This is a genomic window from Streptomyces abyssalis, from assembly GCF_001751365.1.
Taxonomy (GTDB): Bacteria; Actinomycetota; Actinomycetes; order Streptomycetales; family Streptomycetaceae; genus Streptomyces; species Streptomyces abyssalis.
The window spans coordinates 936642-994312 of the sequence record NZ_LJGT01000040.1 but is presented as its reverse complement, the minus strand read 5'-3'; the positions used below and the strand labels follow the sequence as shown (position 1 = coordinate 994312).

47 protein-coding genes and 1 riboswitch (2 of these 48 cut by a window edge) are annotated in these 57671 nt (G+C 71.2%); of the genes, 33 read left to right on the top strand and 14 right to left on the bottom strand.

Annotated elements, in window-relative coordinates; translation table 11 throughout:
* Both AN215_RS19150 and AN215_RS19145 read left to right on the top strand, forming a co-directional pair.
* A protein-coding gene (locus tag AN215_RS19150) for an ArsR/SmtB family transcription factor (RefSeq protein WP_070011936.1) crosses the window boundary here: on the top strand, positions 1-392 show its 3' portion. The gene continues 643 nt to the left of window position 1, outside the view; 392 of the gene's 1035 nt are visible here — the last part of the coding sequence; its start codon lies off the left edge, out of view; its stop codon occupies positions 390-392.
* Between the two features lie 460 nt (positions 393-852).
* Positions 853-1479, top strand: a complete 627-nt coding sequence (locus AN215_RS19145; protein ID WP_070011935.1) for a DUF6461 domain-containing protein — start codon at positions 853-855, stop codon at positions 1477-1479.
* A gap of 83 nt (positions 1480-1562) precedes the next feature.
* On the opposite strand, the gene AN215_RS19140 is transcribed toward AN215_RS19145, so the two are convergent.
* Complete coding sequence (locus AN215_RS19140; RefSeq protein ID WP_070011934.1) at positions 1563-2141, bottom strand: YdeI/OmpD-associated family protein; 579 nt, start codon at positions 2139-2141, stop codon at positions 1563-1565.
* Positions 2142-2238: 97 nt separating this feature from the next.
* On the opposite strand from AN215_RS19140, the gene AN215_RS19135 reads away from it, so the two are divergent.
* Both AN215_RS19135 and AN215_RS19130 read left to right on the top strand, forming a co-directional pair.
* Positions 2239-2775 carry an AAA family ATPase gene (locus tag AN215_RS19135; protein WP_070011933.1) on the top strand — a complete coding sequence of 179 codons (537 nt, stop codon included), beginning with the start codon at positions 2239-2241 and terminating at the stop codon, positions 2773-2775.
* A gap of 132 nt (positions 2776-2907) precedes the next feature.
* The gene (locus tag AN215_RS19130; protein ID WP_070011932.1) at positions 2908-3564 is read left to right on the top strand and encodes a GntR family transcriptional regulator; all 657 of its coding nucleotides are present in this window, start codon (positions 2908-2910) and stop codon (positions 3562-3564) included.
* 189 nt (positions 3565-3753) lie between these two features.
* Here the strand turns inward: AN215_RS19130 and AN215_RS19125 are convergent, their stop codons facing one another.
* On the bottom strand, positions 3754-4644 hold the full coding sequence (locus AN215_RS19125) for a PaaX family transcriptional regulator (RefSeq protein WP_245694550.1): 891 nt from the start codon (positions 4642-4644) through the stop codon (positions 3754-3756).
* A gap of 107 nt (positions 4645-4751) precedes the next feature.
* On the opposite strand from AN215_RS19125, the gene AN215_RS19120 reads away from it, so the two are divergent.
* The 6 genes from AN215_RS19120 to AN215_RS19095 all read left to right on the top strand — a co-directional run bounded on the left by AN215_RS19120 (position 4752) and on the right by AN215_RS19095 (position 10962).
* Positions 4752-5669, top strand: a complete 918-nt coding sequence (locus AN215_RS19120) for an SDR family NAD(P)-dependent oxidoreductase (protein ID WP_070011930.1) — start codon at positions 4752-4754, stop codon at positions 5667-5669.
* Positions 5670-5704: 35 nt separating this feature from the next.
* Positions 5705-6610, top strand: a complete 906-nt coding sequence (locus tag AN215_RS19115) for an amidohydrolase family protein (protein WP_070012106.1) — start codon at positions 5705-5707, stop codon at positions 6608-6610.
* Positions 6607-7065: a MaoC family dehydratase gene (locus AN215_RS19110; protein WP_070011929.1), complete on the top strand. Its 459-nt coding sequence runs from the start codon at positions 6607-6609 to the stop codon at positions 7063-7065. The genes AN215_RS19115 and AN215_RS19110 overlap by 4 nt, the downstream gene beginning before the upstream one ends.
* A 156-nt stretch (positions 7066-7221) precedes the next feature.
* On the top strand, positions 7222-8586 hold the full coding sequence (locus tag AN215_RS19105) for an MFS transporter (protein WP_070011928.1): 1365 nt from the start codon (positions 7222-7224) through the stop codon (positions 8584-8586).
* 2 nt (positions 8587-8588) lie between these two features.
* Positions 8589-10085 (top strand): acyl-CoA synthetase, encoded by a 1497-nt coding sequence (locus AN215_RS19100; protein ID WP_070011927.1) that lies wholly within the window; start codon positions 8589-8591, stop codon positions 10083-10085.
* A 10-nt stretch (positions 10086-10095) separates the two neighbouring features.
* Positions 10096-10962, top strand: a complete 867-nt coding sequence (locus AN215_RS19095; RefSeq protein ID WP_070011926.1) for an amidohydrolase family protein — start codon at positions 10096-10098, stop codon at positions 10960-10962.
* A gap of 36 nt (positions 10963-10998) precedes the next feature.
* Here the strand turns inward: AN215_RS19095 and AN215_RS19090 are convergent, their stop codons facing one another.
* Positions 10999-11442: a hypothetical protein gene (locus AN215_RS19090; protein WP_070011925.1), complete on the bottom strand. Its 444-nt coding sequence runs from the start codon at positions 11440-11442 to the stop codon at positions 10999-11001.
* A gap of 136 nt (positions 11443-11578) precedes the next feature.
* Between AN215_RS19090 and AN215_RS19085 the strand changes: the two genes are divergently transcribed.
* The 3 genes from AN215_RS19085 (at position 11579) to AN215_RS19075 (ending at position 16828) form a co-directional block, all read left to right on the top strand.
* Positions 11579-12406, top strand: a complete 828-nt coding sequence (locus AN215_RS19085; RefSeq protein ID WP_070011924.1) for a helix-turn-helix domain-containing protein — start codon at positions 11579-11581, stop codon at positions 12404-12406.
* A 401-nt stretch (positions 12407-12807) separates the two neighbouring features.
* The gene (gene aceE, locus AN215_RS19080; RefSeq protein ID WP_070011923.1) at positions 12808-15525 is read left to right on the top strand and encodes a pyruvate dehydrogenase (acetyl-transferring), homodimeric type; all 2718 of its coding nucleotides are present in this window, start codon (positions 12808-12810) and stop codon (positions 15523-15525) included.
* Positions 15526-15673: 148 nt separating this feature from the next.
* Entirely contained in the window at positions 15674-16828 is a 1155-nt protein-coding gene (locus tag AN215_RS19075; RefSeq protein ID WP_070011922.1) for a helix-turn-helix transcriptional regulator, read from the top strand.
* Here AN215_RS19075 and AN215_RS19070 read toward each other — a convergent pair.
* Entirely contained in the window at positions 16819-17745 is a 927-nt protein-coding gene (locus tag AN215_RS19070; protein WP_070011921.1) for an SDR family oxidoreductase, read from the bottom strand. The genes AN215_RS19075 and AN215_RS19070 overlap by 10 nt on opposite strands.
* Before the next feature lie 246 nt (positions 17746-17991).
* Between AN215_RS19070 and AN215_RS19065 the strand changes: the two genes are divergently transcribed.
* From AN215_RS19065 to AN215_RS19055, 3 genes are all read left to right on the top strand, one after another.
* Positions 17992-18510, top strand: a complete 519-nt coding sequence (locus AN215_RS19065) for a DUF4240 domain-containing protein (RefSeq protein ID WP_070012105.1) — start codon at positions 17992-17994, stop codon at positions 18508-18510.
* Positions 18511-18688: 178 nt separating this feature from the next.
* Positions 18689-19630 carry a TIGR01777 family oxidoreductase gene (locus AN215_RS19060; RefSeq protein WP_070011920.1) on the top strand — a complete coding sequence of 314 codons (942 nt, stop codon included), beginning with the start codon at positions 18689-18691 and terminating at the stop codon, positions 19628-19630.
* 245 nt (positions 19631-19875) lie between these two features.
* Positions 19876-21369 (top strand): FAD-dependent oxidoreductase, encoded by a 1494-nt coding sequence (locus AN215_RS19055; RefSeq protein ID WP_070011919.1) that lies wholly within the window; start codon positions 19876-19878, stop codon positions 21367-21369.
* Between the two features lie 18 nt (positions 21370-21387).
* Here the strand turns inward: AN215_RS19055 and AN215_RS19050 are convergent, their stop codons facing one another.
* The 3 genes from AN215_RS19050 to AN215_RS19040 all read right to left on the bottom strand — a co-directional run bounded on the left by AN215_RS19050 (position 21388) and on the right by AN215_RS19040 (position 25457).
* Positions 21388-22830, bottom strand: a complete 1443-nt coding sequence (locus AN215_RS19050; protein WP_079123188.1) for a HAMP domain-containing sensor histidine kinase — start codon at positions 22828-22830, stop codon at positions 21388-21390.
* 100 nt (positions 22831-22930) lie between these two features.
* Positions 22931-23746 (bottom strand): response regulator transcription factor, encoded by an 816-nt coding sequence (locus AN215_RS19045; RefSeq protein ID WP_245694549.1) that lies wholly within the window; start codon positions 23744-23746, stop codon positions 22931-22933.
* Positions 23697-25457, bottom strand: a complete 1761-nt coding sequence (locus AN215_RS19040) for a sulfatase family protein (RefSeq protein WP_070031206.1) — start codon at positions 25455-25457, stop codon at positions 23697-23699. The genes AN215_RS19045 and AN215_RS19040 overlap by 50 nt, the downstream gene beginning before the upstream one ends.
* A gap of 290 nt (positions 25458-25747) precedes the next feature.
* Between AN215_RS19040 and AN215_RS19035 the strand changes: the two genes are divergently transcribed.
* Positions 25748-26047 (top strand): hypothetical protein, encoded by a 300-nt coding sequence (locus AN215_RS19035; protein WP_070011916.1) that lies wholly within the window; start codon positions 25748-25750, stop codon positions 26045-26047.
* A 332-nt stretch (positions 26048-26379) separates the two neighbouring features.
* On the opposite strand, the gene AN215_RS19030 is transcribed toward AN215_RS19035, so the two are convergent.
* Positions 26380-26817 carry a DnaJ family domain-containing protein gene (locus tag AN215_RS19030; RefSeq protein WP_070011915.1) on the bottom strand — a complete coding sequence of 146 codons (438 nt, stop codon included), beginning with the start codon at positions 26815-26817 and terminating at the stop codon, positions 26380-26382.
* 273 nt (positions 26818-27090) lie between these two features.
* Here AN215_RS19030 and AN215_RS19025 point away from each other — a divergent pair, with 273 nt between their 5' ends.
* From AN215_RS19025 to AN215_RS18990, 8 genes are all read left to right on the top strand, one after another.
* Positions 27091-28074: an Lrp/AsnC family transcriptional regulator gene (locus AN215_RS19025; protein ID WP_070012103.1), complete on the top strand. Its 984-nt coding sequence runs from the start codon at positions 27091-27093 to the stop codon at positions 28072-28074.
* 126 nt (positions 28075-28200) lie between these two features.
* Positions 28201-29178, top strand: coding sequence for a polysaccharide deacetylase family protein (locus tag AN215_RS19020; protein ID WP_070011914.1), 978 nt, complete (start codon positions 28201-28203; stop codon positions 29176-29178).
* On the top strand, positions 29178-30500 hold the full coding sequence (locus AN215_RS19015) for an MFS transporter (protein ID WP_070011913.1): 1323 nt from the start codon (positions 29178-29180) through the stop codon (positions 30498-30500). The genes AN215_RS19020 and AN215_RS19015 overlap by 1 nt, the downstream gene beginning before the upstream one ends.
* The gene (locus AN215_RS28770) at positions 30500-31435 is read left to right on the top strand and encodes an SDR family NAD(P)-dependent oxidoreductase (protein ID WP_079123186.1); all 936 of its coding nucleotides are present in this window, start codon (positions 30500-30502) and stop codon (positions 31433-31435) included. Before AN215_RS19015 ends, AN215_RS28770 begins: the two co-directional genes overlap by 1 nt.
* Entirely contained in the window at positions 31432-33840 is a 2409-nt protein-coding gene (locus AN215_RS19005) for a M20/M25/M40 family metallo-hydrolase (RefSeq protein WP_070011912.1), read from the top strand. Before AN215_RS28770 ends, AN215_RS19005 begins: the two co-directional genes overlap by 4 nt.
* A gap of 177 nt (positions 33841-34017) precedes the next feature.
* The gene (locus tag AN215_RS19000) at positions 34018-34548 is read left to right on the top strand and encodes a TerD family protein (RefSeq protein ID WP_070011911.1); all 531 of its coding nucleotides are present in this window, start codon (positions 34018-34020) and stop codon (positions 34546-34548) included.
* Between the two features lie 107 nt (positions 34549-34655).
* Positions 34656-36551, top strand: a complete 1896-nt coding sequence (nhaA, locus tag AN215_RS18995; protein WP_070011910.1) for a Na+/H+ antiporter NhaA — start codon at positions 34656-34658, stop codon at positions 36549-36551.
* 109 nt (positions 36552-36660) lie between these two features.
* The gene (locus AN215_RS18990; RefSeq protein WP_070011909.1) at positions 36661-37113 is read left to right on the top strand and encodes a VOC family protein; all 453 of its coding nucleotides are present in this window, start codon (positions 36661-36663) and stop codon (positions 37111-37113) included.
* A 27-nt stretch (positions 37114-37140) separates the two neighbouring features.
* Here the strand turns inward: AN215_RS18990 and AN215_RS18985 are convergent, their stop codons facing one another.
* A complete protein-coding gene (locus AN215_RS18985; RefSeq protein ID WP_070011908.1) occupies positions 37141-37731 on the bottom strand; it encodes a histidine phosphatase family protein in 591 nt (196 codons plus the stop codon).
* Positions 37732-38024: 293 nt separating this feature from the next.
* On the opposite strand from AN215_RS18985, the gene AN215_RS18980 reads away from it, so the two are divergent.
* Both AN215_RS18980 and AN215_RS18975 read left to right on the top strand, forming a co-directional pair.
* The gene (locus AN215_RS18980) at positions 38025-38258 is read left to right on the top strand and encodes a CbtB domain-containing protein (RefSeq protein WP_070011907.1); all 234 of its coding nucleotides are present in this window, start codon (positions 38025-38027) and stop codon (positions 38256-38258) included.
* A gap of 15 nt (positions 38259-38273) precedes the next feature.
* The gene (locus tag AN215_RS18975; RefSeq protein WP_070011906.1) at positions 38274-39053 is read left to right on the top strand and encodes a CbtA family protein; all 780 of its coding nucleotides are present in this window, start codon (positions 38274-38276) and stop codon (positions 39051-39053) included.
* 180 nt (positions 39054-39233) lie between these two features.
* Here the strand turns inward: AN215_RS18975 and metE are convergent, their stop codons facing one another.
* On the bottom strand, positions 39234-41570 hold the full coding sequence (gene metE, locus AN215_RS18970; protein WP_070011905.1) for a 5-methyltetrahydropteroyltriglutamate--homocysteine S-methyltransferase: 2337 nt from the start codon (positions 41568-41570) through the stop codon (positions 39234-39236).
* 141 nt (positions 41571-41711) lie between these two features.
* Positions 41712-41934, bottom strand: a riboswitch (cobalamin riboswitch).
* A 310-nt stretch (positions 41935-42244) separates the two neighbouring features.
* On the opposite strand from metE, the gene AN215_RS18965 reads away from it, so the two are divergent.
* Entirely contained in the window at positions 42245-43642 is a 1398-nt protein-coding gene (locus tag AN215_RS18965; RefSeq protein ID WP_079123270.1) for a cytochrome P450, read from the top strand.
* Between the two features lie 141 nt (positions 43643-43783).
* On the opposite strand, the gene AN215_RS18960 is transcribed toward AN215_RS18965, so the two are convergent.
* The gene (locus tag AN215_RS18960) at positions 43784-47572 is read right to left on the bottom strand and encodes a beta strand repeat-containing protein (protein WP_070031205.1); all 3789 of its coding nucleotides are present in this window, start codon (positions 47570-47572) and stop codon (positions 43784-43786) included.
* A gap of 1017 nt (positions 47573-48589) precedes the next feature.
* Here AN215_RS18960 and AN215_RS18955 point away from each other — a divergent pair.
* The 4 genes from AN215_RS18955 to AN215_RS18940 all read left to right on the top strand — a co-directional run bounded on the left by AN215_RS18955 (position 48590) and on the right by AN215_RS18940 (position 54360).
* Positions 48590-49951: an ABC transporter substrate-binding protein gene (locus AN215_RS18955; protein ID WP_070011901.1), complete on the top strand. Its 1362-nt coding sequence runs from the start codon at positions 48590-48592 to the stop codon at positions 49949-49951.
* Positions 49952-50481: 530 nt separating this feature from the next.
* On the top strand, positions 50482-51351 hold the full coding sequence (locus tag AN215_RS18950; protein WP_070011900.1) for a HalD/BesD family halogenase: 870 nt from the start codon (positions 50482-50484) through the stop codon (positions 51349-51351).
* Between the two features lie 175 nt (positions 51352-51526).
* Positions 51527-52519, top strand: a complete 993-nt coding sequence (locus AN215_RS18945; protein WP_070011899.1) for a methyltransferase type 12 — start codon at positions 51527-51529, stop codon at positions 52517-52519.
* A gap of 8 nt (positions 52520-52527) precedes the next feature.
* Entirely contained in the window at positions 52528-54360 is a 1833-nt protein-coding gene (locus tag AN215_RS18940; RefSeq protein ID WP_070011898.1) for a choline/carnitine O-acyltransferase, read from the top strand.
* Positions 54361-54435: 75 nt separating this feature from the next.
* Here the strand turns inward: AN215_RS18940 and AN215_RS18935 are convergent, their stop codons facing one another.
* Complete coding sequence (locus AN215_RS18935; protein ID WP_070011897.1) at positions 54436-55080, bottom strand: TetR/AcrR family transcriptional regulator; 645 nt, start codon at positions 55078-55080, stop codon at positions 54436-54438.
* 70 nt (positions 55081-55150) lie between these two features.
* On the opposite strand from AN215_RS18935, the gene AN215_RS18930 reads away from it, so the two are divergent.
* The gene (locus tag AN215_RS18930) at positions 55151-56356 is read left to right on the top strand and encodes an acyl-CoA dehydrogenase family protein (RefSeq protein ID WP_070011896.1); all 1206 of its coding nucleotides are present in this window, start codon (positions 55151-55153) and stop codon (positions 56354-56356) included.
* A 7-nt stretch (positions 56357-56363) separates the two neighbouring features.
* On the opposite strand, the gene AN215_RS18925 is transcribed toward AN215_RS18930, so the two are convergent.
* Positions 56364-57041, bottom strand: a complete 678-nt coding sequence (locus AN215_RS18925; RefSeq protein ID WP_070011895.1) for a class I SAM-dependent methyltransferase — start codon at positions 57039-57041, stop codon at positions 56364-56366.
* Positions 57042-57212: 171 nt separating this feature from the next.
* A protein-coding gene (locus tag AN215_RS18920; RefSeq protein ID WP_070011894.1) for an NADP-dependent isocitrate dehydrogenase crosses the window boundary here: on the bottom strand, positions 57213-57671 show its 3' portion. It continues 1761 nt past the right edge of the window; the window shows 459 of its 2220 coding nt (coding positions 1762-2220); its start codon lies off the right edge, out of view; it ends in the stop codon at positions 57213-57215.

Here is a 57671-nt window from a genome sequence, read left to right as displayed (position 1 = left end):
TGCCCTCGCAGTTCCTCTGGAGCCGGCCGGTGCCGCTGGCCGATCCCGAACTGCCGCCCACGGTCCTGTATCCCCTCGACCGTGACCCGCGGTGGATGTCGACCGCTGCGTACGGCACCGGCGAGCACTTCCCGTCCGGCGACGCGCTCGCCCGGCTGCTCGGCGGGACGCGGGCGGCTGTGCTGCGGGCGGCGGCCGACGTGCCCAACACGACCGAACTCGCCAGCCGCGTCGGCGTCTCACCCTCCGCGGCGAGCCAGCACGCCGCGGTGCTGCGCGACGCGGGGCTCATCGTCAGCCACAGGCACGCCAACAGCGTTTTCCATCAGCTCAGTTCGGCCGGCGGCGCGCTGCTGCGGGAGCAGACGGAGGATGGCTCGGGCCGGATGTGACCGGGCCCGGCATGAGCTGCCGGGGCACTTCACGTCCTTGGCCGCCGTCCCTCGCGTGGGTGACGGCTCGCGCGGAGCAGGGCCCCCGCCTGCGGTTGCGAGGCAGGCGGGGGCGCCCCTCGGGCGGCCGCGACCGGTCAATTGCTTGCCGTTCCCGGCCGACGGCCGCCCCGACAACAGAGGCGGGCCCGGATCGTGATCCGGCCGGTCTGCTGTCTCCCCCCGGTACCCAGGACGGAGGTACGCCCTGTACGCAAGGGACTCTGACGGACAAGTCCCGCTGCTGCCACGGTGTTGAAGCCGGAGGAACAACACGCAGGTCAGAGCGGCGAGTTGAGAGTCGGGGCGAGGATCGCCTCGGGCCGGCGGAGGCGCCCGGACGACGGCTTACCGGGATTGTCAGTGCCGGGTGCGAGCATGCCGTTACGCGCTCGACGAGTCGTGAGGAGGCGTGAGTGACATGAGAGGCACGGTCCGCGATCCCCTGGAACAGCTTCGATGGCTGGACGTCGGCGAAGGGCACTGCCCGTTGGGCGAGATCTTCAGCGTGTCCTTCTTCCGCGGCCTCGGCACGGAAGAAGTGCTGCGCCGCTTCGGCACCGGCGCTCAGGAGGGCGTGCGGATGAGTTTCGGCGCGCTCCGTGACCGGGTGGAGAATCTCCTCCCACAGAGCGACGGCGGGGCCGGCGGACAGTACGTGGGTGTCCTCGAGGCCGGCGAGTGGAGTGTGGCCGTCGAGCTGTCGGGGTGGGAGGCCACCCTGCCCGACGTCGCGGAACGCCTGTCCCACGCCTGCGAGATGGTCGCCGTCACGCGTCACGACTACGCGGAGCACGACTTCGTCTACGCGGTCGACGGCAGCTTCGTCACCGGCTTCAACGCGCACACTCCCGGCTACCGGTTCGGCAGCGACCCCGAGGCGCTGAACTCCCGGATACGTGCGATCGGCGTGGACCCCGAGCAGGACGAGATGTGCCTGGACGATCCCATAGCCACGTCGTTCGCCCTGGCGGCCGAGATCACCGGGGTGGTCTTCGCACCGGACACCCTGGAGCGGCCACTGCTCGTCGGCAGCGTGAGCACGTAGGCCGCATGAGCACGCGGGCAGCGTGAGCACGCCGACACGGGTCACGTTTCCGGGAGCCGTCCGCCCCGGTGTCCGGCGGGACGCTAGGTCACCTTCCGGCCGGACTCCATCGAGGCGATCATTCTGCGCAGCCGCTCCGCTCTGCTGACGTCGTTCTTCGCCGTCATCAGCCGGAGGATGACGATGTACCGGTCGCTCTTTCCGAGCCGGTCGAAGAACGAGCGTGCCGGCGCGCTCCGTTCCAGCGCGGCGGCGAGGTCGTCGGGGACGACGGCTTCCTTCTGCGACGGATACGCCGCGTCCCACCGTCCGTCCGCCCGCGCTGCCGCGACCTCCGCAAGGCCCGGCTCCTTCATGCGCCCGGCGGCGACCAGCGCCTCGACCTTGCGGATGTTCACCTGCGACCAGGTGCTTCCTCGGCGGCGGGGCGTGAACTTCTGCAGGTAGTAGGTGTCGTCGTAGCGCTTCCGCTGCCCGTTGATCCATCCGTAGCAGAGGACGACGTCGAGGGCCTGGTCGTCCGTGACGGACGCCACCCCGGAGTTCTTCTTTGCCATCTTCACCCACACGCCGCGCTGCTCGGCGTGATGCGCGGCGATCCATGCCTCGAACTCGGCTTCGCCGGCGCAGCGGATGACTTCCAGGTCGTCGGATGAATCCATTGCCCACTCCACGGGGTGGTTCTCTCGCCTGGTGCGGAGTCTACGAGTACGCCGGAAACGGATCGCGCGACCGGCTCGCGTGCCGCACGCTGCTCCGATGGATCATTCTGAAGTACTCCTGCTCGGCGGACGCGCCGGGGTGGGCAAGTCGACGGTGGGCCTGGAGGTTTCGGCGCGGCTACGTGCCGTCCGCGTCCAGCACGCCCTCATCGAGGGCGACTTGATGGGCCACGTCCATCCCGCCCCCGCGGGGGACCCGCACCGTACGGGGATCGTCGAGCGCAACCTCACCGCCGTGTGGGCCAACTACGCGGAACTCGGGTACCGCCGGCTGATCTACACCAACACGCTCAGCGTCATGCCGGAGATGGAGCGCGTCTTCCGGCGCGCGATGGGCGCGGACGTACGGATCGTCCGCGTGCTGCTGACGGTCTCCGAGGCGACGGCCCGCGGCCGGCTCACCGGCCGCGAGCGCGGATCGGAGCTGGAGGACGGGCTGCGCAGCAGCGCACTCAAGGGGCGGCTGCTGGAGGAGCGGGCGCCGGCGGACACCGTGCGGGTGGCGACCGACGGGCGGGCCGTCGTGGACATCGCGCGTGAGGCCGTGGCCGCCACCGGCTGGCCGGCCGGGTGACGAACCCCTCGCAGAACGTGGCTTCCTGCGGGCGCGGCCGTAACCTACGGGGCCGTATGGTCGAGGCACCGGCCCCGAGGCACCGGCTCCGCCGTGCCGCCCCGCCAACGCCCCAGGAAGGAAGCCGCGCCCGTGACCTCGACCCCGTCCCCGTCCCGGCCGCTCGCCCACTCGCTGCGCGAGCAGATCCGCGAGCACATCGTGGACGGCATCGTCAGCGGCCGGTGGAAGCCCGGCGAGCGGATCGTCGAGCGGCGGATCGCGGTGGAGCTGGAGGTCAGCCAGACACCGGTGCGGGAGGCGCTGCGGGAACTGGAGACGCTGCGGCTGATCGATTCGGCCACCAACAAGGGCGTGCGGGTGAGGGAGTTGTCGGCGGCGGACCTGGAGGAGATCTACCCGGTGCGCGCCGGGCTTGAGCAGATCGCCGCGGAGCTGGCGGCCCCGCACCTCGCCGGTGACGCTTCCACGCTCCAGCCGCATGTGGCAGCGCTGTACGAGGCGGACCGCGCCGGTGACGGCGAGGCCCAGGTGCGGCACACGGTCGCCTTCCACCGGGAGCTGGTACGTGCGGCGGGCAACAGCGTGCTGCTGCACACCTGGGAGTCGCTGGGCATCGAGGTGTGGACGGCGCTCTCGATCCGCTGGCTGGGCACGGTGCAGCAGTCGTACGCGGAGGAGCACGAGGCGGTCATGGAGGCGTTCCGGCGGCGCGACCCTCGTATCGCGCAGCTGGTCAAGGCCCATGTCCTGGGCTGCGCGCCCGCCCCGCGCGGCTCGGGAGTCTGAGCAGCTCCCGGCCTGCGGCTCCGGCCGGTCAGCGGACGTAGTTCTTGAGGATCTCCGTGTCCAGCTCGATTCCGACCGGCTCGGGGAGCTTCACCTTCTCGCCGAAGCGAAGGCCAGTATCGGCCGGAACGAGCCGGGTCCTTGCCCTGTCCTGAGAGGGGTCACCCGGTTGAGTGAGCCACGCCGGAGTCAGCCCGGTTCCAGTACGTCCAGCACCTCGTCCGCCAGTGCGGCGGCGACTGGTTCGTACGTACGCGCCAGGGTGCGGAAGCAGGTTTCCGCTCTGATCGCGGGCCAGTCGGCGGGGAGGTGTTCGGCCGGGAGGTGCGGGTCCTGGCGTACGAGCTGGAGCCAGTCGGTGTGCAGCATCAGCTGCCGCGCGAGGTCGTCGGGGGCGGAGGGCAGCGGGGGTCCGGGGGCGATGTCCCAGCGCTGGAGGAAGGCCCGGTAGCCGGCGGCGATGGAGGCGGCGTCGAAGGCCTTGCGCACGAGGTCGGCGGCCTCGGTCGGCTTGAACGCCTGTGCGCGGAGCACGGTGACGTGTTCGTCCAGGCCGAGCGGCGCGAGGATCGCGGCGGCGTCCTTCTCGCCGGGGGCGATCCACAGGCCGCTCTGCAGCGGGCCGAAGCCCTCCCAGATGAGCCGTGAGCGCAGGTCGTGCCGCTCGCGGCGGCGGCTGTCCGGGATGGAGAAGCCCACGAGCGTCCAGGTGCCGTCCCAGTCGCGGTTGACCGCGCCGGTCTCCCAGATGCGGCGGTGGCCGTCCTGGAGGACCTCCTCGGCGTGCGGCGTGAGGCCGAAGTACACCTTGCGGCCCCTTCGGTGGCGCACGAGCAGGTTCCGTTTGGCCATCCGGGCGAGCGTCGAGCGGACGGCCTCCTCGCCGACGCCGGCGCGGGCGAAGACGTCGATGATGCTGCCGGAGTAGACGCCGGTGCCGCGTCCGAGCACGTGGATGCCGAAGAAGCTGAACATGAGGGACTGCGGGCGGACGGCGGGGCCGGGCCCGCGGTCCGGGCCTTCTGCTCCTGCGGCGTCTGCCGCGGCGTCTGCTTCTGCTGCTGCCTGGCTCGGCTTCACACGGATGAGCGTAGCCTCCGGCAGCTGATGTTGTGCACATTATTGACGGACGTCTCAGAACAGCCGTACGTTCCTTGCCGTACCGACGCCGACGGAAGGTACGTCCCATGGACCTGTCCGGGAAAGCAGCCGTCGTCACCGGCAGCGGCCGGGGGCTCGGCCTCGCCTATGCGGAGGCACTGGCGGTGGCAGGCGCGTCCGTCGTGGTCAACGACGTCGACGCCGGAGCCGCCGCGGCGGCCGTCGAGAAGATCACCGCCGGCGGAGGCCGGGCGGTGTCCGTGGTCGCGCCCGTCGGAGAGGCCTCGGCCGCGGACGCCCTGGTGGAGGCGGCAGTCGGGAACTACGGGCGGCTGGACGTCATGGTCACCAACGCGGGCGTCCTGCGTGACAAGGTGCTGTGGAAGATGTCGGACGAGGACTTCGGCACCGTCGTCGACGTGCATCTGCGCGGCACGTTCACCTGCGCACGGGCCGCCGCCGTGCGCATGCGCGAGCAGGGCACCGGCGGACGGCTGATCCTCGTCTCCTCCCCCGCGGGGCAGCGCGGCAACTTCGGGCAGACCAACTACGCGGCCGCCAAGGCCGGTGTCGTGGCCATGGCCCGTACGTGGGCGATGGAGCTGGCCCGCTCGGGCATCACCGCCAACGCGGTCGTGCCCGTCGCCGCCACCGAGATGACGAAGACGATCCCCGCCTTCGCGCCCGTCCTGGAGGAGGCCGAGCGGACCGGTGCGCCGCTGCCCGAATGGCTCCGCAAGGACGAGGGGTTCGGAACCGCCGAGGACGCCGCCGCGCTCGTGGTCTTCCTCGCCTCCGACGCGGCGGACGAGGTGACGGGCCAGGCGATCGGCATCGGCGGCGACAAGCTGGCCCTGTGGTCGCATCCGCAGGAGAAGGCCGTGGCGTACGCGGACGGCGGGTGGAGCGCGGACGCGATCGCCGGCTCCTGGAGTACGGGCGTCGGTGCCCGGCCCGAGACGTACGGCATTCCCGCACCGCGGACACCGAAGGCCGCGCAGTGACCGGCGCAGCGGCCGGTGGACCCGGTCAACTCACCATCGACATCGACGAGTTGACGGCGATCGACGTGCACACCCACGCCGAGGTCTCGGCCGGCGGTCACGGCTCCCTCAGCCCGGAGCTCTTCGGTGCCTCCGCCGAGTACTTCAAGTCGCACACCGAACGGCAGCCCACCATCGGACAGATGGCGGCCTACTACCGCGAACGGAAGATGGCCGCCGTCGTCTTCACCGTCGACGCCGAACACGCCACGGGTCATCCCCGCATCTCCAACGAGGAGATCGCCGAGACCTGCGCGCGCCATTCCGACGTGCTGATCCCATTCGCGAGCGTGGACCCCTGGAAGGGGAAGGCCGCGGTGCGCGAGGCGCGCAGGCTCGTCACCGAATTCGGCGTGCGCGGCTTCAAGTTCCACCCGAGCATCCAGGCGTTCGCCCCGGACGACCGGATGGCCTACCCGCTCTACGAGGCGATCGAGGAGCTGGGCGTGCCCGCCCTCTTCCACACCGGCCAGACCGGCATCGGTGCCGGTGTGCCGGGCGGCGGCGGCATCCGCCTGAAGTACAGCAACCCGATGTCCGTCGACGATGTCGCCGTGGACTTCCCGGAGTTGCGCATCGTCCTCGCCCACCCGTCCTTCCCCTGGCAGGACGAGGCGCTGGCCGTCGCGACGCACAAGCCGTACGTGCACATCGACCTGTCCGGGTGGTCCCCGAAGTACTTCCCGCCCCAGCTCGTGCGCTACGCCAACAGCCTGCTCAAGGACAAGGTCCTCTTCGGCTCCGACTATCCGGTGATCACGCCCGACCGCTGGCTCTCCGACTTCGAGAAGCTGGAGATCAAGCCCGAAGTACGTCCCAGGATCCTCAAGGAGAACGCGGCACGGCTGCTCGGCCTGAGGCAGCCGGCACCCGGCGGCCCGGCGAAGGGAGTCAGCGAGTGACCACGAAAGCGCACGGCCTGGAGGAGCTGAAGGCCCTCGCGGGCACGGACCTGGGCGGCAGCGACTGGCTGGAGATCACCCAGGAACGGGTCGGCACGTTCGCCGACGCGACGGACGACCACCAGTGGATCCACGTGGACACGGACGCGGCGGCCGCCGGTCCCTTCGGCGGCACCGTCGCGCACGGCTATCTCACGCTCTCCCTCGTCATCCCGCTCTTCACACAGCTGCTGGAGATCAGCGGAGTCTCGATGAGCGTCAACTACGGGCTGGGCAAGGTGCGTTTCCCCAGCCCGGTACGCGTCGGCAGCAGAATCCGGCTGACCGGCACCGTCGGCGCGGTGGTGGACGTCGCCGGCGGCGGCGTCCAGATGGAGCTGAACTTCGCCGTGGAGAACGACGGTTCGGAGAAGCCCGCCTGCGTGGGCCAGGCCCTCTACCGGCACTACGCCTGACTCTCCGCCGAGGCAGACCCGCCGAGGCAGACCCGCTGAGACAGACCGCTGAGACAGACCCGCCGAGTCCGGTGATCGCCCCTGGGGACCTCCCCGACGATCGCCCGGCCTCCCCCACACCTCCCCGAACCTCCCTACGGACACGGGACGGCAGCCATGGACAGCACCGACAGCACATCGCCACACCCCCGCAACACCCAGCTCCGCCGTGCGGTCACCTCCAGCTTCTTCGGCAGCGTGATCGAGTACTACGACTTCCTCCTCTACGCCACCGCCTCCGCGATCGTTTTCAGCAAGGTCTTCTTCACCGACCTGGACCCGCTGGCGGGCACCGTCGCCAGCTTCGGCACCTTCGCCGCCGGGTATCTGGCCCGTCCCCTCGGCGGCGTCGTCTTCGGGCACTTCGGCGACCGGCTCGGCCGCAAGCGGATGCTCGTGATGACGATGACCCTGATGGGCACCGTCAGCTTCCTCATCGGCGTACTTCCGACGTACGAGCAGGTGGGCAGCTGGGCGGCGGTCATGCTGGTGCTGCTCCGCGTCCTGCAGGGCGTCGCCGTCGGCGGCGAGTGGGGCGGAGCCGTGCTGATGTCCGCCGAGCACGCGAGGTCCCGGCGCGGGCTGTGGGCGAGCTTCACCAACGCCGGGGCGCCGTGCGGCGTGGTGCTCTCCACCGCGGCGCTCACCGGCACCGCTGCCGCCGTCGGCGACGAGGCGTTCCTCGCATGGGGGTGGCGCATCCCGTTCCTGCTGAGCATCGTGCTGCTGGCCGTCGGACTGTTCGTACGGCTGCGGGTGGAGGAGACCCCGGTCTTCGCGGCGGCCCGCGCCGAAGGCGGTGCCGGGGACGCCCAGAAGGGCGGAGGCAGGCTGCCCCTCCTGGACGTGCTGCGGCGCCATCCGCGGAACCTGGTGCTCGCGGTCGCCGTCGGGCTGGCGGCGTTCGTCGCCCAGGGCACGCTGACGAGCTTCCTGATCGCCCACGGCGTCCAGAACGGCCATGCGCGGCAGACGGTGCTGAACGCGCTGACCCTCTCCTCCGCGCTGGCGGTGCCGGCCATCATCGGCTGGTCGGCGCTCTCGGACCGGCTGGGCAGGCGGCCCGTCGTCCTCACCGGCGCGGTCGCCATGGGCGTCTTCTCCTTCGCGCTCTTCCCGATGGCCGACGCGGGGAGCGCGCTGCTGCTGACCGCCGCGCTGGTGCTCGGCCAGTCCGTCATTCACCCGATGATGTACGGGCCGCTGGCGGCGCTGTACGCCGAACTGTTCAGCACCCGCAGCCGGTACACCGGCGCCTCGCTCGGTTACCAGCTCGCCGGGCTGGGCGCGGGCCTCGCGCCGCTGCTCTTCGCCGAGATACAGCGCGCGGCCGGCGGCGGCGCCACACTCGTGGTGTCCACGGTCGTCGCGGGCTTCTGCGCCTTGACCGTGGTGAGCGTCCTGCTGCTGGGCGAGACCCGGGACCGGGATCTATCGGAGCAGGCGGCAGGACCTGACTCGCGTCCCCTGGCGAGGAGTTGAGGATGCACAACCAGGGCATCGGATCGTGGCCCGTACGAAGGGCCGGGCTCTCGCCCGGCCGCACGGCGTTCATCCACGACGGCACGCCCGTCACCTACGCCGCGGTCCACGAGCGCAGCGTACGGCTGGCGTCACGGCTGCGGGCCGCGGGCGTGGAGCCGGGTGACCGGGTCGCGTATCTGGGCGCCAACCACCCGTCGTTCGCCGAGACGATGTTCGCCACGCACATGCTCGGCGGCGTCTTCGTGCCGCTCAACTTCCGCCTGACGGCCCCCGAACTCGACTACGTGCTGGGCCACTCGGGGGCCTACGCCCTGATCCACGCCCCGGAGTGCGCCGTCGGCTCACTCACGGCGAAGCCCCCTGTCGTCGTATCGCTGTCGGAGTACGAACCCTGGCTCGCCTCCGGCGACTTCGCCCCGCTCGACACCCCCGTCTCGCGGGACGACCCCGCCTTCATCCTCTACACGTCGGGAACCACGGGCAGGCCCAAGGGAGCCGTCCTCACCCACGCCAACATCATCTGGAACACCCTGAACCTGATGGTCGGCCTCGACATCGCCTCGGACGAGGTGACACTGATCAGCGCTCCGCTCTTCCACGTCGCCGCGCTGAACCAGACGCTGCTCCCGACGTTCCTCAAGGGCGGCTGCAGCGTGATCATGCCTGGGTGGGACGTCGACACCGCCTACGACCTGATCGCCGAGCACCGCGTCACCTGGATGTTCGGCGTGACGACGATGTTCGCCGCCTTCGCCCAGTCCCCGCGCTGGGCGGACGCCGACCTCTCCTCCCTGCGCAACCTGATGTCGGGAGGCGCACCGATCCCCGGGGCCCTGATCCGTACGTACCAGGAACGCGGGCTGGTCTTCTGCCAGGGCTACGGGCTCACCGAGACCTCACCCGGCGCGACCTGGCTCGAAGCGGCCGAGAGCACCGACAGGGCAGGCACGGCGGGCCTGCCCTGCTTCTTCACCGATGTACGCCTCGTACGCGCCGACTCGACCGACACCGGACCCGGCGAGAGAGGCGAGGTGCTCATCAAGGGCCCCAACGTCTCACCGGGCTACTGGGACGATCCCGAAGCCACCGCCGCCGCCTTCTCCGAAGGCGGCTGGTTCCACTCCGGGGACATCGCCACACGCGACGAGGACGGCTACGTGACGATCGTCGACCGGGTCAAGGACATGTACATCTCGGGCGGCGAGAACGTCTACCCGGCCGAGATCGAGGCCGCCCTCTTCGGACATCCCGCGATCGCGGGCTGCGCCGTCATCGGCGTACCGGACGAGAAGTGGGGGCAGGTGGGCCGCGCCTTCTTCACGCTGCGTCCCGGCATGCACGCGTCGCCGGACGAGCTGCGCTCCTTCCTCGCCGGCCGCCTCGCCAGGTACAAGATCCCGGCCCGCTTCGACGAGACGGACTCGCTGCCGCGCACCGGCTCGGGCAAGGTGCAGAAGCAGAAGCTGCGCGAGCTCCCCCTGCCGCCGCAGGGTTAGCCTGTTGCCCATGCAGGACGAGGTCGCGGCGTTCCGCCGCTCGGTGGGTCTGGACTCCCTCATCGACGTCCACACCCATTTCATGCCGCAGCGCGTACTGGACAAGGTGTGGGCGTACTTCGACGAGGGTGGCCCTCTCGTGGGGCAGCGCTGGCCGATCGCGTACCGGCACGAGGAGGAGCAACGCCTCGCGCTCCTGCGGGACTTCGGCGTGAAGGCGTTCACGTCGATGCTCTATCCGCACAAACCGGGCATGGCCCGCTGGCTCAACGACTGGGCCGCCGACTTCGCATCACGCACCCCTGACTGTCTGCACACGGCGACGTTCTTCGCCGAGCCCTCCGCGGCGGACGACGTGCGGCGGGCCCTCGACCAGGGCGCGCGGGTCTTCAAGAGCCACCTCCAGGTCGGTGCGTACGACCCCAACGACCCGACGCTCAAGGAAGTCTGGGGGCTGCTGGCGGAGACCGGCGTCCCCGTCGTGACGCACTGCGGCTCCGGACCGGCGCCGGGCCGCTTCACCGGCCCGGGACCGATCGCCGAGCTGCTCGGCAGCAACCCCCGACTGCCCTTGATCGTCGCTCACTTGGGGATGCCGGAGTACGAGGACTTCCTCGGGCTGGCCGAGCGCCACGAGAGAGTCATGCTCGATACGACCATGGCCTTCACCCCGTTCGTCGAGGCCGCCGCTCCCTTCCCCCGCCACGCGCTCTCCCGCCTGGCGGCCCTCCAGGACCGCGTCCTGCTCGGCACGGACTTCCCCAACATCCCGTACACCTACGCCGACGCGCTCCGGGCCCTCGAAAAGACCGGCCTGGGCACGGCCTGGCTGCGCGCGGTCTGCCACGACAACGCGGCGCGGCTGTTCGGCCTGTGAGCAGCGGCCATGACCGGAGGCTCCCGCCGCACGCCGTCAGGTGAGGACGGCGCTACCCGGCCCTGAGCGCCGAAGCCCGATGAACTCGACCTCGGCGAAGACCGCGACCACCAGCGCGCCCACGACCACGAAGGCCGTTCCCAGGCCGGTGAGCGCCACGACGTCGGTGAACGCGAGCAAGAGCATCGCAACGCAGGACAGCGCGTTGCCCACGACGACGAGCGCTGCGAGGCGCGACGGGATCTCCGGATAGCCGGCGATGAGACCGAGCGCCGCGGCTCCGCCCAGCATGGCGATCCCGAACGGGACCGACCAGGTGGCCGGCAGTCCGAGCAGACCGCCGAACCACCCGCTCCCGGCGAGCATGACGACACCGAAGGCGGCGGTGCTCCAGCCGTCCACGCGCAGGCTGGTGCGCAGCAGGTCCGACGGGGCGTTGCCGGCCGCCGGCCGCTGGGCGGTCGTCGCTGTGGTGTTCATACGGGCCTCCTTGGTCTGCGGGCGGGCATCCGGCATGCCCGGCCTGTGAGAGGAGAAGGTGGCACCGCACGGGCCGCGGACTCAATGACCTCCGAGGTCATGGCCGTTGTGACCCGGTCGCCGATAATCTCCCGGCATGGATGTGGAACAGCCGTCCCGGGTGGGCGCACTGCTACGGGACTGGCGCCGGCGCCGCAGGTTCAGCCAGCTGGATCTCGCCCTGCTGGCGGAGACTTCCGCACGCCACCTGTCGTGCGTGGAGACCGGCCGCGCACGCCCGAGCCGGACGATGCTGCTTCGCCTGTCCACCGCACTGGAGATCCCGCTGCGGGAGCGGAACACCTTGCTGCTGGCCGCCGACTACGCGCCCGCGTACCGCGAGAGCAGCCTCGACGACCAGTACATGGCGTCGGTCCGTTCCGCGCTCGACGCCATGCTCGCGGCGCACGAGCCGTACCCGGCAGTCGTGGTCGACCGCTGCTGGAACGTGCTGACCGGCAACGATGCGATGTCCCTGTTCATGGACGGCATCCCGTCGCATCTCCTGGAGCCGGCGCCCAACGTGTTCCGGCTGGCTCTGCATCCCGACGGGCTGGCCCCGCACATGGTCAACATCGGCGAGGTGCGGTCCCTCTTCCTCGAACGGCTGCTCCGCCAGGTCAACGCCACCGGGGACCCGGAACTGCGAGCGCTGCACGAGGAGGTGTGCCGGTACCCGGCGCCGGCCGGCGAGGAGGCCGTCGCGGAGCCCGACGTACCGGCATCGCAACCCGGCCCGATACAGGTGCCGTTGAGAATCCGCACCCCGCACGGCGAGCTGTCGATGTTCACCACCATGGCGACGTTCGGGGCCCCGGCCGACGTGACGCTGTCGGAGCTGGCGATCGAGCTGTTCTATCCCCTCGACGAGTTCACCACGAAGACCCTCCGCGAGCTGGCCGCACCACCCGGCCCGGAGAACTGAGCCGAGGCCCGTGGGGCCTGCCCGTCATCGCCCCCCGCGCCCCCGTACGTCCGGCCGCGAGAAACCAGGGGCGCGGCTCGTCAGTCAAGCCCCTTCTGTGTGCCCTTCCCGGACCGCAGGTCCCGGCGCCGGCCCACGGCGCCACGGAAGCAGGGCCGCACCGGATGCGCGCGCCAGCGGATCGGCACCGCGTGCCGACTTCCACGGCACGGAATGCCAATTTCGATGAAAGCTTTGATCGATCATCGATCGTAGGCGTACAGTCCGAATCGTTGGGCCGACCCTGTCCTGCCAACCAGGGAGAGACCCGCACCGGGAGGCCTCCCGACCCCGTCCCCCCGTCACCCCCGCTCATCGAGACCCACCCCACCCCCGTCCGTCCCGTCCGGAAGGTGGCCACCATGCCCCGCCCCGTACGCAGCAGTCCGAGCGAGCTCGACCAGCTCACGGACCGCGACCCGCAGGAGACCGCCGAGTGGCGTGAATCGCTGGACGCCGTCGTCGCGCACGCCGGCTCCGAGCGCGCCACCTACCTCATGCGCCGCGCGCTCGCCCACGCCCAGGACAGCGGCCTGGCGGTGCCGAGTCTGCTGGAGACGGACTACGTCAACACCGTCCCGACCGCCGCCGAGCCGGAATTCCCCGGCGACGTGGAGATGGAATCCCGGATCACCGCCTGGAACCGCTGGAACGCCGCCGCCATGGTCACCCGCGGCAGCCGTTACGGCCTCGGCGGGCACATAGCGACGTTCGCGAGCGCCGCATGGCTGTACGAGACGGGCTTCCAGCACTTCTTCCGCGGCAAGGACGGCCTGGACGGCACGGGCGGGGACGCCTCCACCGGCTCCGGCGACCAGCTCTACATCCAGGGCCACGCCTCCCCCGGCGTCTACGCCCGCGCCTTCCTCGACGGCCGCCTCACCGAGGCCGACCTCGACCGCTTCCGCCAGGAGACCGGGCCGGAGGCCGGCCTGCCCTCCTACCCGCACCCGCGCCGCCTGCCCTGGCTGTGGGAGTTCCCCACCGTCTCCATGGGCATCGGACCGATCAACGCCGTCTACCAGGCACGCTTCAACCGCTACCTGACGAACCGCGGCATCAAGGACACCTCCGCCTCCCACGTGTGGGCCTTCCTCGGCGACGGCGAGATGGACGAGCCCGAGTCGACCGCGGCACTCGCCCTCGCCGGGCGGGAGCAGCTCGACAACCTCACCTTCGTCGTCAACTGCAATCTGCAGCGCCTCGACGGTCCCGTCCGCGCCAACTTCAAGATCGTGCAGGAGCTGGAGGCCCAGTTCCGCGCGGCCGGGTGGAACGTGGTCAAGTCCCTGTGGGGCACAGCCTGGGACGAGCTGTTCCAGCTCGACACCACAGGCGCCCTGGTCAAGCGCCTCCGCGAGGTGCCGGACGCACAGTTCCAGACGTACGCCACCCGCGACGCGGCCTACATCCGCGAGCACTTCTTCGGCGCCCACCCGGCCCTCGCACAGATGGCGAAGCTGCTGTCCGACGAGAAGATCACTGCCTGCTTCCAGACCTCCCGCGCGGGCCACGAGCCGCGCAAGGTGTACGCCGCGTACAAGGCGGCCGTCGAGCACAAGGGCGCGCCGACCGTGATCCTCGCGCAGACCGTGAAGGGCTGGACTCTCGGCCCGGGCTTCGAGTCCCGCAACGCCAACCACCAGATGAAGAAGCTGACGGGCAAGGAATTCCGCGCGATGCGGGATCTGCTCGAACTCCCCATCCCGGACAGCAGGCTGGACGACGACCTCGTGCCGTACGCGCACCCGGGCGAGGACTCCCCCGAGGTGCGCTACCTCCGGGAGCGCCGCGCCGCGCTCGGCGGGCCCGCGCCGGCGCGCAAGGTGCACCCGGTCGCCCTGCCGGAGCCTTCCGCCAAGCCCTTCGAGGCGCTGAAGAAGGGCTCCGGCAGCCAGGAGATCGCCACGACCATGGCGTTCGTACGGCTGGTGAAGGACCTGATGCGGGAGAAGGAGACCGGCAGGCGGTGGGTGCCCGTCGTCCCCGACGAGGCCCGGACCTTCGGCATGGAGTCCCTGTTCCCGTCGGCCGGCATCTACTCGCCGCTCGGCCAGAACTACGACCCGGTCGACCGCGACCAACTCCTCTACTACAAGGAGGCGTCGGACGGTCAGATCCTCAACGAGGGCATCACGGAGGCCGGTTCGCTGGCGGACTTCACGGCAGCCGCCACGTCGTACGCGACGCACGGCGAGCCGATGATCCCCTTCTACATCTTCTACTCGATGTTCGGCTTCCAGCGCACAGGTGACCAGTTCTGGTCCCTGGCCGACCAGTTGGGCCGCGGCTTCGTCATCGGCGCCACCGCCGGACGTACGACGATGACCGGCGAAGGCCTGCAGCACGCGGACGGCCACTCGCCGCTGCTGGCCTCCACCAATCCCGCCGTCGTCACCTACGACCCGGCGTTCGCCTACGAGGTGGGTGCCATCGTCAAGGACGGGCTGCGCCGCATGTACGGCCCTGACCCGTCCCGCAACGAGGACGTCTTCTACTACCTCACCGTCTACAACGAGCCCAAGGCCCAGCCGCCGCAGCCCGCCGGGGACGGCGTCGAGGAAGGCATCCTCAAGGGCCTCTACCGCTTCAGCGAAGGCCGGAGCCCCGAACCCGGCTCGCCCCGCATCCAGTTGCTCGCCAGCGGCACCGCCATCCACTGGGCGCTGGACGCTCAGCGGCTGCTCGCCGACGAGTGGGGAGTGACCGCGGACGTCTGGTCGGCGACGTCCTGGAGCGAGCTGCGGCGGGACGCGCTTGAGTGCGACGCCGCGCAGCTGCGCGGCGAGGAGCGCACCCCGTACGTGACCAGGGCACTGGAGGACGCACCAGGGCCGGTGCTCGCGGTCAGCGACTGGATGCGGGCCGTCCCGGACCAGATCAGCCAGTGGGTGCCGCAGGACTGGACGTCGCTCGGCACGGACGGATTCGGCCTCTCCGGCACCCGTGAGGCCGTACGCCGCCACTTCGGCGTCGACCCCGAGTCGGTGGTCGTGGCGGCGCTGGCGCAGCTCGCGCGGCGGGGCGAGGTCAAGTACGAGACGGTGCGGCGGGCGGCGGAGGGCTACGGCCTGGCCTGACGGCCCGGCCCGCGGCCGGCTGCGGGTCACCGAGCCCCGGCGGTCCGCAGCCCCCGCGGTCCCCGGGCTCGGGGGACCGCAGGGCGCCGTGCGTCTGCTACCGGCACAGTGGTTCACCACCGCGCGCACGCGGCGGCAGAATGCTGCCATGCGCGCGGCCCGGTTGATCAAGATGGTGCTCCTGCTCCAGACCCGGCGTGCCATGACCGGTGCCGAACTCGCCACCGAGCTGGAGGTTTCCGAGCGTACGGTCTCCCGCGACGTACTCGCGCTCTCCGAAGCCGGAGTGCCCGTGTACGCGGACCGCGGACGCAGCGGCGGCTACCGCCTCGTCGGCGGGTACCGCACCCGGCTGACCGGCATCGGCCGCAGCGAGGCCGAGGCGCTCTTCCTCTCAGGTGTGCCCTCCGCGCTGCGCGACATGGGCCTGGCGGACGCGGCGTCGGCGGCCCGGCTGAAGGTCTCAGCCGCGCTGCTTCCCGAGCTGAGCGACGCCCACCGGAGCGCGGCGCAGCGCTTCCATCTCGACGCCCCCGGCTGGTGGCAGCCCCCCGAGGATCCACCGGAGCAACTGCCCGCGCTGGCCGACGCGGTGTGGGACGACCGCGTCGTGCGGATGCGTTACCGGCGCCGGGGCAGCGAGAACGGGAGCACGCCCGCCGGCTCCGCCGGAGGGACCCCCACCCGGGCCGCAAGGCCCAGGGGGAGGGAGCTGGAGCCGTACGGGCTCGTGCTCAAGGCGGGCGTGTGGTACTTGGCGGCGCGCGTGGCGGACTCCGGCGACCGGCGGGTGTACCGGGTCGACAGGGTCACGGGCGTCGAGGAGACGGGTGAACGCTTCGTACGGGACGAGGAGTTCGACCTGCCGGCGTTCTGGGACGAGCGCTCCGCCATGTTCGCGCGGTCGATCCTGCGCGACGAGGTGGTGCTGCGGCTCACGCCTGCGGGCAGCCGGATGCTGCGGTACGCCACCGACCGCCGGGCGGCGGAAGAGGCGCTGGCCAAGGCGGGGTGCGACGGACCGGAGGGCGGCGGGGAGCCGTCGGGCAAGGAGCCCGGGGCCGAGGAGCCGGAGACCGACGGGCCGGGGAGGGAGAGCGAGCGGGGAGTGACCGTCGTCCTCGCCGTTGAGTCGGTGGACGTCGCCTACACCCAGCTGCTCGCCCTGGGCCCGGAGTGCGAGGTCCTCGAACCGCCCGCGCTGCGCGAACGGTTCGCGGAGGCGGCACGGCGCATGGCCTCGCACTACGGGCCCGGCGGTGCGGAGCGGGCCCCTCGGCGCACAGGGCGCGATCAGCGGTAGCCGGTCACGTCCGCGGACTCGCTTTCCTGGTCGACCTCCACCATGTAGCGCCACGCGTCCGGCGCCGACCCGTCGGTGTCGGTGAAGCCGTACTCCTTCGCGAGTCCGCCGCTGGAGAGCGAACGCCCGTTGAACCGGCTCACGTCCGGATCGGCGGCCAGCGCCGTGACGGCCCGCCCCACGAAGACGGGCGACTCGGAGATCGCGAAGTGCGGGTTCTGCGCGGTGCCTTGGAGCCAGTCGTCCTCGGTGACCTTGAAGGCGGTGTCGAGCATGAACTCGGAGCGCAGCCAGCCGGGCGTGAGACACACGGCGGTCGCCCCGTGCTCCGGCAGCTCCTCGGCCAGCGCGCGGGCCATCCGCAGCGGACCGTACTTGGCCAGGTCGTAGTAGAAGGGCTCGCGGTACCGGGGGCCGTTGTACTCCTCGGTGCCGTCGGTGACTTCGACGACCAGACCGCCCGGCCTGCGGATGAGCAGCGGGATCGCGTACCGGCTGGTGACGATGTGGCTCTCCACTCCCAGCCGCAGAATCCGCAGACCCTGCTCCAGGTCGTGCTCCCACATCTTCCTGTCCCACTGGACGAGGTGGTCACCGCCCCAGATGTCGTTGACGAGGACGTCCAGGCGGCCCTGCTCCCTGTCGATCCGCTCGACCAGCTCACGTACCTGGCCGGGCTCCAAGTGGTCGGTGGGCACGGCGATGCCCGTGCCGCCCGCCTCCTCGACCAGCTCCGCGGTGCCCTCGATGGTCTCGCTCGCGCGGCCGACCTCGCTGACGTGCTCGCGGGTGGTGCGGCCCGTCACGTAGACGGTCGCGCCCGCTCTGCCCAGCTCCACGGCCATGGCCCGGCCCGCGCCCCGTGTGGCGCCGGCGACCAGCGCGACCTTGCCGCTCAGCGCCCCTGCTGTGCTCACCGTCGGTCCTCCTTCTTCTCCTGCGGTCCCCACGTCCTGCGGCCCGCTGCGCACAGCACGCTCGCAGGTAAACCGGACATCCCACGTCGGTCTTTCCGGCTTTTCCGCGCGCGGCCACCACGAGTGACACATCAGATGGTCACAACAGCCGCACATTGAGACCTTGACGCGCCCCGGTAACGACAAGGCGGCATCCGAGGGAGTCCGCGTGCGTCTGGCGGGTACAAGGCGGATGCTGTGTTCGTGATGGACGAGACCGAGTTCTGGGCGCTGATCGATTCCACCCGCGAGGACGCCGAGGGCGACCCCGAGGAGCAGGCCGACCTGCTCATCGAGCGGCTGACGCGGCTCGATCCGGACGCCGTGACGTTCTTCGCCCGGCACTTCGAGTCCCGCTACAACCGTGCCAACCAGTGGGACCTGTGGGCAGCGGCCTGGATTCTGCTGGACGGCGTCAGCGACGACGCCTTCGACGCGTTCCGCTGCTGGCTGATCGGCCAGGGCCGTGAGGTCTTCGAGCACGCGGCGCACGACGCCGACTCCCTCGCCGACGTGCTGGAGGGCTTCGACGAGGAGCTGGACGGCGACGCGGAGGATCTCGGCTACGCGGCCGACGAGGCGTACGAGCAGCTCACCGGCATCATCATGCCGGACCTCGGCCTTCCCGAGCCGCCCGAGGACCCGACCGGTGTCTCCCTCAACCTGGAGGACGACGCGGCCCTCGCGGAACGCCTCCCCAAGCTCTGGGACCGCTTCCGCGGCTGACCGCGATCACGGCGTCACCCGTGCCGGACCGCCGCGCGGCGCAGCGCGAGGCGTCCACGTACTCCCCGGTCAGCAGGTGCGCACAGGCGCCTGCCCGCTTATCGGACAGCGCCGCTCCTCAACGTCCGCCCCGTGCGCGGCGCTTCAGCACAGCGGGCGCAGACGGCAGGATGGCCCCATGCGTATCGCGGTCACCGGTTCCACCGGCCTCATCGGCACGGCCCTCTCCCGCTCGCTGCGTGCGGACGGGCACGACATCGTCCGCCTCGTGCGGCGCGCCTCCCAGGACGCGCGCCGCTACGAGAACGCCGGCCGGGCCACGGCAGCCGGGGGCCCGCCGCCGTCGGAGGTGATGTGGGACCCGAAGGGCCAGTGGGTGGACACCGCCGGTCTCGCCGGCTGCGACGCCGTCGTCCATCTCGCGGGCGCGGGCGTCGCGGACCGCCGGTGGACGGCCGCGTACAAGAAGGAGATCCGCGACAGCCGCGTGCTGGGGACCGCCACCGTCGCCGACGCGATCGCCTCGCTCGACGAGCCGCCCCGCGTACTGATCGTCGGCTCGGCCATCGGCTACTACGGCGACACCGGCTCACGTGCCGTCGACGAGAGCGCGCCGCCCGGTGACGACTTCCTCGCGAACGTCGCCCAGGAGTGGGAGGAGGCGGCGGCTGCGGCATCCGAGGCGGGAATCCGTACGGTCTTCGCGCGCACCGGCCTCGTCGTCGCCCGTGAGGGCGGCGCCTGGCAGCCGCTGTTCCGCATCTTCAAGGCGGGCGTCGGCGGCCGGATGGGCAGCGGCAACCAGTACTGGAGCCACATCGCGCTGCACGACCACATCGCCGCGCTGCGTCACCTGCTGGACCGGGACGATCTGTCGGGCCCGTTCAATCTCACGGCGCCCGAACCGGTCACCAACCGGGAGGCGACCGCCGCGATGGGCCGCGTCCTGCACCGGCCGACGGTGCTGCCCGTGCCGGCGCCGGTCCTGCGGGCCGCGCTGGGCGAGTTCTCCAAGGACGTGCTGGGCAGCCAGCGCGTCCTGCCGAAGCGGCTGCTCGAATCAGGGTTCAGCTTCGCGTTTCCCGGCATCGAAGACGCGGTACGCGCCGCACTGCGCTGACGGTACGGCCGGGGCACCCCGTGGGTGTCTCCCGTTCCGGGTCTCCCGCTCCCGGGCCTGCCCTGCCGCACCGGACGGCTTGATCGAAGCGGTGTGCGACCGCTGTGCGCCCGTGCTCTGTCCGTGTGCCACTGACCGCAACCGGACCGCTGCGTAGAGTCCGGATACCCACGGTTCACCAGCTCCGGTGAGGGCAGTACGGAAGTCAGGACGGCCCCGCACCGCGCCCGACCCCGGGAGGCATCGTGCGCTCCACAGAGACAGCACGCTCCGGCCGTACACCGACCCCGGACACCGACGTCGTCATCATCGGCGCGGGGCTCGCGGGCCTCGCCGCCGCGCACCATCTGACGGACGCGGGCCTGCAGGTCACGGTGCTGGAGACGACCTCCCGCGTGGGCGGCCGGATGGCCACGGAGAACGTCGACGGCTATCTGCTGGACCGCTCCGGGAGGCTGCTGTGTCCCGACTGGCCGGAGTTCCGGCGGCTGCCCCCGCTCGCCACGCTGGAGATGCGTCCCTTCGCTCCCGGCGCCCTGCTCCGCGCCGACGGCCGTACGCACCGGATAGGCGACCTGCGGCGCACCGTCGGGCGCCTTCCCCGCGCGCCCCGTACCGCAGCGGCGGAAGCCGCGGCGCGCGCCGGCCGCGCAGAACGGACCGACCGGCGCACAAGGGGCGCACTCACCACGGCACGCGCCCTCGCCGGCTCCCGCGGTCCTTCCGCCTGGAGCATCTCCCGCCGCGGGCAGGGCCGGGGCGTCTCCCGCCGCAGGCAGGGGAACGGCACACTCGACCTCGCCCGGCTGCGCAGCGGTCTGGCCCGCTTCGCGGCCGTGCCCTCCGACCGGCTGCTCGCCCGTACCGAACTCCCCGCCGCACAGGCCCTGTCGGCGCGCGGGTTGCCCGCCCGCACGGTGGGATCGCTCGTACGCCCGCTGCTGTCCGCGCTGCTCTGCGATCCCGCACTGACGACTTCCAGCCGCGTCGCCGACCTGACGCTACGCGCGTTCGTGAGGGGCGGCTGCAGCCTGCCGGCCGGCGGCATGGCCTCGGTCCCGGAGCTGCTGGCGGCCTCGCTGCCGGACGGCACCGTGCGTACGGACGTCACCGCCGTGTCCGTCACGACGAACTCGGTGACCACCCGCGACCACGGCACGCTCGCCTGCCGCGCAGTCGTCGTCGCCACCGGCGCGGCCGACGCGGGAGAGCTGCTGCCCGGGCTGCGGGTGCCGGACTTCCACCCGGTGACCGTCCTGCACCACGCCGTCGACGAGGTGCTGCCGCTGTCGCCCTCGCTGCTCGTCGACGGGGACGCGGCACATCAGGGGCCGGTGTCGCACTCATGGGCGGCCTCCGCCGTCGATCCCGCGAGGGCACGGCCCGGACGTGGGGGCCTGGTCACCTCGGTGGTGCTGGGCGCGGCGGCCGGCGAGCCCCTCGCCGCGCTGGAGGCGGCCGCCCGCTCCCAGTTGGCCACCCTGCACGGCGTGCCCGCCGGACGCTGGAGCCTGCTCGCGGCGCACCACGACCCGCAGGCCGTTCCGGCCATGCCCGCACCGCACGATCTGCGCCGTCCGGTGCGGGTGCTGTCCGGCCTGTACGTGTGCGGTGAGCACCGTGACACCAGTACGGCGCAGGGCGCGCTCGTCTCGGGACGGCGGGCCGCGGGCGAGGTGCTGCGGGACTTCGGGCTGCCGCTGCCGGTGACGGACGGACCGCTCACCACGGCGGCGTGAACGGAACGCGCACACCCGTCACTTCGCCGGTTCCGTCCGCGTCGGCGACGCGGGCGACATCGGCGACACCGGCAGCCGTACGGTGAAGTGCGCGCCGCCCTCGGGCGCGTGCGCGGCGGTTACCGTGCCGCCCAGGCGTTCCACGAGCCGCGCAGCCAGGGCGAGTCCGAGTCCGGTCCCGACGGGCCGGCTGCCGCGGTAACGACGGTGCAGCCTGCCGTGTTCGAAGGCCACGAGCAGGTCCTCGTCCGAGAGGCCCGGGCCGCCGTCGCGTACCGAGAGCGCGATCCGCTCCCCTGGTGCACCGGGACCGGCGGGACCGGCGTGCGCTGCGGGCCCGGCACCGGGTCCGGCGGGCGGTGCGGCGGGCGGTGCGTCGAGCGCGACCACCAGCGGCGCTCCCGGCGCGACACGGCCCGCGTTCTCGATCAGGATGTCCAGCACCTGGCGCAGCCGTCCCGGGTCGGTGCGCAACAGCACCGGATGCGGGGGCAGTTCGGTGCTCAGCTCCGCGCCTGACCGCTCCAGCGAAGGCCGCCAGGCGGTGACCGCGCCGGCGGCCAGCGCGGTGACGTCGGCCTCCTCCACGTCCAGTGTGAAGTCGTCCGCCTGAAGCCGCGCGAGGGCCAGCAGATCGGTCACCAGACGCTCCAGCCGTCCGGCCTCGGTCAGCACGGTGCGGCCCGCGTCCCGCGCGACGTCCTCCTCCGCGGACAGCACACCGTCGGCGAGGGCTTCCGCGTACCCGCTGATCGTCGTCAGCGGGGTGCGCAGTTCGTGGGACACGGACATCAGGAAGTCCTGCTGGCGCCGCTCGCTGACCTCCAGAGCCGCCGTCAGCTCATTGAGGGCGGCGGCGAGTTCGCGAACCTCCTCGGGCGGGGTCAGCGGCAGCCGGCAGCCTCGGTCCCCCTGCCGGATGCGGTCGGCGGTACGGGCGGCCTGCCTCAGCGGCCGGGACAGGCGGCGGGCCAGCGCCACGCCCGCGAGCGTGCCGGCGGCCGCGCCGACGGAGAGTGCGAGCGCCAGCCCGAGCCCCGCGGTGTCGCCGCGTGCCTCCTCGACGGACTGTGCGAGCACGACACCCCCCGCCGCTCCGACCGGGCGTGCCTCGATGAGCACCTCGCGGCCGTCGTCGCGCGTGACGCGGGTGTGCACGGGCGCGCCCTCCCGGAGCCGCTCCGTGACCTGCGCGGGGACCCAGCCCCGGTCCGGGGTGTGGGCGCGTACGAGGGAGATGCGGATGCCGTTGCCGCGCATCAGCCGGGCCAGCTGCCGCACCCGGTCCGGCCGTCCGGTACGCGCGGCGAGCATGGTCGCGGCGAGGTCCGCCTGGTCGCGCAGCGCCTCACGTGCCTGAGCCGTCGCCGCCTGCCGTACGAGCGGGACCGCCGCCGCCGCGGTCGCGAGCACCGAGACGAGGGCGACGAGAAGCGTGACCAGGACCGTGCGGGACGTCATCCGTCCCGCGCGGCCCCGCAGCAGCTTCCCGGCCCGACCGGCCCGACCGGGCTGACCGGCGGCGGCCGCACCGGCCGACTCCGCCCGCCCTGCGGGCGGTTCACTCCTCGGCGCTGTATCCGACACCACGTGTCGTCCGGATCGTCCCGGCTGCCGGCCCGAGCTTGGCCCGCAGCTGCGCGATGTGCACGTCGACGGTGCGCGCGCCCGCGTCCGAACGGTGTCCCCACACCGCGGCCAGCAGATCGCTGCGCGTGCAGACGCGCCCCGGGCGGGTCATCAGGTGGGCGAGCAGGTCGAATTCGGTGGCGGTCAGCTCGATCCGCTCGTCCCCCACCGACGCCCGCCGCCTCGGCACATCGACCTTGAGCGGGCCGACGCAGCGTACGGACTCGGCGACGGTGCCGGAGGCGCGCCGCAGCACCACGCGTACGCGGGCGACCAGTTCGCGCGGACTGAACGGCTTGGTGATGTAGTCGTCGGCACCGAGCTCCAGGCCCAGCAGCCGGTCCACCTCCTCGTCGCGGGCGGTGAGGAACAGCACGGGCGTCCAGTCCTCTTCGCTCCGCAGCCGCCGGCAGACCTCCGTGCCTTCCATGTCGGGCAGCATGATGTCGAGGACCACCGCGACGGGACGGTGGCGGCGGGCGGCGGCGAGCGCCGCCTCACCGCTCGACTCCGTCATCACGGTGAAGCCTTCGCGCACGAGATACGTGCGGACCAGCTCCGCGATCGCGGGCTCGTCCTCGACGACGAGTACGAGACCGCGGTTCTGCCCTGTCAGGACTCCTCCTCCGCCCGTCGCCGCCCGGTACCGGCCGGTCCCCGCCCCGCCCGGCGGCGTGCCGGGCGGGGCGGGGCGGTTCTCACTCTTCCGGCGCGGGCGCCTCCGGTATCTCCTTCCGGCACTCCGCACCCGCACACCCTTGCAGTTCGTCGAGCCGGCCGTCGAGGAACGTGCGGACCTTCCCGTACGCGGGGTCGCCGTGGCGGGAGGTCAGCTCGTGCGGATCCTCGGCCAGGTCGTACAGCTCTCTGCCGCCCCTGACATAGCGGATGTAGAGGTAGCGGTCCGTACGGATCGCCTCGTACGCCGCGGACTTCTGACCGCCGCGTCGCTTGCCGTCCTTGCCCTCCTTGCCGTCCTTCCCCGCCGCGGGCGGCGACGCCTCGCCGTCCTGGTCCAGGTCCCCGGCGCCCGCGGCCCTCCCCGCGGAGACGTCGTCGCGCGGCGGAGCACCGGCCGACGGCGAACTGCCGCCGCCGGCAGGGGTGCCGACCGGGGTGCGCCGTGCGCCTTCCGCGATCTCCTGCAGCACCGGGCGGTCGCTCCGCCTGCCCGGGTCGCGCCCGTACGGCAGCAACGAACGGCCGTCGAGAGGGAGATCCGGGTCCGCTCCGCCGATGTCCGCGATGGTGGCGGCCAGATCGGCGTTGCCGGTCAGCTCCTTGGAATGGCCGCCGGCGTCGAGACCGGGACCGCGCATCAGCATCGGCACCTGTCCCGAGGCACCGTGGGCGAGGAACTTGCCCGTGGGAACGCGGTGTTCACCGAAGAAGAACCCGTTGTCGGAGGTGAACAGCACGTAGGTGTTGTCGAGCTGGCCGGTCTTCTCAAGGGTGTCCATCAGCTTCTCCACGGCCTCGTCCACCGCGAGCAGCGACTCCAGACGTCCGCGGTAGCTTTCCGTGATCCGCTCGGTGGTCCCGGCGTCGAGGTCGGGACGCTCACGGAGGAACGCCGGCTTGTCCCGCATGTCGTCCTCTCCGTACGCCGGATCCCGGGGAAGTTTCTCGCCGGCCAGGTCGCCCTTGTGGCGCGGTGCGGGCCGAGGGGCCTCCCCGACGTTCGGCTGCCCGCGGTTGCCGCCGCCGGCGTCCTCCGGCTTCCCGGACCCGTCGCCGGCCCGCTTCTCACCCGCCTTCCTGTCCGGCTTCTCCCCCGCCTTCTTCCCCTCCGAGTGCGGTGCGAGGAACGCGAGGCTGAGGAAGAACGGCTTGTCCTCCTTGGCCTTGCGCTCGATGAAGTCGGCGCCTTTGTCGCGGTACACGTCCGTCTGGTAGAGCTCCGGGTCCTCCTCGTCGGGCTTTCCGTAAGTGCGCAGCTTGCCGTTCTCGTTGAGCTGGTAGCCCCACATCCGGTACGTCGAGCCGCTCACCGAGCCGCGCCACTCGTCCCAGCCGGGCGGCACGTGCTCGGGGTCCTTGTCGCCGTAGCCGTTGGGGTACTTGCCGATGTGCGAGGTGACGTAGCCGGCCTTCTGCATCCACACCGGCAGCGTCTTCTTCTCGTTCAGCTTGTCGTAGCCGCCCTGCGGTGCCTTGTTGTGCCGTACGCCGTTGTTGTGCGCGAACTGCCCGCTCAGATAGGTCGAACGCGAGGGGCAGCACAGCGGTGTCGAGGGGTGGTAGCGGTCGAAGGTCACTCCCTTGTCGCCCACCAGCTCCCGCGTGCGCGACATGGTCCGCATCGACTCCAGCCACTGGTCGTCGGTCATCACCATCAGCACGTTGGGCTTCCCGCCCTCTTTCGTGTCCGCTCCGGCGCTGCACCCCGCCGTCGCGGGAAGCAGCAGAAGCAGGCCGAGCAAGCAGGCCAGAACGGGCCTCGCCGGGCTGCGCCGCATCGCCTTCCCCCTCTCCTCGTCGGTCCCTTCGGAGCCAGCATCGGACAGGTGTGTTCGAGGAGTGTGAAGGCAGCGTACGGATGCGGTCAGCGCACCGGCCGGGACGCCGGGCATCCCTTGTGACCAGGGATGTCAGCGGCTTCGTTGTCAGTGCCGGGCGGTATTCTGGGAACCAGAACGACGCGGATTCCAGGGCCTGTTCACCACGTCAGCACGTCGCCAGTCAGCGCGTGTCGCCACGCCAGTACGTCAACACGTCACCCACGTAACGACGTTCACGGAGGTCGCCGATGACCGCAGCCACAGCCAGCACTCCGAATCCCCCTCTGCCGCTTGCCTTCCCGTCCGCCTCCGCACCCAGGAGGCGGCTTCCGGCCGGCCGCCCGCGCGAGTGGTATGTCTCGCACAACCGCCAGTTGAAGGCGATGCGCATAGCCATCGCCCTGCTCGACTCGGGTGTCTACACGCCGCGTCAGGCCCGTGACCACACGATCCGCCGCACGGCGGCCCGCATCGGCGTACGGCCGCCGTCCGGCACGACGTGCGGGCTGGTCCGTTCGCTGCTGCCGCAGGGCGCACCCGCCAAGTAGGGCGGGGCCGCGGGGTCTTCCGGCCCGGGATGCTGCCCCCGGTAGGGCGGGGCCGCGGGGTCTTGTGCGCGCCGGGGGCGCTCCCCCTGGCACGGCCGGGGGACCTCCATCCCAGCGGTACTGGGAGGTGCAAGGCGGAGAGTGGTGCACCACCCGGGCCTCCGGGCCCAGGGGGCGAGAGCGCTGGGGCACTCCCCCTCGCCGGCCCCCAGAGCCTCCGGCCTGGGCGGGGTCCCCGGCGCAGCCAGAGCGTGCCCCCGGGCACCCCCGCCCGGACGGAGTCCGGGGCGGGACTTCGCGGACCGTCCTCAGCCGCACCCGCGACGCCGGAGTCAGGCGCCGGGGCCGCTCTCCTCGCGGTCCCGGGCCTGGCTGTCCCGGCCCTCGCGCCATTCGGCCACGACGCCTTCCACGTCGTACGGCGTGAGGTTCAGCGGCGGGCCGGACAGCGGACGCCGGATGGCCTCGCGGATCTTGTCGTTGATCCCGCCGACGATCCGCCGCACCTCCTTCTCCGACCGTGCGCGGGAGGCCGCCTTCAGCGCGTCCTCGGCCTCCTTGCGCAGCGCGAGAGTGGGCGGCAGATGGGACAGACCTTCGTCGCGCATCTTCTGCTTCAGCCACCAGTTCTCGTCGTACGGGGCGTTCCCGTCCCGCAGCGGCCTGCCCGCGCCCGGAAGATCGGCGAAGGCCCCGCGCTCCTCCGCCTCGCGGATCTGCCTGTCGACCCAGGACTCGAAGTTGATGCCCGGCGGCTTCCGTTCGGTCATGGGGCCATTGTCCCGCACCCGGACGGGCGCGGACGTGCGGCGCCAGACCTCCGGCAGGCCCCTGACAAGCGACTTCCCGGAAATTCTTCCGCCGGAATCCCCCATGCCGTAACGGAGGTCACACAGGCGCGAAGACTGGCTGTTCTCTTCCCTCATTAGTCCGCACACGGCGGATCACAGGCTTGATCAGGCTCTGAATGAAGAATTCCGGCATTGACGCTCCCGGAGCCGCTGCCTAACGTCCGGCCCATGACCCCGCGAGCGAGCGCCGACATGATCGATGCGCTGGATCGCCGCATCATCGCGGCGCTCCAGCTCAACGGCCGTGCGCCCTGGGCAGGCATAGCCCGCTGGGCGGAGACGAGCGAATCCACCGCCCAGCGCCGCTTCAACACCCTGCGCGAGCGCAAGCTCCTCCACGTCGTCGGCGCCGTCGAGCTGGACCGCACCGGCGGCGGCTCATCGATGCTGGTGCGCGTGCAGGCGCGCCCCGGCAAGGGGCTGGAGCTCGCGGAACTGCTGGCCGAGTGCCCGGAAGCCCGGTTCCTCGCGCTCGTCACGGGCACCGCCGACCTGATCGTCGACTTCGTCGCCCGCGACAACGAAGAGCTGCTGCGGCTGCTCTACACCGATCTGCCGGGCGCCCACCTCATCGCCGGCACCGAGCACGTCGCCGTCATCCGCACCTTCACCTCGGCGGCGATGTGGGACACGGGGCTGCTGCCCGAGGAGGCGGTGGCCGACCTCCGTCCCGCGCGGTCACCCGCGTACGAGCGGGTCGACTGGGACAAGGCCCCGCAGCCGCTCACCGAACTCGAACGCGCCGTCGTCGGTGAACTCGCGACGGACGGACGGCTTCCCGTCACGACCATCGCCCGCAACCTCGACCGCGGCGAGTCCAGCGTGGCCCGTGCGCTGGACCGCATGGTCGGCCGGGGCTGCCTGCAGTTCCGCACCCTCGCGGAGCCGGCGCTGCTCGGCTACGAGGCCGAGTTCATGCTCTGGCTCTCCATCGACCCCGGACGACTGGAGGCCGCCGGCAGGCAGCTCGCCAAGCATCCGGGGACGAAGTTCCTCGCGGCGGCCACGGGCCGGTTCAACCTGGTCGGCCACATGGTGCTGCCGCGCCGCACCGATCTCTTCCGCTACACCGACGAGGTCATCGGCGCGCTGCCGGGCCTCAACGGCTCGGACGTCACGCTCCATCTCGTCACGCTCAAGGGCGCGTGGACCCGCATGGACCAGTTCGAGGCCTAGGGGTCACCCCTGGCCGACGCCCCGGCCGACCCCCGGCGACCCCGGCACCCCGGCCCCTCCGTACGTACGAGCCCCGAAACCGAGCCCCGATTCCCAGGCCCGATTCCCGAGCCCCTGCGAGGCATCATGTCCGCTCACGATCACCGGTCCACCCCGTCGTGGCAGTGGCCCGAGTCCGTCTGGCGTGGCCACGTCGACGCCGTACGAACCGGGCGCGGGCTGCTCCCGCCCAGCTGGCCGGACGGGGCACGGGCCGCGGTGGCGCTCTCCTTCGACTCCGACCACGAGACGATCCCGCTCCGCGACGGCGAGACCAGCCCCGGCCTCCTCGCGCAGGGCGAGTACGGAGCACGTAAGGGCGCCGGGCGAGTGCTGGAGCTGCTGGAGCGCTACGGCGCGCCCGCGACGTTCTTCATGCCCGCCGTCTCCGCCCTCCTCCACCCCGACGAGGCACGGCGCTACGTGCACGAGGGCCACGAGGTCGGCGTGCACGGCTGGATCCACGAGCGGAACACCCTGCTCGGCGCCGAGGACGAGCAGACGCTGATCCTCCGCGCCCTGGAGACGCTCTCCGACATCACCGGGCGTACGCCCACCGGAATCCGCACCCCCTCCTGGGACTTCTCCGGCTCCACGCTGCAGACGGTCCTCGATCTCGGCTTCCTCTACGACTCGTCCCTCATGGCCGACGACGAACCGTACGAGGTGCTGGCGAACGGCACGGCGACCGGCCTGGTGGAGATCCCCGTGGACTGGATCCGCGACGACGCCCCGTACTTCACGATGGACCGCTTCGGCGCGCTGCGCCCCTACACCCGCCCGCGGGACGTGCTGGAGATCTGGAAGGACGAGTTCGACGCGGCCTACCGCGAGGGCGGGGTCTTCCAGCTCACCCTCCACCCGCACGTGATCGGCCACCGGTCGCGCCTGGTGATCCTGCGCGAACTGCTGGACCACATCGGCGGCCACCGCGACGTCTGGTTCGCCACCCACGACCAGTTGGCCCGCGCGGCACGCGAACAGCTCGCCCGGCCCGCCGCACCCACCCCCGGCACCGCACCGGCCACCGACACCCCACCCACCTCACCGACGGAGCGCCCCTGATGAGCACCGGCACCTCTCCCGCGTCCACCGGTCCCGGCGGCGCACCGCCGCCCACGGGCAGGCTCACGCGCGCCCAGCGCAAGGCGATCCTGGCCGGCACGGTCGGCAACACGGTCGAGTGGGTCGACTGGGCGCTCTACTCGATCTTCGTGAAGGTCATCTCGGAGGTGTTCTTCCCGAAGGCCGAGGGCGCCGTCGCACTGCTCTCCACGCTCGCCGTCTTCGCCGTCGGCTTCGTCGTACGGCCCGTGGGCGCCGCCGTGCTCGGCGCGTACGCGGACCGCTTCGGCCGCAAGAAGGGCCTCACGCTCACCGTCGGGCTGATGGCCGGGGCGTCCTTCGTGATCGCCCTGACCCCCGGTTACGGGACGATCGGCGTCGCCGCGCCCGTCGTGCTGCTCCTGGCCCGGCTTCTGCAGGGCTTCTCGGCGGGCGGCGAGTTCGGTTCCTCCTCGGCCTTCCTGGTGGAGTCCGCGGCGGCCGGGCGGCGCGCGTTCGCAGGGTCCTGGCAGCAGGTCTCCGTCGGCGCGGGCACGCTCATCGCGTCGCTGATGGGCACGGTGCTCACCTCGACGCTCAGCGACGACGCGCTGCACTCCTGGGGCTGGCGCCTCGCATTCGTCATCGGCGGTCTGCTCGGCCTCGTCGGGCTGTGGCTGCGCGTCTCCGTCGAGGACACCGACTCCTTCAACAAGGCGGCGCAGAGCGGACGTTCGCGCCGCAATCCGCTCGCCGCGATGTTCCGCGAACACCCGCTCGCCGCGCTGCGCGTCGTCGGCATCACCATCGCCGGCACTCTCACGTACTACGTGTGGATCACATATCTGCCGACGTACGCGAACCTCGCGACCGGCATACCCATGGACAAGGCGCTGCTGTCGCAGACCCTCTGCCTGGCGATCTTCATCTCGCTGCTGCCGTTCGTGGGGAAGCTGTCGGACCGCATCGGGCGCAAGCCCACGATGGCGGGCTTCGCCGGCGGTTTCGTCGTACTGTCCTGGCCACTGCTGCACCTGCTCAGCAACAGCTTCGCCAGCCTTTTCTTCGTACAGCTGACCGGCATGCTGCTGATCCTCGGCTACTCCGCGAACTGCGCGGTGATCATGGCCGAGCAGTTCCCGCCGGAGGTGCGGGCCACCGGCATCGCACTGCCGTACGCCCTCGCCGTCGCCCTCTTCGGCGGGACGGCTCCCTACGTCACGACCTGGCTCAACGACGCCGGTCACGGCGGGATGGTGTGGCTGTACGTCGCGGGGGCCGCTCTGGTCTCGCTGGTCGTCTACCTGACCATGCCGGAGACGAAGAACAAGGAGTTCGACTGATGGGGCGGGCCCCCGGGTCCAGGCACGTCCTGGTGACCGGCGCGGCCGGAGGCATCGGCCGTGCCGTCGCGGAGGCCTTCGCCGGGGACGCCGGAACCGGGCTGACCCTCGTCGACGTCGACCCCGGCGGGCTCGCCGCGGCGGCGTCGGCGCTGGACGCCGGGCAGGTGTGCGTGGACCTGGCGGACACACGTGGCCCGGGTGAGGCGGTACGCCGCGCCTGGGACTCGCGCGGCGGCATCGACGTCCTCGTCAACGCCGCCGGCATCTACCCGTCGCTCGACATGATCGACGTGGACGCGGACGTGGACGCGGACTGGGACTTGGACGGCGCAGCGGACCGGGAGACGGAAGCGGACTTGGACGGCGCCAGGCAGGAAAGCCCCGCCACCCGTGCCGAAGCAGCCGGTGCCGGACTGTGGGACCGGATCTTCGCCCTCAACACCCGCGCCCCGGCGCTGGCCACGGCCGCGCTGGCCCGCCGCGCGGTGGCGGCGTCCCGTCCGGCGTCGGTTGTCAGCATCTCCTCGGGCGCTGCGCTGCGGGCGCGTCCCGGCGGCGGCCCGTACGCCGCTTCGAAGGCGGCGCTGGAGATGGCGACGCGGGCGGCGGCCCTCGAACTCGGCCCGCACGGCATCCGCGTCAACGCGGTCAGCCCCGGCTTCGTACCGGTCGGCAGCGGCTGCAATCCGGTGGCGCCCCGGTACGCGGCGGCCGTGTCCGCCAACCCCCTCGGCCGGCCCGGCACTCCGCGGGACATCGCGCTCGCCGTGCGCTGGATCGCGGGCGAGGAGGCCGCCTGGATCACCGGCGAGATCCTCCGCGTCGACGGCGGCTCCGGCACGGGCGCGGGCCACCTGCCACGGCTGTGGCCCCCGGAGCCCCCGGAACCGGCGCACGCCACGCACGACGAGACGGAAGGAAGCACCGTATGAGCGGCGACGCGTACACCGTCGTGGGCGGCGGAGCCATCGGCGGCACCATCGCGCACAGCCTCGCCCGCGCGGGTCGTCCCGTCACCGTCGTCGACTCCGACGCCGGGCACGTCGCGGCGATCAGGGAGCACGGCCTGACGGTGGACCACGGCGGCGGCCGCTTCACCGCCGTACGCGTGTCCGCCACGACCCCCGAGGAGTTCGACGACCGGCAGCCGGACGGACCCCCGGACGGCGACGGCGACGGTGACGGCAACAGCGACGGCGGCCCGCAGGACCGGCGGCTGTCGCGTGTGCTGCTCGCCGTCAAGGCGCAGGCCACCGACGACGCGATGCGCTGGATCGCCCCGAGACTCGCGCCCGGCGGTTACGTCGTCTCCGTACAGAACGGCTTCAACGAGGCGCTCGTCGCCGAACACGTCGGCGCTGAGCGCACCCTTGCCGCGTTCGTGAACATCTTCGCGGACGTGACGGCCCCGGGCGTCATCCGGGACGGCGGACCCGGCGCGTTCGTCGTCGGCGAGCCCGGCGGCGCACCGGTCTCGGAGCGCGTCCGCCGGCTGGTCGAGGATCTTCAGGCCTGGGGTCCGGCCCGCGCGACCGACAACGTCGAGGGCTATCTGTGGGCGAAGGCGGGCTTCGGCGCGATGCTCGCGGCGACGTCGCTCGCGGACGACGCGATGGCAGGACTGATCGACCGTCACCGCGGGGCGATGTACGCGCTGGTGCGTGAGGTGTTCGCGGTCGCCGAAGCGCTGCACGTACGGCTGGAGCCCTTCGACGCCTTCGAGGCACAGGCGTTCGGCAGGAACGCTCCCCCGGCCGTACGGGACGCCGCCACCGACCGGCTCACGGCATGGCTGCGCACGCAGCCGAAGGACCGCAGCGGCATCTGGCGCGACATCGCGGTGCGCCGCCGTCCCGTCGAGGTGACCACGCACTACGCCACCGTGTTCGAGGAGGCGGAGCGCGCGGGCATCGCGACGCCCGTGCTGCGTGCCGTCATCGACGGGCTGCGGGAGCTGGAGCAGGATCCCGGCGGAATGTCGGAGTCACGCCTGGACGACCTGGACCGCCTCGCGGCGGCGCACAACCCGCCGTCCAGGGTTGCGAGTCCGGCCCCGGACGGACCTGACCGCCCGGACGCGGTCGCCGCCCCCGGCAGCCTGCCGTCCGCACCGCGGCTCAGCGCGGCCGAGGCCCGCTCCGTACGGCAGTGGCTGGAGACGCACCGCGAGGAGATGGTCCGGGACCTCGCCGCCTACACCGCGCACGGCAGCTCCAGCGACGACCGGGCGGAGCTCGGCAGCTGTCTGGAGTGGCTGCGCGGCTGGCTGGACGAGTCCCTCGGCGCGCCCGGCACCGCGGGGGTCACCGAGGAGCGGCTGGAGCGCGAGGACGCGGGCGACGTCGTCGTACGCCGCTACCCGGCCGCCGGCCACGCACCGGCGGACGCCCACCCGGACGGCGGCGGGGCCCCCGCCGCCGCCACGGCTCTGCCCGTGCTTCTGCTCGCCCACTACGACACGGTGTGGCCCACCGGCACCCTCGCCCGGTGGCCGTTCCGGCGGGACGGCGAGAAGATCACCGGCCCCGGCGTCTTCGACATGAAGGCCGGGCTGGTGCAGGCGGTCTGGGCCCTTCGCGCACTCGACGCGCTCGGACTGCCGCGCCCCGCCTGCACGCTGATGCTGAACGGGGACGAGGAGACCGGCAGCCTCGCCTCCAGCGACGCCATAGTGGCCGAGGCATCGGGTTCGCGTGCCGCGCTCGTCTTCGAGGCGGCGGCCGGCGGCGCGGTCAAGACGGCCCGCAAGGGCGTCGGCCTCTTCCGCCTGACCGTCGACGGCGTGGAGGCGCACGCGGGACTCGACCCCGCGGCCGGAGCCAGCGCCGTCGAGGAGGCCGCTCACCAGGTGCTGCGGCTGGGCGCGTTGAGCGATCCGGTGGCCGGCACCACCGTCAACGTCGGTGTCCTGCACGGCGGTACGCGCAGCAACGTCACCGCCGGGCAGGCCGTCGCCGACTTCGACATACGGGTGGCCTCCACGGCCGAGCAGAAGAGGATGGAGGCGGCGCTCTCGTCCCTCTGCCCGGTGAATCCCCGTACGAAGGTGACGGTCACCGGCGAGTGGAACCGGCCGGTCTTCGAACGCACTCCGCAGGTGGCACACCTCTACGCACTGGCCCGCGCCTGCGCCGGGCCTCTCGGCCTGGATCTGCGGGAGACCTCGGTGGGCGGTGCGAGCGACGGCAACTTCGTGCTCGCGGCGGGCGTGCCCGTGCTGGACGGCCTGGGCGCGGTCGGTGGGGGCGCACACGCCCGCACCGAGCACACGACCGTCGGCGGCATGACGGAGCGCGCCGCGCTCACGGCCGGGGTGCTGGCGGCGTTCGCCGGGTGACGCCCCTTCAGGCCGGGCCGTACGGGGTGGGGTGACCGCACGGGACAGTCCGGGTGCCGGTCCCTCAGATGGTCCCGGCCGCTCGGACGCCCTGCTTCAACCCCCCGCCCCGGCAGTACAGTTGACCCTGCCAAACGGCCGGATCAACGCTGGTCCCGGACCAGGAGGGGGATGTCTGTGAGCAGTCTCAGCAAGGGTCTCGAAAAGGTCGAGGTGACACTGAAGTGGGACCCGAGTCCCATGGGTGCGCCGGTTCATGATCTCGACCTCGTCGCCGCCACCTACACCGGCGACGATCCGCACGGGGACCCCGATTACCTCGTCCACTTCGACAGCCGTTCACCGGACGGCACGATCACGCTCAGCAGGGACAGCCGCACCGGCCAGGGCTTCGGTCCCGACGAGGCCATGACGCTGGAGCTGGAGCGTCTCGCGCCCTCCTACGCGCGTGTCGTCGTGGGCGTGGCCATCCAGCAGGGCGGCGGGCGGACGACGTTCGGCGACGTGTCCAACACCCTCGTGGAGATCTCCGAGGGCTACACCAAACTGGCGGCGGACGACTTCGCGGGAGTGGCGGCCTCGACGGCGGCGACCGTGGCGGAGTTCGTACGCACGGACGGCGGGGCGTGGGAGCTGCGCAACAAGGTCACCGGTTTCGACACCGAACCGGAGTCCTTCGCGAGGGAGATGGGCCGCGGACCCGGCTGACGGGTCCACCCGGTGGCCCGTCCCGGCATGGCCGCCGCGCCATCGCCGCTGCGACGCACAGCCGCGGCTTCTGTGCTGCGGTGCGGCTGCTGGGACAGACTTGCGGAATGAGCGATTCCAAGGGGTCTTCCGAGTCCGCGGCTTCCGGCAGTGAGACCGGACGGACCCCTTGGTCCACCGTCCACCTGCGCCGGTTCCTGCGCACCGAGACGGGCAGCGCGGCGGTTCTGGTGGCGGCGACCCTCATCGCGCTGATCTGGGCGAACGTCGACTTCCACTCGTACGAGCGGGTGTGGTCGACGGAGCTGTACGCCGGCATCGCGGACGAGCGGATCTCGCTCGACCTGCACCACTGGGTGAACAGCGGGCTCATGGCGTTGTTCTTCTTCGTCGTGGGGCTGGAGGCCCGCCGCGAGTTCGACATGGGCGATCTGCGCGAGCGGCGCCGGGTCGCACTCCCCGTCGTCGCGGGGCTCGGCAGCATGCTCGTCCCCGTCGCCATCTATCTCGCGTTCAACGCCGGCCGCGGCTCCGCGCAGGGCTGGGGTACGGCCATGTCGACGGACACGGCCTTCGCACTCGGCATGCTGGCCCTGGTGGGGCCGCGCTTCCCGCGGCGGCTGCGGACGTTCATGCTCACCGTCACCGTCGTCGACGACGTCGTCGCGCTCGCCGTCATCGCCCTGGTCTACAGCGAACACATCGCTCTCGTACCGCTGTTGACGGCCTGCGGACTTCTCGCCCTGGTCCTGACGCTGCGGTACGCGAACGTCACCTCCGGCTTCGTCTATGCGCTGCTCGGCTCGGTCATGTGGGTGGCGATGCTGGAATCCGGGGTCGATCCCATCGTCACGGGCCTGGTGCTGGGGCTGCTGACGTACGCGTACCCGGCGTCGCGTGGCGACCTGGAACGCGCCAGCGGCCTCTTCCGGCTCTTCCGCGAGCAGCCGACCGGGGAACTCGCGCGCACGGCGCGCGTCGGGCTCGTCGCCGCCATCTCGCCCAACGACCGTCTCCAGAACCTCTTCCACCCCTGGACGAGCTATGTGATCGTCCCGCTCTTCGCCCTCGCCAACACGGGCGTGCAGATCACCGGGGAGCTTCTCGCCCGCTCTTTCGCCTCGCCCGTCACCCTCGGCATCCTGACCGGCGTCGTGCTGGGGAAGCCGGCCGGCGTCCTCGGCTTCTCCTGGCTGATGACCCGCCTCAGCGGCGGCCGGCTGCGGCCCTCGGTCGGCTGGGCGGCGGTCGCGGGCGGCGGCACGCTGGCGGGCATCGGCTTCACCGTGGCCCTCCTCATCGCCGAGCTCGCCTTCGAAGGCGAGGAGTTGAACGAGGCGAAGGTCGGCGTGCTGAGCGCGGCGCTGGCCGCCTGCCTCCTCACCTTGGCCGTCTCCCGCGCGACCGCGCTGCTGCCGCACCGTCTCAAGGGCCGCGCGCTGCTGGGCACGTCCGCGCCCCTGACCGATCTGACGACCGGGGTCGACGACGAGCGCGACCACATCCGCGGCCCGTCCGACGCCACGGTCACGCTCGTCGAGTACGGCGACCACGAATGCCCGTACTGCGCCGGCGCGGAACCGGTGATCCGCGCGCTGCTCGGCGGCCGCGACGACGTACGCCATGTGTGGCGGCATCTGCCGCTGACGGACGTCCACCCGAACGCGCAGCTGAGGGCGGAGGCGGCCGAGGCGGCCGGGGCCCAGGGCGCGTTCTGGGAGATGCACGACTGGCTCCTGGCCAACCAGGAGGAGACGAGCGTGGCGATGCTGATCCGCCAGGCCAAGGTGCTCGGCCTGGACACGGACCGCTTCCGTGAGGATCTGCGCAGCCGCGCCGGTGCCGACCGGATCGCCGAGGACATCGAGTCCGCGGACGAGAGCGGGGTGTCGGGCACGCCCACGTTCTTCGTCAACGGCCGCCGCCACCACGGCCCGTACGACAGCGCGAGCCTGCACGCGGCGGTACGAGCGGCGCGGCTGCGCGCCGACATCGGCGGGTGAAGGCCCTGTCGCCGCGTGTCGCCGCGCCTTGCCGCGTGTTACTGCGGCGACGGCCGCCGAGGCGTCCATACGCTGCCAGGACACCCACTGAAGCAGGGAGACCGACACCGTGCGACGCGAAGACCTGCCCGCCCCGGAGACGGGCATCCTCCTCACCCACTTCCTGACCGTGCGGGACGTGGCGCGGTCACGTGCGTTCTACTCGGACGTGCTCGGCGGCACCGTGGTGCTGGAGGAGAACCCATGCATCGTCAGGCTCGCCAACGGCTGGCTCATCATGAATCCGGGCGGCGGCCCCACGCCCGACAAGCCCGGGGTGACGCTGCGGCCGCCCGAGGACCCGGACACCGTCTCCGCCTTCCTCAACATCCGGGTGGCCGACATCCAGGAGTGCTACCGCGAATGGAGCGCCAGGGGCGCCGAGTTCCTCACCCCTCCCATCGACCGCAAGGCCGAGCTGCGCTGCTACGTCCGCGATCCCGACGGCCACCTCATCGAGGTCGGACAGGCGACGGGAATGCTGGAAGGCATCTTCGCCGACCCGCCGGCGACCACGGGCTGAGCGAGCGGGGGCACCCGAGGGTTTCCCCTACCCGGCGGTCAGTGCCGTGCCCGCGCGGAGGTTCCAGCGCCCCGAGCGGCCGCTGAGCTCCGTCACCGTCAGCGGTGCGACGTCCACCCGCCACAGGCCCCGCGCCGGTGCGCCGAGGGCGCACACCACCATGGCGCGCACGACGTCGGGTTCCACGACGGCCAGCACCCGCCCCTGCTCCTCGGCCAGTTCCGTCAGCCAATCCTCCGCCCGGGCACAGAGCTGCTCGACGGACTCCCCGCCGTGCGGAGCGCCGCCCGGATCGGAGAGCCACCGCGCCACGCCCTCCGGTTCGGCGGCGCCGACCTCCTCCAGCGTCAGACCACGCCAGCGGCCCATCGCGCAGCCGGACAGCCGCTCGTCGGCCGGTCCGGCTGCGGCGATGCCCAGCTCTTCGGCGGTCTGCGCGCAGCGCGGCGACGGCGAGACGGCTGTGCGCACGGCGGCCGCCAGCAGCGCACCGGCCGCCGTGCGTGCCTCCCGCACGGACCGCAGCCCGGCGGCGCTCAGCGGACGCCCGTCGTCGAAACGGAACTCCTCGGACGACTCGCTGCGGGCGGGCGAGATCAAAGTCACTCGCGTAGTCATCGGCCTCTCCTCCCCCGTGAACGGCGGCTTTCCTCACGGGAGTTGATCACATGGCGTCCAGATGCCCGGGTTGTGCGGCCTTGGCCGGGCAGGCGGAGTCGCGGTACCTTCCGCTCGTACAAACCGACGACGGCAGGGCGGAAGCCGGTGAGACTCCGGCGCGGTCGCGCCACTGTATGCCCCTTCTTCCGGTCCGCTGCCGTGCGCAGCGTACGGGCGGGGGCGAGCCAGACCCGCTGTGCTGTCACGAGCTCCACCGACAGGGACGCGAGTTCCCGACAGGAGGTCCTGCCATGGCACAGTCCATCGCCCCGCCCAGTTCCGTGACTTCCGCTCCCGGCACAGCCGTTCCCGCGACCCTGCCGGTCAAGGCGATCCTTCCGTGGGCTTTCTTCTTCGGTCTGCTGATGCTCGTCCTGCTGTACTTCGTCGGCGCGGAGCAGGGGGCCACGTCCCTCATCTCCGGCATGGGCGTGCACGAGTGGGTCCACGACGGACGCCACCTCCTCGGCTTCCCCTGCCACTGAGCGGGGAGGCGCACGATGAACTCCTCCACCGTGAGGACCCTCCTTGTACGCGGCATGCTCGCCGGTCTCGTCGCCGGGCTGTTCGCCCTCGTGGCGGCCTACTTCCTGGGTGAGCCGCACATCGACGCGGCCATCGCCTACGAAGAGGCGCACTCGCACGAGCACGGCGGCGAGGCACCGCTCGTCACCCGCGGAATGCAGGCCACGGCGGGGCTCGCCACGGCGCTCCTCGTCTACGGAGTGGCCATCGGCGGGATCGCCTCGCTCGCCTTCAGCTTCGCGCTGGGGCGTGTGGGCCGCTTCGGTCCGCGTGCGACGGCGCTGCTGCTTTCGGGTGCCGCGTTCGTATGCGTGTACCTGGTGCCGTTCCTGAAGTACCCGGCCAACCCGCCGTCCGTGGGCGATCCGGCGAGCCTCGACAAGCGCACGGCTCTGTACTTCCTGATGGTGCTGCTGAGCCTGCTGCTGGCCGTCGCGGCGACGACCCTCGGCAAGCGCCTGGCACCTCGCCTGGGCAACTGGTACGCGACGGTGGCCGCCGTGGCGGGCTTCGCGTCCGCCGTCGGGCTCGCCTACGCCTTCCTCCCGTCCCTCAGTGAACTTCCCAAGCACTTCCCGGCGTTGCTGCTGTGGGAGTTCCGCGTCTCCACGCTCGCCGTGCACCTGGTGCTGTGGTCCGCCCTGGGGCTGACGTTCGGCCATCTCGCCGAGCGGGCCCTGGGATCCGCGGTACGCGCTGAGAGCGACGAGAAGGGCATGGAGTCGCCGTCGGCGGCGGCGCCCGCCGCGAACTGACGGTCTCGCCCGCACGAACGCCGCTGCCGGGCCCCGCGAAGGGTGCCGGCAGCGGCGTTCGGCTTCTCAGGGAGCCCGCTTCTCAGGGGCCCCGCAGGGGCGTAGAACCTGGCGGAGGCCGAATGCCGGAGGCCGTCCGGCGTCGCGGGCCCCGGCCCCGGCGCCCTGGCGGACGACGCGTCAGTCCCGGACGACCTCCGTCCGTACGGTCCGGGCCGCCTCGACCACGTGCTCCAGCGCCTGACGCACCTCCGGCCAGCCGCGGGTCTTCAGACCGCAGTCCGGGTTGACCCACAGCCGCTCCGCCGGGATCGCACCGAGGCCCTTGCGCAGCAGCGACGCCACCTCATCGGAGTCCGGCACCCGCGGGGAGTGGATGTCGTAGACGCCGGGGCCGACCTCGTTCGGATAGCCGGCGGCGGCGAGTTCACCGGCGACCTGCATGTGCGAGCGGGCCGCCTCCAGGCTGATGACGTCGGCGTCGAGATCCGCGATGGCGGAGACGATGTCGCCGAACTCCGCGTAGCACATGTGCGTGTGGATCTGCGTGTCCGCACGCACGCCGCCGGTGGCCAGCCGGAACGACTCAGTCGCCCATGCCAGATACGCGGGGCGTCCCTCGGCGCGCAGCGGCAGCGTCTCGCGCAGCGCGGGCTCGTCGACCTGGATGACGGCGGTGCCGGCTGCCTCCAGGTCCGCGACCTCGTCCCGCAGTGCGAGCGCGACCTGGCGTGCCGTCTCGGCCCGCGGCTGGTCGTCCCGTACGAACGACCACGCCAGCATGGTGACCGGGCCGGTGAGCATGCCCTTGACGGGGCGCGAGGTCTGCGACTGGGCGTAGCGGGTCCACTCCACCGTCATCGGCTCGGGACGGGAGACGTCGCCGGCGAGGATCGGGGGCCGTACGTAGCGGGTGCCGTAGGACTGCACCCAGCCGTGCCGGGTGGCCAGGTATCCGTTCAGCTGCTCCGCGAAGTACTGCACCATGTCGTTGCGTTCGGGCTCGCCGTGCACCAGCACGTCCACGCCGGCCTCCTCCTGGAAGGCCAGGACGTCGCGGATCTCCTCGGCGATCCGCTTGTCGTAGTCCTCCGAGCCGAGTCGTCCGGCTCTCAAGTCGGCTCGTGCGGCGCGCAGTTCGCCGGTCTGCGGGAATGAGCCGATCGTGGTGGTGGGCAGTAGCGGCAGACCCAGCCGGGCCCGTTGTGCGGCGGCGCGCTGCGGATAGGGCTGCGCGCGGCGCCCGTCGGCGTCGGTGACGGACGCCGTACGGGCCCGTACCGCCGGGTCGCGGGTGAGTGCGGCGGAGGAACGGGAGGCGAGAGCCGAGGAGTTGGCGTGCAGCAGCCCGGCGATGACGTCGGTGCCCTCGCGCAGGCCCTTCGCCAGGGCGACGGTCTCCTCCACCTTCTGCCGTGCGAAGGCGAGCCAGCGCGCCACCTGCGGGTCCACGTCGCGCTCGATCGCGGCGTTCAGCGGTACGTGCAGCAGCGAGCATGACGGCGCGACATCGACGCGGCCGGCCAGCCCCAGCAGCGACGCCAGCGTCGAGAGCGACCGCTGCAGGTCGTTGATCCACACGTTGCGCCCGTCCACGATCCCCGCGACCAGCCGCTTGCCGGGCAGCCCGCCCGCCAGCGCCAGACCCTCCAGGTTGGCGGCGGCCGGCCCGGTGAAGTCGATCGCCAGTCCCTCGACGGGTGCCTTGGCGAGTACGGGCAGGGCCTCCCCGAGACGGTCGAAGTAGGAGGCGACCAGCAGCGCGGGCCGGTCGGTCAGCCCGCCCAGATCGCGGTAGGCGCGTGCGGCGGCGTTCAGCTCCGCGGACGTACGGTCGGCGACCAGTGCCGGCTCGTCGAGCTGCACCCAGCGGGCACCGGTCGCGCGCAGGTCGGCGAGTATCTCCGCGTAGACGGGCAGCAGCCGGTCCAGCAGGGACAGCGGTTCGAAGTCCGCGGCGACGCCCGGCGCGGGCTTGGCGAGCAGCAGGTACGTGACGGGACCGACGAGGACCGGCCTGGCGTCGTGGCCCTGGGCGAGTGCCTCGGCCAGTTCTCCTCGCTGCTTCGAAGAGTCCGCCGCGAAGACGGTGTCCGGCCCCAACTCCGGTACGAGGTAGTGGTAGTTGGTGTCGAACCACTTCGTCATCTCCAGCGGTGCGACGTCCTGCGTGCCGCGCGCCATGGCGAAGTAGCCGTCGAGCGCGCCGGCGTCCAGCGCGGCCCGGTGCCGGTCGGGTACGGCACCGACCATGAGGGTGGTGTCCAGCACATGGTCGTAGAGGGAGAAGTCTCCGGTGGGCACCTCGCGCACGCCTGCGGTCCTGAGCTGCTGCCAGTTGGCCCGGCGCAGCCCGGCCGCGGTCTCCCGCAGCGCTTCGGCGGTGACGCGGCCCTTCCAGTAGCCTTCGACGGCCTTCTTCAGCTCGCGCCCGGGACCCTGTCTCGGATATCCGTGGACCGTGGCCAGGGGCCTCATGGACGCGATCGATGCCGCGGCTGCGGACTTGGGTGTCACTCAACTCTCCTTCGCGAGTCCCGCCGGTGACCTGGCGTACGGGCGAGGGAGGAGAGGCGACGCGGCGGCACGCATCCACGCGTGCTGCCCGCCTGTGCAGCCGACCCGCCCTCGAGGTCACCGAGATCGCCGCATACGTACGTCGTACACGGGCAGCGGCAGGTCTTCGGACTCGCGGGCCTGCCGCGTCCGTGTCACGGACCGGCACCTACTGGCCGTCGCTTCCCGGGCCCGCTCGGGCCCAGTGCGTATGACGGCGTTCGTTCCCACTCACCGCTGCGGGGCAGCTCCGGAATCTCACCGGATTCCCTCTTGCGACGTGCCTGCCTGGCGGACAGGCCGAACCGACTGCTCTTCCAGCGTACGAGTGCGTGCACCGCACCGGCAAAGGAACGGGACGCGGGGTGACTCATGGTCCTCGCCGGTCTGCGCGGGCTCGGCGCACGCACGAGTTGCGGCCCCGCGCCCGGAGATGCTCCTTCGCCGCGGCTTCCGACGCCGCGGCGGACGCGGGTGCCGCCCGGCGGCGGACAGGGCCGTCCGGGTCGCGGCGGTGTGGCGCACCGCCTTGGAGCGGCCCGCCGGTTCCAAGCTGCTGCCGGAGACTCGCCGCTCCGCCGGGCGCGCAGACCGGGCGGGGCGATCCGTTCCACGAGCGACTGGAGAAGATGACCATGCCACCCCGCCCCGCGCCCACGTCCGCTCCGGCCCCCGGAGACGCTGCCGCACCCGGAACCCAGGCCGCGCCCGAAGCCCGGGCAGTGCCCGCCGCCGAGGACGCGGACCTGTCCCCCGAGACCAACCCCGCCGACCCGCGGTTCTGGCAGCTGCCGCACGAACAGCGGCACCAGGTCTTCGCCACGCTGCGCGAGCGGGAGGCCCCCACGTACTTCGCGCACCCGCAGCACACCCTGCGAAAGCGGCAGCAGCCCGGCTTCTACGCGCTCGTCCGGCACGAGCACGTGCAGGAGGCGAGCCGCAACGCGGCGGTGTTCGGGAGCGCGCCGGGTGTCACCACCCCGCACCCCGCAGGCTGGGTGAAGGCCCTCTTCGGGGAGTCGATGGTCAACCTCGACGGCCGTGACCACGCACAGCTGCGGAAGATCATCTCTCGCGCGTTCAGTCCGCGGCTGCTGGCCGGGACCGAGAAGGACATCGAGGACGTCGTCGCCGCCGTCGTCCGGGACGCCGTGCGGCAGCCCTCCCGCGAGTTCGTCACCGCCGTCGCCTCGCTGGTGCCGTTCGAGGTGGTGTGCAACATGATGGGCATCCCCCGGCGTCACCGGCCGCGTATCCTCGCCCAGCTCAACGACGCCTCGGAGAACATCGGCGTACGGCGCGGAGCCGGCGCGAAGTTCCGCGTCCCCGGCAAGGGGCTGCGTGCCCTGGCCCGTATGCACGTCATGATCGCCATGCTCGCGCGGGAGCGCCGTCGCCGCCCCACCGACGACCTCATCTCGGCGCTCGTCACCGCCGACGTCGACGGGCAGTGCCTGGGCAACCGTCAACTGGGCGCGTTCTTCACGCTGTTGATGGTCGCGGGGGTGGAGACGACCCGCAACGCGATCTCGCACGGCCTCGCACTGCTCAGCGCTCACCCCGAGCAACGGGAGCTGTGGGAGAGCGACTTCGAGAAGTACGCGGACACGGCCGTCGACGAGATCGTGCGGTGCTCGACACCCATCATCCAGTTCCGCCGCACCCTGCGCACCGACCACGTCATGGGCGGCCGTACGCTGCGCAAGGGCGACACCGTCGCCCTCTACTACGCCTCCGCCAACCGCGACGAGGCCGTCTTCCCCGACGCCGATGCCTTCGACATCACCCGTGACCCCAACCCCCACCTCGGCTACGGCGGAGGAGGACCCCACTACTGCCTGGGCGCGCATCTCGCCCGCCAGGAACTCAAGGCGCTCTTCAGGCTGCTGCTCACCGACTCCGTGGGCATGCGGGCCGACGGACCGCCGGACCTGGTCCCCTCCAGCTTCGACAACCGCATCCGTTCACTGCGGTTCGGCATCGCCCGGCAGGACGGCGGCGACGCGGCGAAGTGTCCTGTGACCGGCGCCTGACGCACCTTCGGGCCCCTCGGCCGTTGCTCAGGTAGCTGGTTCGCCACAGGAGCAACGGCCGAGGGGCCTCGCCTTGTCGGGGACGGAGTCCGGCGGGCTGCACGCCGATGAAGCGGCAGCCCGCCGTTTCAGCCTCTCTGGTCAGTTCACCGTGTGCGTGCCGATGTCGGACGACACGAGGTAGTCACCGTCATCGCTGGTGTAGGCGGCGCTGATGGTGAACGGGGAGCCGGCTGTCGTGGTGTAGGCGTAGTCGGTGGTTGCCACACCACCGACCAGCGGCTCAGCGACCGTTGGACTGCCGTCACCGAAGTCGAACGTCACCGTTCCGGTAGGTGTCCCCGCGCCCGGGGCGACAGGCGCCACCGTCGCCGTGAACGTCACCGATTCAGCCACCGCCGACGGATCCGGCACATCGGTCAACGCCGTCGTCGTCGACGCCGCATTCACCGTGTGACCGCCGGCTCCGGCAGAAGCGGTGTAGTTGACGTCACCGCTGTAGGTGACGTTGACGGTGAACGGGGAGCCGCTGGTGGTGAGGTACGCATGGCTGGTCGTGGCCACACCACCGACCAGCGGCACCGGAGGCGACACGTTGCCGTCACCGAAGTCGAACACCACCGACCCGGTGGGTGTCCCCCCACCAGGAGCGACAGGGTTGACGTGGGCGGTGAACGTCACCGGCTGACCCACCACCGACGGGTCCGGCAGATCGTCGAAGACGCTGGTCGTCGTCGCCGACTGATTGACCGTGTGCGTCTGGCCAGGAGGTGTGCTCGACCCGTCGAAGTCGGCGTCACCGCTGTAGGTGGCACTGATGGTGAACGGCGAGCCGACCGTGGTGAGGTACGCGTGACTGGTCGTCGCCACACCACCCACCAGTGCCACGGGAGGCGACACGTTGCCGTCACCGAAGTCGAACACCACCGTTCCCGTCGGCGTCCCCGCACCCGGAGCAACCGGCGAGACGGTCGCGGTGAACGTCACCGGCTGGCCCACCAGAGAGGGGTCAGGCACATCCGTCAGAGCGGTCGTCGTCTCCGCCGCTTCGACCGTGTGGCTGCCGCCACCCACCGACCCGTCGAAGTTCGCGTCACCGCTGTAGGTAGCGGTGAGAGTGAACGGCGAACCCGCCGTCGTGGTGTACGTGTGGTTGGTCGACGCCACACCACCGACCAGCGGCTCAGCGACCGTCGGACTCCCGTCACCGAAGTCGAACGTCACCGTTCCGGTAGGTGTCCCCGCACCCGGAGCAACCGGCGCCACCGTCGCCGTGAACACCACCGGCTCACCCACCGCCGACGGATCCGGCACATCGGTCAGAGCGGTGGTCGTCTCCGCCACATCCACCGTATGACCGGCCGTACCGACAGAGCCATCGAAGTTCACGTCACCGCTGTACGTAGCAGTGGCGGTGAACGGCGAACCCGCCGTCGACGCATACGCGTAGTCGGTCGACGCCACACCACCGGACAGCGGCACAACAACCGTCGGACTCCCGTCACCGAAGTCGAACGTCACCGTTCCGGTAGGTGTCCCCGCACCCGGAGCAACCGGCGAGACGGTCGCGGTGAACGTCACCGGTTCACCCACCACCGACGGATCCGGCACATCCGTCAGAGCGGTGGTCGTCTCCGCCACATCCACCGTATGACCGGCCGTACCGAAAGAACCGTCGAAGTTCACGTCACCGCTGTACGTAGCAGTGGCGGTGAACGGCGAACCCGCCGTCGACGTATACGTGTGGTTGGTCGACGCCACACCACCGGACAGCGGCACAACAACCGTCGGACTCCCGTCACCGAAGTCGAACGTCACCGTTCCGGTAGGTGTCCCCGCACCCGGAGCAACCGGCGCCACCGTCGCCGTGAACGTCACCGGTTCACCCACCACCGACGGATCCGGCACATCCGTCAGAGCGGTGGTCGTCTCCGCCACATCCACCGTATGACCGGCCGTACCGAAAGAACCGTCGAAGTTCACGTCACCGCTGTACGTAGCAGTGGCGGTGAACGGCGAACCCGCCGTCGTCGTATACGTGTGGTTGGTCGACGCCACACCGCCGGACAGCGGCACAACAACCGTCGGACTCCCGTCACCGAAGTCGAACGTCACCGTTCCGGTAGGTGTCCCCGCACCCGGAGCAACCGGCGCCACCGTCGCCGTGAACGTCACCGGTTCACCCACCACCGACGGATCCGGCACATCCGTCAGAGCGGTGGTCGTCTCCGCCACATCCACCGTATGACCGGCCGTACCGAAAGAACCGTCGAAGTTCACGTCACCGCTGTACGTAGCAGTGGCGGTGAACGGCGAACCCGCCGTCGACGTATACGTGTGGTTGGTCGACGCCACACCGCCGGACAGCGGCACAACAACCGTCGGACTCCCGTCACCGAAGTCGAACGTCACCGTTCCGGTAGGTGTCCCCGCACCCGGAGCAACCGGCGCCACCGTCGCGGTGAACGTCACCGGCTCACCCACCACCGACGGATCCGGCACATCCGTCAACACCGTCGTCGTGGACGGCAGATTCACCGTATGGCTGCCCGAACCCACGGACCCGTCGAAGTTGACGTCACCGCTGTAGGTAGCGGTGAGAGTGAACGGCGAACCCGCGGTCGTGGTGTACGTGTGGTTGGTCGACGCCACACCACCGGACAGCGGCACAACAACCGTCGGACTCCCATCACCGAAGTCGAACGTCACCGACCCCGTCGGCGTACCCGCACCCGGAGCAACCGGCGCAACCGTCGCGGTGAACGTCACCAGCTCACCCACCACCGACGGATCCGGCACATCCGTCAACACCGTCGTCGTCTCCGCTACATCCACCGTATGCGTCAGCCCCGGAGGCGAGGTCGAGGCCGCGAAGTTGACACTGCCGCTATAGGAAGCGCTCACCGCGAACGGCGAACCAGCCGTCGTGGTGTACGTATGGCTCGTTGTCGCCACACCACCCACCAACGGCACAACAACCGTCGGACTCCCGTCACCGAAGTCGAACGTCACCGACCCCGTCGGCGTACCCGCACCCGGAGCAACAGGCGCCACCGTCGCCGTGAACACCACCGGCTGACCCACCACCGACGGATCCGGCACATCCGTCAACACCGTCGTCGTCGCCGCCGCATTCACCGTGTGCGTGTCGGTACCGGAAGAGCTGCTGAAGGCGGAGTCACCGTTGTACGTGGCCGTGACCGTGAACGGAGAGCCTGTGGCCGTGGTGTAGGCATGCGTGGTCGTGGCTACACCGCCGGCCAACGGCACCGTGACGGCAGGGCTGCCGTCGCCGAAGTTGAACGTGACCGACCCCGTGGGAGTGCCCACAGCGGGAGGGACGGGCGCGACCGTCGCCGTGAACGTCACGGGCTGACCCACCACGGACGGATCGGGCGCATCCGTCACCGTCGTCGTCGTCGGCGACGCCACCCCGACGTAGTCGTAGGCGATGCCGCCGCCCGGGCCGGCGGGGGTCACGACCGTGACCAGCACGGAGCCGGGGGTTCCAGGGGGAGCCACGGCATTGATCAACGAGCTGCCGGTCAGGGTGAAGCTCGGGGCCGGGGTACTGCCGAACATCACGGCCGTCGCACCGGTGAAGTTGGAACCGACGATCCTCACCGTGTTACCACCCGCGGTGGATCCGGATGACGGACTGATGGCCTGGATCCGCGCGCCGGGCGTCCCCTCGTACGTGAATGCCTCGCCGTTGCTGACACCGAAGGGGTTCTCCACGGTGACCAGGAGCGACCCCGTCCCCGGAGGAACGACGGCGTTGATCACTCGGTTGGTGACGACGGTGAAGCTGGCGCTGGTGGAGCCGAACCTCACGGCGGTCGCACCGGTGAAGTTCGAACCGGTGATGACGACGGTGTCACCGGCAGTTGTCCTGTTGGGTGAAACGACACGGATCGTTGGTGCGGGCATGATGCAGCCTCCTCCGAAGGGAGATCCCAGGCCGGAGGCTTCACTCGCGGGGACGCAGCCTCGTCAACTCCCGTCCGCTCCCCGTCCGCGCCTCACGCACGGCAGGAGAGGGGCAGCGGGGACAGTTGACGCAGTGAAGCCCATTGCCTCTTACGGGCAATGAGAGCGAACGGGATGCATACCCCGAAAGGAGTGAAATCCGGCAGAAGATGCATACATAGTGAATAGGACAATCCAATAAAGGATCAACTGCGCCTGTTCGCGCCGGAGTACGCCCCTGCACGGAGCCACGCCTGCCCGCCCTGAGGGCCGCCGGGGAGGCCGGCCGGGCGGGGACGAGCAGGCCGCCTCCAGCGTCCCGCCGCCGCCCCGCCGCCGTCAGGTTCTGCCGCACCCGTGCTCGACCCTGCCCGGCGGTCATTCACATACCTTCGTGCCCGGCGGCCCCCGCAGAAAAATCCACGCCGGGCGGCTTCACGCGGCCCGGCGTGCCGTGTTCACTGACGTATGTCCTTCATCAGATCCATGTCCCTCATGTCTTCAACGCGTTCTTCGTCTACGACTCACCGGGTTCCGTTCTTCCTTTTCATGACGAACGCGGTAAGCGGTCGCTCGTGGGCGACGACTCGCGAGTAGATTTTTTGCGCTGCGTTTCGCCACAACCGTTTTCCAGGGCTACCGACTGCACTACGTTGTCAGTCGCGTACACCCCGCGAACCGGTCGGGTCAGACCAGCCCGTCTGACGGTTCTCCCGTTACGGGCCTGATCTGCGCCGTGAGCGATGCCCGTACGGAGGGCAGCCCGCGCTCACTGAGACGCCCGCCCGAAAGCTCCAACCCTCGCGTGGCGACGGACAGTTGAACAGCGAGCAAGAGCACCGCCCCGGACCAGGCGCTTTCGATGCTTCACCGCTCCTGATCCGCCGGCGGCTGCTCCGCGACAGCACTTCCGGCTCCACTGCGAATTGGTGGATCGGCACTTCAGCACCCCGCGTAAGCTGCCTCGAAAGAGAAATCATGAGAAGACCTCGCATTGCGGTATCACGTCTTGCGGCCGCCGCGACCGCACTCGCCATTACGGCGACCGCGTGCAGCGGCCTGAACAGCGCTTCCGGCGAACAGGAGTTCAGCGGCAAGACCCTCACGGTCGCCGGCACCTGGAACGGCGGCGAGGGCAAGGCCTTCAGAAAGGTGCTCGACGGCTTCACCAAGAAGACCGGCGCCAAAGTGAAGTTCCTCTCCAGCCGTGCGCAGGGCCGTGACGATTTCGCCCTTTACATCCGCGATCTGCGCAAGAGCGGCAAGACTCCTGATGTGGCGATGGTGCCGCAGGTGGGTGTGCTCCAGGGGTTCGCCCAGAAGGGCTGGCTGGAGCCGCTGCCCCCGGAGGTCGAACTCGAGGCCGCACGCAACTTCGCCCTCGTGTGGCAGAACTACGGCAGCGTCCGGCGGATCTTCTACGGCCTGTACTTCAAGGCGTCGCACAAGTCGACCGTCTGGTACAACCCGAAGATCTTCGAGAAGGCAGGCGTGCAGCCGCCGAAGGACTACGCGGAGATGATCGAGAACGGCGAGAAACTCGCCGCAGCGGGGACCTCGGCCTTCTCCGTGGCCGGGAAGGACGCCTGGCCGCTGACCGACTGGTTCGAGAACATCTACCTCGCACAGGCCGGACCCGCCAACTACGCCAAGCTCGCCACGAACGAGATCGGCTGGACGGACCCCACCGTCATCAAGGCACTCAAGACCTTCGGCAAGCTCTTCAAGGGCGGCAAGCTGGTGGAGGGAGACGGGGCGGAGGCCCTGCGCACCGACCTCAACGAGTCCGTCGGCGCCGTCTACGACAAGGACCCGAAGGCGGCCATGGTCTACGAGGGCGACTTCGTGGCCGGGATCATATCCGGCGAATTCAACAGGGACGTCGACGAGGACGCCGACTTCTTCGAGTTCCCGCCGGTGGGCAAGGACAGCCAGGCGCCCGTGATCAGTGGCGGAGACGCCGCGGTCGCCATGAAGGGGGCCAAGAACCAGCAAATGGCCATGTCCTTCATCGAGTACCTGGCGAGCCCGGACGCGGCTGAGATCTGGGCCAAGGAGGGCGGATTCCTCTCGCCCAACATCAATCTGAACCTCAACGCCTACCCGGACGACACCACCCGCAAGGTCGCCAAGTCCCTCGTAGACGCCGGCGAAGCCGTGCAGTTCGACATGTCCGACCAAGCACCGGGCGAGTTCGGCGGCACACCCGGCCAGGGCGAGTGGCTGCTGCTGCAGCAGTTCATCCGCGACCCCTCCGACCCGGAGGCGACGGCCCAGAAGCTCGACGAGGCAGCGGCGAAGGCTTATCTGGACGCGTCGGCCACCGGCACGACGGGCTGACGGACACCGCGACCGGACACCAGCCGATCAGTACGGGGGCTTTGGGATCCGCACGATCCCGCGATCGGCCGGCATGCCGCGCCGCGCGGTCCGACCGACCGGAAACGGACCCCCGCGGCCGCGCACGGGGCGCTCCGGCGCCCCGCCCGGCGCCGGAAGGCCCTGCGTGAGCCCGGCGGTCCGTTCCCGTATGCCCGCCGCCGGTTCGCGGCACGGGCACCCGTCGGCGGCCGGCCGGCGCCGCCCCGTGCGCGCCCTCGTACGCCCCCGTGCATCCACGCGATGTGACGACCGTGTGACGTGTCACAGACAGCACGAGTGTGGATGTGGGAGCTTCAACTCCGTTACTCATCAGTAGAGTTGCTGAGATTCCGGGAGCGCGGTCCGGTCGGGACGCGGGCCACACCGGCAGCCGCCATGTCCGCCGGCGCCCGCCGGGTGGATCCTGGCTCCGCCGGGTGAGGGTCCCCCAGCGGGCCCGTCCGCACGTCTGCCCGGAACGGGACGGGCCGTGGGCGGGAGAGGATCGGATGAGCACTTCGCAAGCCACGACACTGGACGAGCTGGTCGACACGGACCGGTATCCGCTCACGGACCTCGACAGCGAAGGAGGACGGGCCGTCCTCTCCGGTGCCAGGAGCGATCTGCTGGCCGACGGCTGCACCGTACTGCCGGACTTCATCCGTCCGTCCCTCCAGGAGACGCTGCGGCAGGAGGGCGCGGACATGGCGCCCCGGGCGCACTTCGACGTCGCGACGGTCAACGTCTACAACATGGCGGCCGGCCCCGGCCTCCCCGAGGACCATCCGGGACGCATCGCCTTCGAGCGTGGCAACGCCTTCGTACCGCGGGACCGCATCCCCGCCGGCTCCCTCATCAGCCGCCTCTACTCCGACGAGGTCTTCCAGGGCTTCATCGCGCGCTGCTTCGAACTCGACCGGCTGCACGAGCTGGCGGACCCGCTCTCCGGGCTCGTGCTCAACGTCGTAGAGCCGGGCATGGAGCACCCCTGGCACTTCGACACCAACGAGTTCACCGTCAGCATGCTCACCCAGGAGGCCCGGGAGGGCGGCGTCTTCGAGTACTGCCCGAACATCAGGTCCGCGCAAGAGGAGAACTTCGACGCGGTACGGGACGTACTCCAGGGCAGGGGCGAGGAGTTGACACGGCGTCTGCCACTGCGCCCAGGCGATCTCCAGCTCTTCAAGGGGCGTTTCTCGCTGCACCGTGTCAGCCCCGTCCAGGGGGGACGCGCCCGCCACTCGGCGATCTTCGCCTACAGCGAGCGCCCCGGCGTCGTCGGGAGCGTCTCGCGGACCCGGCAGCTGTTCGGGCGTGTGCTGCCGGAGCACCTGGAGGCCGAGGGCCGCGCCGTGCGCGGCGACCGGCTGCTCGACTGACGTCCGGCGGTACGGGACCGCGCCGGGCCGCGCCCGCCGCGCAAGCGGAGGGACCGGCGGCCCTGTTCCCCTGCCAAGCGCGTCACCTCCGCCCCAGCCCGACCCCGTGCACCTCCCCTGGGCCTTCGGCCTGGGGTCCTCGAGAGTTCCCCCGCCACCCCCTCAGGAGCCGTCCGTGCGCTTCGACGCCACCGGAAAAGTCACGCTCGACCACATCTACAACGGGCCGGACCCGCGCGCCTACTTCAGGGAGCTGCGCAAACTCGACTACTGCGTTCCGCAGCAGGCCAAGCCCTACTTCGCGAAGCTCATCGAGGAGTACCGCGACACGACGCAGGTGGCGGTGCCCAAGGTGCTCGACATCGGCTGCTCGTACGGAATCAACGCCGCGCTGCTGAAGTACGACGTGACCATGGACGCCCTCTACGCCCGCTACTGCGACGAGCACCTCGCAGGCGGCGGCCCTCGGACCGGTGCCGGCACCGAGCCCGGGAAGGGCTCCGGGACGGGAACCGCGGAAGGGGCTCGTGCCGAGGAGGCCCCCGAGGCGCTGCTGGCCCGGGACCGCAAGCTGGCGCGGTCGCACCGGCCTGCCCGTCCGCTCCGCTTCGTCGGCCTGGACACCTCCGGCAGCGCACTGGCGTACGCGCTGGAGGCGGGCTTCCTCGACGACGTCGTCCACGCCGATCTGGAGCGGAACGAGCCCTCGGCACGGCAGCGCGCGCAGTTCGCCGGTACTGATCTGGTGATCTCGACGGGCTGCATCGGTTATGTCACCGAGCGCACTCTTACGCGTATCGTCCGCTCCATGGGCGGCCACCGGCCCTGGATGGCGCACTTCGTGCTCCGCATGTTCCCGTTCGGCCCGGTCGAGCGGGCGCTGGAGGAGCTGGGCTACAGCACCGTCTGCGCCGGAGACGTCTTCCGGCAGCGCCGGTTCGCCTCGCCCCAGGAGCAGACACAGGTACTGGAGACCATGAAGGAAGCCGGAGTCGACCCGGAGGGCCTGGAGGCGGACGGCTGGCTCCACGCGCGCCTGTATCTTTCCCGTCCGTCGGACACCTCCGGATGGCCCTGGTCCCGGGAACGCCTCGCACGGGAATCCGCGGCCGCGCCGGGAGCCGGCAACGCAGCAGTCGCACCACCCACCGTCAACGAGCCGAAGTGAGAGCGGAATTGAATACCAGTCAGCCCAGCGCACCCCGGGAAAGCGCGACGACCGTCCCCACCTTCGCGCAGGAGGACTCTCTGCCGCGCGTGCCGCTGCCGACGCTGGAGGCCAGTTGCGAGAGGTTCCTCGCCTGGTGCGCTCCGCTGCTCTCTCCGGGCGAACTGGCCGCGACCGAGGCCGAGGTGACCGCCTTCCTCTCCCCCGGCGGGCCCGGACGGGTGCTGCAGAAGGCCCTGGAGGAGTACGACTCCTCGGAGGGCGTGCACAGTTGGCTCGACACCTTCTGGCCGTACCGCTACCTGGGGCGGCGTGACCGCATCGCCCTGAACGCCAACTTCTTCTTCCTCTTCCAGGACACGGACGAGCCGCAGGTGGAGAGGGCGGCCGGGCTCATCGCCGGCGCCCTGGACTACAAGCGGCAGATCGACGAGGAGCTGATCCCGCCGGTCGTGCAGCGCGGGACGCCGCAGTCGATGGAGCAGCTGAAGTACCTCTTCTCCAGCACGCGGATCCCGGGTGAGGAGCAGGACACCTCCCGCACGCCCTATTCGCAGGAGCGGCCCGGCCCGTCACGCGCACGGCACATCCTGGTGTTCTTCCGGGGCAACACCTTCCGGATGGACGTCGTCGGCGAGGACGGCGCACCGCACAGCCTGGAGGATCTGGAGGCCGGGCTGCGCGACGTGATGAAGGCGGGCGCCGAACCCGCTGACGCCGGCTCGCGGGTGGGTCACCTCACGACCATGGCGCGCGCGGAGTGGGCGAGGGCACGTGCGTCTCTGGTGGACTGCGGCCCGGGCAACGCGGAGGCCCTGGAGACGGTCGAGGACGCGCTGTTCTGCGTGTGCCTGGAGGACTTCGCGCCCGCCGGCGTCCAGGAGGCGTGCGACGAGCTGCTCCACGGCGACCGCGGCAACCGCTGGTTCGACAAGGCCGTGTCCTTCGTCGTCTTCGAGGACGGCCGTGCCGGGCTGAACGTGGAGCACTGCCAGCTCGACGGCACCACCATCCTCAGCTTCACCGACGCGCTGCTGCCCGTGCCGGCGGCGGTGCACTCCGAGCACTCCGGTGCGCGCACGCAGGGCCCGCCGCGGGCGGAGCCGGTGGAGTTCCGGCTGGACGACGCGCTGCGTGAGCAAGTGCGTTCGGCCGCGGACGCGTTCGCCGAGTACGGGCGGAGCACCGCGACGCGCACGGTCTCCTTCGACGACTTCGGCAGCAACGACGCGAAGGCACTCGGCGTCTCGCCGGACGCCTTCGTGCAGCTCGCCTACCAGCTCGCACACCGGCGCGCGAAGGGTCATCTCGGCGCGACGTACGAGTCGATCGCCACGAGGCAGTACAAGCACGGCCGTACGGAGGCGATGCGCGTCGTGACGCCGGAGATGTACGCGTTCGTGGACGCCATGGAGGACCCGGGCGCGGACGTGGCGACGAGGCGCGCCGCCTTCCGCGCGGCGGCGGCCAAGCATGTGGAGCGTGCCAAGGAGTGCCAGGCCGTCCAGGTGCCCGAACAGCACCTGTGGGAGCTGGAGTTGATCCAGCGCCGCCGCGGTGCGGAGCTGGGCGTGCTCGAACAGCCGTCGCTGTACCGCAGCGCGGGTTGGCAGACGATGCGGGACGACTATCTGAGCACCAGCTCCGCGCCGTCCGTCAACATCCAGTTCTTCGGCTTCGGTTCGACGAGCAGCCGCTGCATCGGTGTCGCGTACGTACTGCTGCCGGAGCGCTTCAACCTTTATCTGAGCACTCCGCAGAGCGTGGCGGACCAGATGCATGCCTTCGCCGGGAAACTGCGCGAGGCCGTGGCCGAACTGCGGGAGCTGCTCGCCGGGTAGGCGTACCGGGGAGGCACCGGGACACACCGGACGGGAGCTGATACCTGGTCCCGTGGATCACCGCGGGGCCAGGTATCACTCCTTTGCGGTGTCCGCCGCCGCCAGCGACGCGTGCAGCGGTCCGAGCCCCGCGATCAGGCCGCCGAGGGCGAGTTCGAAGCTGTCGCTGTCGATCTCCTCGGCGTGCGCCGGGATCAGATGCGCCTGTACGAGGTTGGGGTAGCGCTCGAAGTAGACGCGGGTGTCGTCCGCGAAACCGCTCGCGAAGGGCGTGGTGGCGGCACCGATGACCAGGTACTTCACCGAGGCGGCGATCATCGTCGCGTATCTGGGCGGCCAGCCGTCCCGGACGAGCCCGCCGTGCACCGCGTCGGCCATGGCCAGGAAGTCCTCGCGTCTGCCCGTACCCGCGGCGACCACCGGGGCGGCGTTCGGGTGCTTGCTGAGCGCCGCGTGATACGACCTGCCCCACGTCTCCAGCCCCTCGCGCCAGCCGCGCTCGAAGGCGGAGGTGTCGACCTGCCTCGTGAGGAGGTTGGCCACGGCGTCCAGGACGGCGTCCTTGCCGGGAAAGTGGCTGTAGAGCGAGGCGGCCCTGACGTCCAGCTTCAGGGCGAGATTGCGCATGGAGAGGGAGCCGATGCCCTCGGCGTCGATCAGCTCCAGCGCGGCGTCGCGGATCCGCTCCCGGCTGAGCAGCGGCGACTTCGGGCGTGGCATCGAAGGCTCCTTGTGAAAACTAACACCGTACGGTTAGCGTGCGTACGCAGAGTACCCGACGCTGTTCGCGATGGACGAGGAGATCTCAGTGCCGCCCGTGACGCCCCAGACCCCGCTCGGCCTCTTCGGCACCGAAGCCCTGATCGGCGAGGAGGACCGCGCGATCCGGGACACCGTCCGGCAGTACGTCGAGGAGAAGGTGAAACCGAAGCTGGCCGACTGGTACGAGGACGGCTCGCTCCCCGTGCGCGAACTGGCCAAGGAAGTCGGCTCGTTGGGCGTCCTCGGCATGCATCTCGAGGGCTACGGCTGCGCGGGCACCACCGCCACCGCCTACGGACTGGCCTGCATGGAGCTGGAGGCGGGCGACTCGGGGCTGCGCTCCCTGGTCTCCGTGCAGGGCTCGCTGGCCATGTTCGCGATCTGGAAGTACGGAAGCGAGGAGCAGAAGCAGCAGTGGCTGCCGGCCATGGCCGCGGGCGACGCCATCGGCTGCTTCGGCCTGACCGAACCGGACTTCGGCTCCAACCCCGCGGGCATGCGCACCCGCGCGGTGCGCGACGGCTCCGACTGGGTGCTCGACGGCACGAAGATGTGGATCACCAACGGGTCGGTCGCCGACGTCGCGGTGGTGTGGGCAAGGACGGACGACCCGGGGAACAAGGTCCGCGGATTCGTCGTGCCCGCCGGCACTCCGGGTTTCTCGGCGCCGGAGATCAAGAAGAAGATGTCGCTGCGTGCATCGGTGACGTCCGAACTCGTCCTGGACGGCGTGCGGTTGCCCCAGTCCGCGGTGCTCCCGGAGGCCGTGGGGCTCTCGGGCCCTCTCTCCTGCCTCAACGAGGCGCGCTACGGCATCGTCTTCGGCGCGCTCGGTGCTGCGCGCGACTGCCTGGAGACGACTCTCGAATACGCCCGGCAGCGCGAGATCTTCGACAAGCCGCTGGCGGCCTATCAGCTCTCCCAGGCCAAACTCGCCGACATGTCACTGGAGTTGGGCAAGGGCATGCTGCTGGCGCTGCACCTCGGCGCGCTCAAGGACGGCGGCTCGCTGCGGCCGGAGCAGGTCAGCCTCGGCAAGCTCAACAGCGTCCGCGAGGCGATCGCCATCGCGCGCGAGTGCCGCACGATGCTCGGCGCCGCCGGGATCACCCTGGAGTATCCGGTCATGCGGCATGCCAACAACCTGGAGTCCGTGCTGACTTACGAGGGCACGTCCGAGGTGCACCAACTGGTGATCGGTCAGGCGCTCACGGGCGAGGCGGCCTTCCGCTGACCCGCGCTCAGGGCGTGCGCCGGGCGAGGACCTGGACGCTGCGGGTGGTCTCGCCGTGATGGAGTGTGGCGGTCGCCGTCGGGCGCTCCTCCTCGGCGGCGAACCCGTGGGTGCGCAGCAACTCCCGTAGCTCCTCCGGCCGGTGGTGCCGGAAGAGTCCGCCGTCGGGGGTGGAGAAGACGCCGTACGGACGGCCGGGGGAAGAGGCCGCGGCCTCTTCGTAGCGCCGCACGTGGTGCTCGTCGGTCTGCAGCGGTACGTCGCTGAGGTAGAGCACCCCCGACGGCCGTACCAGACGGGCGATCTCGGCGAGGAGCGCCTCCTGGTCCGCGTCGGCCGTGACGACACCGAGGACGACGAAGAGCAGCGCGGCGTCGAAGCTGCCGTCGTCGAAGGGCAGGGGCAGCGCGTCGAACCGCAGGAGCGGCAGCTCGGGATGCTCGCGCCGCCCGCGCTCGATCAGCGCCCGGGAAGGGTCCACGCCGTGGACGTCCCCGTAGCCCAGCTCGACGAGCTGTGCCGTCAACCGCCCGTAGCCGCATCCGTAGTCGAGAACCCGTGCGTCCCGGGGCACGTACTGCTCCAGCAGCGCATGGTCGAGAGGGTGGGTGAAGGTCTTCGTCGCGCCGGTGTCCTCCCAGAATCCGTGCACGGCGGGCCGGGCGGGTCGCTCGGATCGGGCCATGGCGGAAGGCTACCGGGGCCTCTCGCCCCGGCGACGCGCGAAATCCGGCCTCTGCCCGAATGCGGCTCGCCACAACTGCGGCGGGCCGCACCCCACTTGACGTGAGGCACGGCCCGTCCCGTGTGAAGCGCCGCCGCCGGCCGTGACCCGGTCCGGTCCGGCGGGCCGGGCTCAGCCGAGCGCCGCCAGCGCGTCGTTGAAGGTCTTCGACGGACGCATCACGGCCGACGCCTTCGCGGCATCCGGCCAGTAGTAGCCGCCGATGTCCGCGGGCGAGCCCTGCACGGCGATCAGCTCGTCCACGATGGCCTGCTCCTGCTCGCCGAGCGTACGGGCGAGCGCCGCGAACGCGTCGGCGAGCGGTGCGTCGTCGGTCTGCTTCGCCAGCTCCTGCGCCCAGTACAGGGCGAGGTAGAAGTGGCTGCCGCGGTTGTCGAGCCCGCCGACCCTGCGCGTCGGGGACTTGTTCTCCTGCAGGAAGGTCGCCGTCGCCCGGTCGAGGGTGTCGGCGAGGATCTGCGCGCGTGCGTTGTCCGTCGTCTGCGCGAGGTGTTCGAAGCTCACCGCCAGGGCGAGGAACTCGCCGAGGCTGTCCCAGCGCAGGTAGTTCTCCTTGACGAGCTGCTGCAC

Excerpts from the sequence above, each read along its gene's own strand:
- AN215_RS18925 (WP_070011895.1), bottom strand. The coding sequence starts at position 57,041 with ATGGCCCGATCCGAGCGACCCGCCCGGCCCGCCGTGCACGGATTCTGG.
- AN215_RS19060 (WP_070011920.1), top strand. The coding sequence starts at position 18,689 with ATGCGTATCGCGGTCACCGGTTCCACCGGCCTCATCGGCACGGCCCTC.
- AN215_RS18985 (WP_070011908.1), bottom strand. The coding sequence starts at position 37,731 with ATGACTACGCGAGTGACTTTGATCTCGCCCGCCCGCAGCGAGTCGTCC.
- AN215_RS18980 (WP_070011907.1), top strand. The coding sequence starts at position 38,025 with ATGGCACAGTCCATCGCCCCGCCCAGTTCCGTGACTTCCGCTCCCGGC.
- AN215_RS19030 (WP_070011915.1), bottom strand. The coding sequence starts at position 26,817 with ATGACCGAACGGAAGCCGCCGGGCATCAACTTCGAGTCCTGGGTCGAC.
- AN215_RS19135 (WP_070011933.1), top strand. The coding sequence starts at position 2,239 with ATGGATCATTCTGAAGTACTCCTGCTCGGCGGACGCGCCGGGGTGGGC.
- AN215_RS19050 (WP_079123188.1), bottom strand. The coding sequence starts at position 22,830 with ATGACGTCCCGCACGGTCCTGGTCACGCTTCTCGTCGCCCTCGTCTCG.
- AN215_RS19040 (WP_070031206.1), bottom strand. The coding sequence starts at position 25,457 with ATGCGGCGCAGCCCGGCGAGGCCCGTTCTGGCCTGCTTGCTCGGCCTG.
- aceE (WP_070011923.1), top strand. The coding sequence starts at position 12,808 with ATGCCCCGCCCCGTACGCAGCAGTCCGAGCGAGCTCGACCAGCTCACG.
- AN215_RS18955 (WP_070011901.1), top strand. The coding sequence starts at position 48,590 with ATGAGAAGACCTCGCATTGCGGTATCACGTCTTGCGGCCGCCGCGACC.
- AN215_RS19090 (WP_070011925.1), bottom strand. The coding sequence starts at position 11,442 with ATGAACACCACAGCGACGACCGCCCAGCGGCCGGCGGCCGGCAACGCC.
- AN215_RS18950 (WP_070011900.1), top strand. The coding sequence starts at position 50,482 with ATGAGCACTTCGCAAGCCACGACACTGGACGAGCTGGTCGACACGGAC.
- AN215_RS19095 (WP_070011926.1), top strand. The coding sequence starts at position 10,096 with ATGCAGGACGAGGTCGCGGCGTTCCGCCGCTCGGTGGGTCTGGACTCC.
- AN215_RS19005 (WP_070011912.1), top strand. The coding sequence starts at position 31,432 with ATGAGCGGCGACGCGTACACCGTCGTGGGCGGCGGAGCCATCGGCGGC.
- AN215_RS19020 (WP_070011914.1), top strand. The coding sequence starts at position 28,201 with ATGTCCGCTCACGATCACCGGTCCACCCCGTCGTGGCAGTGGCCCGAG.
- AN215_RS19075 (WP_070011922.1), top strand. The coding sequence starts at position 15,674 with ATGCGCGCGGCCCGGTTGATCAAGATGGTGCTCCTGCTCCAGACCCGG.
- AN215_RS18960 (WP_070031205.1), bottom strand. The coding sequence starts at position 47,572 with ATGCCCGCACCAACGATCCGTGTCGTTTCACCCAACAGGACAACTGCC.
- AN215_RS19085 (WP_070011924.1), top strand. The coding sequence starts at position 11,579 with ATGGATGTGGAACAGCCGTCCCGGGTGGGCGCACTGCTACGGGACTGG.
- AN215_RS18930 (WP_070011896.1), top strand. The coding sequence starts at position 55,151 with ATGGACGAGGAGATCTCAGTGCCGCCCGTGACGCCCCAGACCCCGCTC.
- AN215_RS19025 (WP_070012103.1), top strand. The coding sequence starts at position 27,091 with ATGATCGATGCGCTGGATCGCCGCATCATCGCGGCGCTCCAGCTCAAC.
- AN215_RS19100 (WP_070011927.1), top strand. The coding sequence starts at position 8,589 with ATGCACAACCAGGGCATCGGATCGTGGCCCGTACGAAGGGCCGGGCTC.
- AN215_RS19105 (WP_070011928.1), top strand. The coding sequence starts at position 7,222 with ATGGACAGCACCGACAGCACATCGCCACACCCCCGCAACACCCAGCTC.
- AN215_RS19065 (WP_070012105.1), top strand. The coding sequence starts at position 17,992 with ATGGACGAGACCGAGTTCTGGGCGCTGATCGATTCCACCCGCGAGGAC.
- nhaA (WP_070011910.1), top strand. The coding sequence starts at position 34,656 with ATGAGCGATTCCAAGGGGTCTTCCGAGTCCGCGGCTTCCGGCAGTGAG.
- AN215_RS19120 (WP_070011930.1), top strand. The coding sequence starts at position 4,752 with ATGGACCTGTCCGGGAAAGCAGCCGTCGTCACCGGCAGCGGCCGGGGG.
- AN215_RS18975 (WP_070011906.1), top strand. The coding sequence starts at position 38,274 with ATGAACTCCTCCACCGTGAGGACCCTCCTTGTACGCGGCATGCTCGCC.
- AN215_RS19035 (WP_070011916.1), top strand. The coding sequence starts at position 25,748 with ATGACCGCAGCCACAGCCAGCACTCCGAATCCCCCTCTGCCGCTTGCC.
- AN215_RS19145 (WP_070011935.1), top strand. The coding sequence starts at position 853 with ATGAGAGGCACGGTCCGCGATCCCCTGGAACAGCTTCGATGGCTGGAC.
- AN215_RS19015 (WP_070011913.1), top strand. The coding sequence starts at position 29,178 with ATGAGCACCGGCACCTCTCCCGCGTCCACCGGTCCCGGCGGCGCACCG.
- AN215_RS18935 (WP_070011897.1), bottom strand. The coding sequence starts at position 55,080 with ATGCCACGCCCGAAGTCGCCGCTGCTCAGCCGGGAGCGGATCCGCGAC.
- AN215_RS28770 (WP_079123186.1), top strand. The coding sequence starts at position 30,500 with ATGGGGCGGGCCCCCGGGTCCAGGCACGTCCTGGTGACCGGCGCGGCC.
- AN215_RS18965 (WP_079123270.1), top strand. The coding sequence starts at position 42,245 with ATGCCACCCCGCCCCGCGCCCACGTCCGCTCCGGCCCCCGGAGACGCT.
- AN215_RS19140 (WP_070011934.1), bottom strand. The coding sequence starts at position 2,141 with ATGGATTCATCCGACGACCTGGAAGTCATCCGCTGCGCCGGCGAAGCC.